A 57,671-nucleotide genomic window follows, 5' to 3' on the forward strand; every position below is an offset into this window, starting at 1 on the left:
GCTGGACATCCCGCAATCGCTCTCGGTAGTCACCCGCGAGGAGATGGACGCACGCGGTGCCGCCAGCGTCATGGACGCGCTGCGCTACCTGCCGGGGGCCAACACCCAGACCCATGGCGTGGATCCACGTGGCTACGACTACTTCAACCTGCGCGGCTTCATCAATGCCCAGAACACCAGCAACTACCTCAACGGCCTGCGGCAGCTGGTGGCGGGGTTCGGCATGTTTCGCACCGAATCCTACGCACTGGAGCGGGTCGAGGTGCTGCGCGGCGCGGCCTCGGCCACCGTCGGCCAGGCTGATCCGGGCGGGGTGGTCAATCGCATCAGCAAGCTGGCCGGGGAAGGGTCGCCCAATGAACTGGTGCTCTCGGCGGGTACCTTCAACATGCGCCAGCTGACCGCTGACCTCAGCGGCACGATCGATGAAGACGGCCAGGCGCAGGCGCGCCTGGTGGCCCTGGTGCGCGACAGCGATACCCAGTTCCGCTATGGCAATGGCCGCGCCGCGGAGAACGACCGCCTTTATCTGGCGCCCTCGCTCAAGCTGCGCCTGGGCCGCGACACCAGCCTCATCTTGCTGGCCGACTACCTCAAGGACCGCAACGGCAGCAGCCGCTGGACCGCCGTCGCGGCCGACGGCCACCTCACCCACACGCTGGTGGGCGACCCCGGCATCGACCGCCAGCGCGGCGAGCAATGGTCGCTGGGGTGGCAGCTGGCGCATCGCCTGGATGCCCGCTGGCAGCTGCTGCAGGATTTCCGCCAGGCCGGTTTGCGTTCGCAGTATTCGGTGCTCAATCCGGTCAGCCTGAGCGGCCGCGTGCTCACGCGCATGGCGGCGCGTTATGACACGCAGATGGAGAGCAGCCAGCTCGATACGCGCCTGCAAGGCCAGTTGCAGCAGGGCGCGGCTGAACATACCGTGGTACTGGGACTGGACCTGACCCGCATGCACCAGGCCGAGCAACGTTATCGGGGCGACGCGCCCAGCCTGGACCTGGACGCACCGGTCTATGGCCTGCCTGTCGCGATGGCCTCGCAAGCGGTGGCGCGCTTGGAGGAGGACCTGCAGCAGACCGGCCTGTACCTGCAGGACCAGATCCGTCACGGCGCGCTGGTCTGGACGCTGGGCAGCCGCTACGACCGCGTCACCGACACCAACCGCAACCTGGGCACCGCAGTGCGCACCGACACGCGTGCCCATGCATTGAGCCATCGCGCCGGATTGTCGTGGAAGCTGTTGCCGTCGCTGGTGCCGTACCTGAGCGTGAGCACCTCATTCCTGCCGCAGCCGGGGCAGGATGTGGCCGGGCGGCCGTTCTCCCCCAGCCGCAGCCGCCAGATCGAGGCCGGCATCAAGTTCCAGCCCGAGGCGCAGCGGGCGCTCTACAGCGCGGCGCTGTTCCAGATCACCAAGGATCATGTCCTCACCAGCGATCCGCAGAACACCAATTTCTCGGTTGACCAGGGCCAAGTGCGTTCGCGCGGCCTGGAGCTGGAGGCGCGCGGTGCGCTGTGGCCCGGACTGAACCTGCTGGCGGCCTATACCTGGACGCAGGCCATCAATACCGCCCATGCCGATGCGTCGCTGCTGGGCAAGATGCCGATGCTGGTGCCGCGCCATGCCGCCAGCCTGTGGCTGGACTACACGCCCGGCGACAGCTTGCCCGGTTTGGGCATGGGCGCGGGCGCGCGCTATACGGGTGCCAGTTACGCCAATGCCGACAACAGCGTGCGCAACGCTGCCACGGTGCTGCTGGACGCGATGCTGCGCCTGGACCGGGGCCATTGGCGCTATGCCTTCAACGTCAGCAACCTGGCCAACCGGCGCACCACGTCCTGCCTGGCCGAGCCGACGCTGACCTGTTTCTGGGCCGAGGAGCGCACCGCCGTGCTCAGTGCCCGCTATCGCTGGTAGTACTTCACGAGGAGACCCGGACGCATGCATCACGGCACCGCCCCCACCGGCCTGCAACAGCACTTCATCGGCCAGCGCCAGCGCCTGCGGGATGCCGCCCAGCGCATCCTGGGATGTCCGCATCGCGCCGACGACGTGGTGCAGGACGCCTACCTCAAGATTGGCGAGGTGCAGGAACAGGAAAGCGGCGCCATCCGCCAGCCGCAAGCCTACTTGATGCGCATCGTGCGCAACCTGGCCATTGATCGTCATCGCCGCTGCCGCTTTGAAAGCGATGTCTTTGCCGACGAAGAAGCCGGTGAAGACATCCATGAAGAAGCCCACGGCCCCGAGGCCATCGCCATCAGCCGCCAGACCCTGGCACTGGTGAGCCGGGCGCTGGACGGCTTGCCCGCCCGGACCCGGCGCGCCTTCGAACTGTATCGCCTGACCGGGCTGAGCCAGCGCGAGATCGCAGCCGAACTGGGTATCTCGGTCACGCTGGTCAACTTCCTCATCCGCGATGCCCTGGCAAGCTGCCGCCAGTGCCTCGCGCTGGCATCGTCGCGCTGACCGGACGTACGGCGCGCGCTGCCCGTTTCTTCCACCAGATGATGATGCCGGTCACGGTCAGCACGCTCACCAGCACGCCCAGCACGGCCAGGAAGATGCGCCAGGGCAGGCCGAACACCTGGCCCATGTGCAGGGCGCCAATCCAGTTGCTGAAGGTATTGCCGCTGCGGTCGCCCTGCGGCAGCCAGTGGCCGCGGATGTCGCCGGTGGCGGGATCGATCAGCAGGCCGGTGTTGCCGGTATCGCTGCGGATGTCTGCATTGCTGTGGACCATGTATGCATACAAGCCCCGGCGGCGATCCATACTAAGTTTTTCTTCGAAGTCGACGGTCAGGCCACGTTCCTGCGCGAAGCGGGCCATGGCCGCACGTGCCATGGCATGGGCCTGGGGCCAATCCAGCGGCGGCCGCGCCAGCGGTTTGGGCAGCGGTGCGGTGCCGCGCCAGCTGGTATCGAACGGCAGGATCTGCGACATCACCGGCAGATAGATCTGGTCGCGCAGGTTGAACATCACGCTGGACCAGGCAACGAGCAGCAGCATCACCCACAGCCACAGGCCGCAGGCACGATGCAGGTCGAGATTGACGCGATAAAAACCGGCCTGCCACTTGATGAGCCAGGCTGGTTTCCATTTCACCAGGAAGGGCCGCGCGCGCGGCCAGGTGAGGATCATGCCGACGAAACAATCCAGGCTCCACAGCAGTGCCACGATGCCCATGAGCAGTGCACCCGGCACGCGCGGCAGGGCCATCGAGTGATGCACCTTGAACAGGAAGGGCATCAGCTGCGCGGGCCGCAGGCTGATCGCGTTGCGGTCCCGCACACCCTGTATCGTGCCATCGTAGGGGTTGGCGAAGACCTCGTCATAGCTGAGCCGGTAGGGCTTGCCGCTGGCCGGATCCAGCGCCGGTTCCGCGAGGAAGCGTACGGTTCGCCCCGGCTGCGCACGCAAGATCAACTGGTTGACCTGCGCCTGCGGTCCCAGTGCCTGTGCCACCCGTGCGCGCAACTGGTAGGGATCCAGCATGGCGGTAGCCGGCTGGCCTGGCAGCGGCTGCGCCAGGTGCAGCTCGGGGGCCAGCCAGGTATCGAGCTCCTCCTCGAAACTGAGCAGGCTGCCGGTCAGGCAGGCCACCACCAGGAAGAAGGCGATGGCCAGCCCGGTCCAGCGATGCAGCAGGACCAGGTGCGGACGGCGTGGCGCCAGGCGGCACACCCAGGCGGACAGCGTGCTTACCATCGCGTGGTCAGCTGCACGAGGCCGGTGCGGCGTGCGCCGTACTCGCAGAGTTCCGAGCAGAAGGCGTAGACGCGATCGGTCACGTTGTTGAGCTTGAAGGCCAGTTCGACGTTGCGCCAGTCCGCATTGATGCGTCCCAGGTCCAGGCGTGCGCCGAAGTCCAGCAGCGTGACCGAAGGCACCTCAAAGGTGTTGAGCGCATTGCCATAGGCGCGGCCGATGTAGCGTACGCCCGCCGACACATGGGTGCCGGCCAGCGTGCCGCGCTGGAAGGCGTAGTCCGCCAGCACGCCGGCATTGTGCCTGGCCGCACCGGGCAAGGCCTTGCCCTGGGTGTCGGTGCTGCTGCTGGTGGCGTTGTTGCTGGTGACCTTGGCGTTGGTATAGCTGTAGCTGGAGGTCAGGCTGAGGCCCTCGCTGAGGGACACCTTGCCTTCCAGCTCCACGCCCTTGGAGCGGGCCGCACCGGTCTGTACCGAATAGCCCGCATGGGCCAGGTCGGTGGTGGCCACGTTCTGGCGGCGCAGGTCGAAGACCGCCAGCGTGAAGAGCGCATTGGTATTGACGGGTGCGTATTTCACGCCGGCTTCGTATTGCTTGGCGCGCTCGGGCTTGAGCATGGCGCCGCCGAAACTGGTGCCGGTGGTGGGGGTAAAGGATTCGGTATAGCTCAGGTAGGGCGAGACGCCATTGGCCAACTCATGCACCAGCCCCAGGTTGCGCGTGTTGGCGCGGTCGCTGCGGTCGGTCTGGGTGCGTGCGATGGCGTTGCTGACGGTCTGTTGCGAGCGGTCGTGGCGCACGCCCGCCGAGACGAACCAGCGTTCGGCGATCTTCAGCTGGTCCTGCAGGTAGAAGCCGAGCTGGTCATCCACCGTGCGCAGATTGTAGTTCTCGGGCACGGCCGGGAGCGTGCCATAGCTGGTGGTGTAAATGTTGGAGAGCACATAGCCGGCCAGCGTGTTGGGGCTGACGTAGCCACGCACGGTACCAGCGGTGTGATGGAAGTCCACACCCATCAACACCTTGTGCATCACGGCACCGGTGCTGAAGTCGGCCTGCAGCTGGTTGTCGGCGGTGAAGGTGTCGGAGTCGGTACCCAGTCGCCAGCGCTGCAGGGCGGCGGTCGCCGACTGCGTCGCCGGGTAGAAGGCGGCGAAGCGCATGCTGTTGCGGGTGCCGTTGTAATCCGTATAGCGCAGGTTCTGGCGCATGCTCCACACCTCGTTGAACTGGTGCGAGAACTGCGAGCTGAGCGACCAGTTCTCGTAGCGCTCGCCATTGTCGGCGCTGCGACCCACTGCCGTGCTGGTCGGGATCTGCCCGTTGCGATTGGCCGTGACCGTGCCGCTGGCCGGGAAGACGTTGTTGGACAAGCCCTCGCTGCGCTGGTATTCGAAGCGGCCGGTCCATTCGGTGCGGTCGGACGGGCGCCACGTGATGGACGGTGCCAGGAACAGGCGACGATCCACCGTGCCATCGACCTGGGTACCGGCGTCGCGAGCCAGCCCGGTGATGCGATAGGACCAGACGCCGCTTTCATCGAGTGCGCCGCCGAAGTCGCCGGCCACCTGCTTGCGATCAAAACTGCCGACCTGCACCTGCAATTCACGCAGGGTGGTGGTGGTCGGTTTCTTGGAGACCACGTTGATCAGCCCGCCCGGCGCGTTCTGCCCGAACATCACCGAGGCCGGTCCATGCAGCAGCTCGATGCGTTCCAGTCCGTAGGGCTCCGGCGCATAGCGGCTGTAGCTGGCGTTGGAAGCGGTGAGCGTGCCGTCGCGGTAGAGCGAGCCGCCATTGTTGATGGGGAAGCCGCGCAGCAGCGAGGCCGTTTCGGAAATGGCGAAGGCGCCATTGGAGACCTGGATACCGCTGCTGTAGCCGAGCGCCTCCGAGACCGAACGCGCCTGCTGGGTGGCGATCTGGTCGGCCGTGACCACCGAGATGGATTGCGGTGTTTCGGTGATGGGGGTATCGGTCTTGGTCGCCGTGGCACTGCGTTTGGCGACGAAGCCGTGGACCGGGCCGGTAGCCTGTTCTTCCTGCCCGGCCGTGATGGTGACCTGGGGCAGCGCGGTGTCGGTGGTGGTTTGCGCCCAGGCGGGGGCAGCGGCGGGCAGGCCCAGCAAGGCCAGGCGCAGCGCCTGCACCATCAGCCGGGGACGTGCAACAGGAGAGGGAAGCACAGCGCAGGCGTGCGGGGAAGTGCGGCAGGTTTTTCTTGTCGTCATGGTCGGAAGCGTGGTCGCAATGAGGGATTGCCAGCGGCGCTGGCACGAGCCGGAGGGCCCGCTTCCTGGATGACGAATGAGACGTGTTCTTGTTTAAAACAAGCGATGCTGCGATGGGAAAATCACGGCGCGCCGATTGCGCGAGGCCCGCTTTTCATCGCCCGGGAATGCACGCTGCTTGTCGGTGTTGAAATCAGGAAACGCCTGATGGCGAGGTCGCCAGCACCGTCCTATCTTGGTCTGCATGACAAGGAGGCAGACATGTGTACCAATGCCATGAGCATCGCGCGGCGTCACCTGGGCATCATCGTGCGACTGTGTGAGATGTCCGAACAGGACCAGCCCACCGGCGAGCTGGTGCGCGCCACGGTCCGCAATTGCCTGCTGGCCATGCAGGCGGCCGGGACCGAACCGATGGAGGCGGCCGAGATCATCGAACAATTGCTGCAGCATGAACTGGCGGCCTTGCCTGCAGAGCGCGCCAAGTGCCGCGAGTTGCTCGAGGCGGCGCACCTGCATGCAGAATACCTGACCGTGGCGGAGCGTCGCGCTACCCATTGATGGAAGCGGGGCGCGAATACCTGTTTTTTTCGCGCCTCTTTTTTGTACCTCTTTTTGCGCCTTCTTTCACGCCTCAATCCAGGCCTTCAAACTGCTCCGCCGGCACCGGCCTTCCGAACAGATACCCCTGGTAGCGCGTGCAACCCAGCGCCGCCAGGAACTGCTGTTGCTCTCGGGTTTCCACACCCTCGGCAATGACCTCCAGCCCCAGTGCATCGCCCAGCGTGATGACGCTCTTGGCGATGGCGACGTCACTGGGTGCAAACAGGAGTTCGCGCACGAAGGACTGGTCGATCTTGAGCTGGTCGATGGGCAGCTTCTTGAGCAGGGACAGCGACGAATAGCCGGTCCCGAAATCATCCAGCGACAAGGCCAGGCCGTGATGCTTCAGTTCCAGCATCTTGTCGATGGTGGCCTGCACGTCATCGACCATGGCCGACTCGGTCAGCTCCAGCTTGAGGTGGCAGGGATCGGCACCGGTCGCCTTGAGCGTGTCCAGGATGCATGGCACGAAGTCCGGCTGGCGTACCTGCACGGCGCTGACGTTGACGGCGATGACTACCGGTTGCCGTCGTCCCGGACGATTCCAGCGCACCGCCTGGCGGCAGGCCTGCTCGAAGACCCAGTGACCCAGTGGCAGGATCAGCCCCGAGGCCTCGGCCACCGGGATGAAGATGCCCGGCGAGACGCTGCCACGGAAAGGACTGTTCCAGCGCGCCAGGGCTTCCACCCCGATCAGCCGTCCGGCCTGGTCGCGCTGGGGCTGGTAGTGCAACTGGAATTGGCTGCTGCCGATGGCGCGCCGCAGGTCGCTTTCCAGTCCGGTGCGGAAATGCAGTGCCTGTTCCATCTGCTGGTCGAACACGCAACAGGTATTGCGGCCTTTCTGCTTGGCGGCATACATGGCCAGGTCGCCCCGGCGCAGCAGGTCTTCCACGCTGGCACCATCCCCTTGCATGAGGGTGACACCGACCGAGCAGGTGGCAAAGTGACTCAGGCCGTTCAGGTCAAAACGCTGCTCCATGGCCGCGACGATGCGCTGGCCGAACTGCAGCGCGGCGTCTTGCACCACCTCGCTGCCAGCCTGCGGCTGCTCGCACAGCACCACGAACTCGTCGCCGCCCAGGCGCGCCACCAGGCCCTCCCCAGCCAGTTCCTTCAAACGCGCGGCGATCAGGCAGAGCAGGCGGTCGCCGATGGAATGGCCCAGGGCATCGTTGAGATCCTTGAAGTTGTCCATGTCGATGAAGAACAGCGCGGCCGCATGCCCCTGGCTGCTGGCAGCGCCGATCTTGTCGAGCAGCAGGCGGCGGTTGGGCAAGCCGGTCAGCGGATCGTAGAAGGCCAGCTGCCGGGTTTCCTCCTGCAAGCGCTTCTGGCTGCTGATATCGACCTGGGTACCCACATAGTGGCTGATACGTCCGTTCGGATCGGCTACGGCCGTGAGGGTCACCACGGCGCAGAAGGTGGCACCGTCCTTGCGCCATACCCGCAGTTCTCCTTGCCATTTGCCATCGCGCTGTACCAGCGCCCATAGCCTGGTGCGGAAATCCTCGCTGTCCTCGTCGCGCTGGCAGGGCGGCAAGCCGCCTTCAGGCAGCTCGTGCAGCCGATACCCCGTCAGTTCGGTGAAGGCTGCGTTGGCGTCCAGTACCTTGCGCCGGGCATCCATGACCCAGATGGCTTCGGAGGAATGGAAGGCGGCCGCCGCGATGCGCAGCGAGATTTCGCTCTCCTGCAGCCGGGCAGTACGGCGTGCCACTTCACGTTTGAGGTAGGCGGCAATGAGCAGGGCGCAGGCCAGCAGGAACAGGGCGCCGCCCAGCAGCCACCAGACATAGGCAGGGATGCTGCTGTTGCCGCGCCCCCATTTGCGCAGGATGTCGAAGTAGATGGATCCCGGATCGGCCTGCCATTGGGACAGCGTGCGATCGATGGCGGCCAGGATCTCGGGCGGCTGCTGGCGTCCGCTGACGAAGAACAGCTTGACCGGCTGGAACACGATGCTGGTGTCCGCCAGCTTGTAGCGGTCTGCCAGCATGTCGCCAGCTTGCTGGCTGGCAATGATGCCATCAATCTCGCCTGCCGAGGCCATCCGGAACCCGGCCTCGATATTGTGCAGCGGCACCAGCTGGACCTTGATGCCGGAGTTCTCGACCAGGTTGCGGAAGTAATTGGCCTGGACCGAGTTCTCCAGCAGGCCGATCTTCTTGTCCTTGAGATCGAAGACCGAATTGATGGCCACCGAGCGGTTGCGATAGAGGATGGACCAGCTGTAGAGCGCCGGCACCGCCGGGAATTGCAGCACCTTGGCACGCTGCTCATTCCAGGCCACGTCGGGCAACAAGTCGAGCTGGCCGCTTTCCACCTGTTGCAGGCAGGCCTGCCATTCGCAGGGGACGAAGCGCAGCTGCCAGTGTTCGCGTTCGGCGATCAGGCGGATCAGGTCGATGTGCAGGCCGGTGGCCGTGCCTTCGCCGTCGAAAAAGATCTTGGGGGGATTCTGGTAGACCCCGACCGTGAGGAGCTTGGCAGGGGGAGAGGCGGAGTTGGGAGACGCTGTCTGTGCGCAGGCCGCCATCGAGCTGCAACAGATGAGCAGCCATAGCAGCGCTCGTGAGAGCCTGGTGCGCAAGCGCCTCGAACGGCGCGCCGATGCCGTCCTGTCCCCTGTCGCAGCCAGAATGGGTACTGGAATCTTCATGTTGCCTGCGCCTGTCCCTGATTGGTTTTTTGTCTACTTTATAGGACATCCAACCAAATGGAAACCCTTATCGGCGCAGGCCACCCCTGCGAGGGTGCGATCAGAAGAAGCCCTGGGTCGGCAGCCTCACCTGGTTCACGCTCAGGTTGCCCAGGGCGTAGGCCTTGTGCGAGGTGGGGTTGTGGGTGGAGATGGTGCGGATGTTGCGCCAGTGGCGATCCAGGTTGAACTGGGTCAGCGTGGCCGAGGCCCCGGCGATATCGAACAGCGCCGTGGCTGCGTGATGGGCGATGCGGTCCACCGTGATCTTGGCGCGGGCGGCAGCGGCGGCTGCATCCTGCAGGCGATCATCGGCGTCGGCCGCATTGGCCTTCAGGGCGGCGTAGGCGCGGTCGGCTTCGGCGGCGGCGGCCAGTACCACGGCGCGGGTGGCGAAGGCGTCGGCATCGCGCTCGCCGAGGGCAGTCAACAGGATGGGATCCTGTGCGGCCGAGGGCGTGGGTGCATAGTAGTAGTTGCGCTTGCGCTTGCCCAGCAGGGCAGCGCCGTCACGGGCCACGGCGCTGACCACGCCGGCGATCACCGAGGTCAGGAAGAGCTGCGCGATGGTCGAACCGAAGACGGCCTGGCGTACCGGCACCTGGTCCGGCAGGACCACTTCATCGGCGGCCACCACCACGTTTTCGAAGACGGTCGTGCCACTGCCCGTCAGGCGCTGGCCCATGCCGAACCAGTCGTCGACGGTCTGCACCCCTTCACGCTGGCGGGGCAGCAGGACCACCGCGCGGCGGCCATCTTCCACCGACACGGTCACATGCAGCCAGTCGGCGAAGAGCGAGCCGGTGGAGTAGAACTTCTGGCCGTTGAGGACGTAGTGATCGCCCTGGCGCACCAGGCGCGTGGCCAGCGGTGCATTGCCACCGATCTGGGGCTGGCCCAGCTCGGTGTGGGAGGCCCCGACCAGATCACCGGCGCGCACGCGTTCGCGCAGGCGCTGCACGCCGGCGTGCTGCAGGGGCGCATTGAGCAGGCGTTCGAGGGCGACGTGGTGATTGCGCCAGATGTGGGCCACGTTGGGATCAGCCGCACCCAGCTGGATGGCCGTGGCTAGCGTTTCGACGAAGGTGGCGCCGCCACCGCCGTAGCCGGCGTCCAGGCGGCCGGCACCGAAACCGGTGGCCTTGATCTCGGCGATCACGTCAAAGGGTTGCTCGCGCTGGGCATCGCGCTGGGCAGCGCCATCGGCGATACGTTGCAGGAGGTCGGGAGGGATTTTGCTCATGAGGTCATGTCCGGTGTCGGCCTTGCGGCGGATGGCAAGGATGCGGACATCATAGGGTCACGAGGCGCAGGACCAAACTGCGAATTTCTTCTTAGCTTGCGCGGGCGGCGCATACTGCCGCCCGCGCTGCCTTCAGCGGCTGCGCAAGCCGGCAATGAACGCCAGCCCGAGGGCGGCCGCCCCGATCAGGAAAGTGCTGAGATGATGGCCGTTGCTGACCGCATAGAGCGCAGAGTAAGCATAGCCTCCCAGCGCCTGGGCCAGTGCAAAGGCGACCGTGAGCCGGCTCCAGATGGCCTCGCGCGCATGGGCGTCGTCGCTCAGGCCATGCAGCCGTGCCAGCGCCAGCGGCACCACCCCGGCGGGGAAGGAACCGATGATCACGGCCAGTACCATGAGCGCCGCCAGCTGACTGACCAGCCCCAATGCCAGCACCGCCAGCAGTTGTACGCCGAACGCCGCCAGCATTGAAGAACGTGCGCCCCAGCGGTCCGCTGCCCAGCCGTAGAGCAGTGGACCGACCGAGGCACCGATCCCATAGGCCACCCAGGTCGCTGCGCCCAATGCAGTCCCATGGTTCAGCTCGCGGGCGATGTAATCCACCAGGAACAGCATTTCCGGCACCAGCCCCAGCGCGGCCAGGGCGTACTGCACGAAGAGCAGGCGCAATGCCGGGGATAGGGGCGCCTTTTTCATGGAGGTCATGCTGCGCACTGCCGTGTGATCGTGTGCCGGCCAGGCAAACCAGCTGGCCGCCGTCAACAGCAGGGCCAGGCCGCCCAATGCCAGCCAGGTCGCCTGCAGACTCAACGACAGCATCAGCGGCACCACCGTCCCGGAGAGGATCACGCCGATACCGATCCCGAAGAAGATCGCTCCGCTGGCCAATCCACGCTTGCTGTGCGGTACCCGGTGTAGCACGACCCCCGAGACCAGCACCATGATGGCGCCACCGGCGATCCCCGAAAGCAGGCGCCAGCAGAAGAACCAGACCTGCGACAAGGGAAACGCACAGCCGATGAAGGACACGGAGGCCAGCAGCGTCATCAGCCGCAGCACGGCCACCGGACTCTGATAGCGCGCCATGGCGCGGCCCGAGAAAGCACCGACCAGGTAGCCGGCCAGGTTGGCCGCGCCCAGGTAGGCCGCCTGGGAGGCATCAAACCATTGCGCGTGGATCATCACCGGCAACAGCGGCGTATAGCCGAAGCGCGCCAATCCGATACCGACCAGGCTGGCCACCAGACCGGCAAAAATGGCCGGCACGTAGCCCGTGGCTGCAGCGCCCGAAGGCGCGGGGGAGGAAGCCATGCCTGCGCCGCTCAGCGCACCAGCGCGTAGTTGATCGGCACCCAGCGATAGCCACTGCCGTCCTTGACGATATGGCCGATGCCGGGGAAGGACAGGTGGGCGGCCGCGATCAGTTCCTTGGCGTCGGCGACGGCATCGAAGGCCTTGCGGCGATCCTGCTGGGCTTCCTTCTCATCGGTATCGAAGCCGATGGTAATGTCGGGCTGCGGGAACTGCACCGCGGCCACGTGGATCATGTCGCCCACGATCAGGAGTCGTTGGCCCTTGCTGCTGACCAGGTAGGCGTTGTGTCCGGGCGTATGGCCATAGTTGGCCACGCTGGAAATGCCGGGTTGCAGTTGCGTGTCACCCTCGAACGGACGGAACTTGCCGGCGGCGATATAGGGCTTGAGGGACTTTTCGGCGACCTCGAAGAATTCCTGGTTGATGGGGCTGGCCTGGGCCTTGTTGGCGGGATTGAGCCAGTACTCGGCGTCTTTCTTGTCGGCCCGCACCACAGCCTTGGGGAAGACGCGCTTGCCCTTGTGGGTCAGGCCGGCTTCATGGTCCGGATGCAGGTGGGTCAGGTAGACCTCGTCGACCTGCTCGGGGCGGTAGCCGGCCGCCTTCAGGCTGGTGAGCAGGTGGCCGCTGTCGGCATCAAGCACGCCGCCGGCGCCGGTATCGATGAGGATCAGCTTCTTGCCGGTATTGACCAGGAAGGCGTTGACCGATGTCTCGACCGGATCGCTGACGAAGGCAGCCTGCAGGCGTTGCTCCAGGTCTTCCTTGCTGATGCCGCGCAGCATCTTGCCGGCTGGCAGGCGGTTGGTCCCATCGGAGAGCGCGGTGACTTCGATGTCGCCGATCATGGTGCGATAGAAGCCCGGCTGGTTCTTGTGCAGCGGCGCTTCGGCGTAAGCAGCATGCACCACGGCCAGGGCGATGAGGGCAGCAGTGGCCGCCGCCAGCGGACGCAGCAGCGCGGAACGAGAGCGGGAGGGAGTGGGTGAAACTGCCCGTAATGAACGATGCATGGCAAGACTCCTCGGAGAGCGGCAACGCGGCACAGGCCGCCACGCCAGACTTGCGCAGGCAGTGAAGGCGGTAGCAAGACCGGCGAAGCAGGGAATGGGCCGCCGTAGTGGCGGGGGACGGGGAGGAGTGTGCGCAGCAGCGGCTGCGGTGTCTAGCTATACGAAAGGATAGGTGGACGGCCCTGTTGGCCCGCGAATGACCGGCGCTGTCGCTTTCTGCTCACGCCCATCATCCGCCGCTGGTGGAAAGCAGGCTGGTCCGATGGCCTCAGTTCTTGCCCTTCCAGGGAACCAGCGCGCGTTCCAGCAGGCGCATGCCATAGCTGAAGGCGAAGGCGCAGGTGGCAATCAAGGCGATGCCGACGAAGACTGCATCGGTTGCCAGGAAGTGGGAGGCCGACATGATCATGTAGCCGATGCCGCGATTGGCTGCAATCAGCTCGGCCGCCACCAGGGTGCTCCAGCCCACGCCCAGCGCAATGCGGATACCGGTCAGGATTTCCGGCAGGGCCGAGGGCAGGACGATCTCGACCAGCAGTTGCCAGCGCGTCGCGCCCAGTGAGAGCGCCGCATTGACCCGTTCCAGCGGCAGCGAGCGCCCCCCCGCCTGCGCCGACAGCACCACGGGTGCAAACATGGCCAGGGTCAGCAGGGTGATCTTGGAGGCTTCGCCGATGCCCAGCCAGATGATCATCAAGGGCAGGTAAGCCAGCGGCGGCAGGGGCCAATAAAATTCAATCGGGGTATCGAGCACGCCCTTGACCCAGCGATTGAGCCCCATCAGCAGACCCACCGGAATGCCCAGCGAAACCGCAATGACGCCGGCGGTGAGGATGCGCAGCAGGCTTGCACCCACGTGCTCGGTCAGGGTGGCATTGGCGTAGCCGTCTTCCCAGATGCCCTGGGCCACATGGATGACCTCGGAAGGGGTAGGCAGGAACAGGTGCGGCACCCAGCCGGTCTGCGCGATGAGCCACCACAGCGCCAGGATGGCGATGCCGGCGGCCACGCTGATACGTACCGTGGAGCCTTCGCCGATGCCGACGCTGCGCATCTTGACCAGGCGCGGTGGCGCGCTGGCCGCGGGTGGAGCCGATGTCCCTGCGCGCAGGGAATCCAGCAGGGGGAGGGGTTGGACTTGGTCGCTCATGATGTGACGAGGTCTTCGGACTGGTGGACGATGGCGCGAATTTCTTCACGCAATTGTGCAAAGGCAGGTTCGGTCTTGATGGCCCGGGCATCGCCCTCGGCTACAAAACGGCGCACGAAATCGGTCTCGAAACGCGCTACGATGCGGCCCGGGCGCGGTGACATCACGATTACCTCGGTGCCCAGGAAAAGCGCTTCCTCGATGGAGTGCGTGATGAAGAAGACCTGCTTGCCCGTGCGTGCCCAGACCGATACCAGCAGCTCCTGCATCTGTTCGCGGGTCATGCTGTCGAGTGCACCGAAGGGTTCGTCCATCAGCAGGATCTTGGGGTCCGGGGCCAAAGCGCGGGCCAGGCCCACGCGCTGGCGCATGCCGCCCGAGAGTTCGTAGGGGGCAGCCTTGGCGAAGTCCTGCAGTCCTACCAGGCGCAACAACTCCTGCGCACGGTCGCGGCTTTCATTGCGCGGCACGCCTGCAAACTTCAGGCCCAGGGCGACATTGTCCAGCACCGATTTCCAGGGCAGCAGGCTGTCCTTCTGGAACACTACGCCACGCTCGGCACCGGGTCCGGAGACCGGTTTGCCGTCGAGGGTGATGCTGCCTTCGGAGAGCGGCAGGAATCCGGCCATGGCATTGAGCAAGGTCGACTTGCCGCAGCCCGAGGTGCCCAGCGCGACCACGAAGCCGCGTTCAGGAATATCCAGCGAGACCCGGTCAAGCGCATGGACCACCTGTTTGTCCCGGCCGGCAAAGAAGACGCTGGCGTTTTCTACTTTCAACATGGTGTGTTCTTTCCAAACCGTGCAAGCGCAAGCGCCGTGCGACAGGGTGGCTATCGGCACGACGGGCTTGCAGACGGTATCGACGGGGAGGCTTACTTCAGGCCAGTCACCGCCGTTGGGGTGACGAAGGCAGCATAGCTGGACAGCACGTCCGAGATCTTCTTCTGTTCCTTCAGGAACACTGCAGTTTCCTTGAGGATCTTGGCCAGGCCCGAGTTTTCACCGCCACCCAGCCAGGCCGGCGAGGCTTGGGCGCTGACCGGCACCAGGTTCAGGTTCTGCAGGCCCGAAGCCTGGTCGGCCGGGGTGCCGCCGAGCAGCTTGGCCAGCAGGCGTGCGTTCTCGCTATCCTTGTTCCAGGCAGCCTTGTCGTTCTGAAAGGACAGGCTGGCCTTGTCGATCACGGCGCTGAAGGTCTTCAGGAATTCAGGATGTTCCTTGGCAAAGGAGCCAGTGGCGATCCAGGCCGAGAAGGTCGGCGCGCCCTTGTCGGCCACATCCTTGGAGGTCACCAGGACCTTGCCGTTTTTCTTCAGTTCGGTCAGAGCCGGGTCCCAGACGAACCCGCCGTCGATGTCGCCGCGATTGTAGGCGGCCACGATTTCAGGCTGCGGAATGGCAAAGACCTTCACATCCTTCTCTGTCCACCCCTGGCTCTTGATCAGCGCCAGCAACTGGTAATGGTCGGTGGAAACGGGGGCGGCGGCCAGCTTCTTGCCCTTCAGGTCGGCAACGCTGTTGATGCCCGAACCATTGCGCACCACCAAGGCCTCATCGGTCCCGGAGATCGAGGCGAGGTAGAAGGCCTTGACGTCAAGACCGCGCGAAGCCGCTGCGGCCAGCGGGCTCGAGCCCACGTAGCCCACCTGCACATCGCCACCGGCGATGGCCGCGATCACGTCGGCGCCGGAATTGAACTTGCGGAAGTCGATCTTCTTGCCGGTGGCCTTTTCGAATTCACCGTTGGCGATGGCCAGCGACGATGGCAGAGCATCGCTCTGGTAGCCGACGACGACGGGCTTGTCGGCTGCACCTGCGGCTGTGGCTCCGGTCAGCAGCAGGGCGGCGATGGCGGTGTTGAATGCTCTTCTTGTGATGTGCATGGTCTGTTCCTGTTCTTGGTTTAATGGGCGCGCAGGCTTGCGTCGTTGAGGAGTATGCAAAGCGCGCACGGCTTGCACAACGACCGTTTTCGCGGTTCCTTATGCGGATTTCGCGGATGACCCTTTGCGAGCCCTGCAGTTCGCGCAGCAGGCGCCGGGTGTCAAGTGTCAGCGGCGGCAGCCGCATCATCGACGGGATGCCGGCGAAGCACGGTTTCAAAAAGCCGGTGATTGGGGGGGAGGAAGTCGTTCATGAAAAATACCAGCAAGGAGGGCGCGATGAGCAAGGGCACTCATGGCCAAAGCCTGCAGCCTGGTCATCGGCGCGTCCTCTTTCAACCAAGAAAAATGCCATTGCCAATGCGGAGAACAACTTGAGCAGCTAAACTGCGACACCTGAAAGCTCAGCCGTCAGCCAAGCAGAAGATCGCTGTCCTTGGGACTTCGATGGGTTCTAGTGGCGACTCCTCATCTTTCTATCGACACGACGCACCCCGATGACAATCCCGCTGAGAGAAAGCGCCAGTCCGCCAAGACTGAGCAGGATCAGAACAGCCTCCCTCCAGCCGACTGCAGCCAGCATGAAATGCAGGTCCCAACTATGCAGGAAGCTGAACAGCCAGCGCCCCAGCCGTTGCGCGCGGTCGGCGCTGAGAACGACCTGTCCGGTGGCCGGATCGATATAGACCAGGGTGCTGCCTGCATCAGCAAAACGCAACCTGAGCACCGGCAGGCGACGCTCGGCGCCTCCCATCATGGCTTCCGGCGCACGGCGGTAGTAATAGGCATCACCGCCATCGAGCAGCTCTGCCTGCGTGATTTTGGCGGGCAGCAGCATTGCAGCGGCCTCTTGCAGTACGGCCTGTGGCCATTGCCGCTGTACCAGCAGACCCTGTGCATCCGCGGTGACGATGCGCGTGCCATCTGCGGCATCCCGGGCAAGCACGAAGCCATGGCCACCAAGATTTTTCCACTCCAGCTCGACGGCCCGGAAACCATCCCGCTGAAGCGCCTGCAGGATGTCCGTTGGCGTGCGATCCATGTACTGCCGGGAGACAATGGCCCCTTCGTAGCGCGCCAGGTCCGGCGATTGCGTCGGCGAAAAAATACCCAGTGGATTCATCGACATCAGACCACTGAAGATCCATGTCAGCGTAATGGCAGCAAAGCCCAAACCGAGCAGATGGTGCCAGCGCATCCATCCCGGGGCGAACGGCGAGCGGGAACCAGATTTGTAAGGTCGCGCAAAGCGCCAGCGCCAAAGCCCCACGACGATACCGCTGCAGGCAACCAGCACGCAGCCGGCCGAGAGCGCAATAACGGTCCAGCTCCAGACCGGATCGCGCGACTGGTTCTTCAAGGGATAAAGCCAGTGCAGCCAAGCGCCGACGTAATTCCACATGCGCCGGGACCGGCTGGCCTGCATCACAACCTCACCGGTCCGGGAGGAAACGTAGAGCAAGGTCTGCGCAACATCGCCGACCTGCACCATATGCAGGGGGCGATGGGCGTTGAGGCTGCCGGAATGGGTCCAACGGTCTTCATCGATGCTGCCCAGGTATTGAACATCGGCACCGCCTGAGAACACCTTGGCGCTATGCAGTGCCGCAGCGCTGCTGTAGCCGTCTGCTGGCACACCATTGGACGCATCTACGCTGGTCAGGCTGCCATCAGCACGCTGCACGATATAGCGTGCTTGCCCGGAGGCAGCGTTGAGGACCAGCCGGCTGACCGGCGCATCTCCCATGACCTGCGAGGGTAATTGTGGTGCGGCACCCAACGCTGGCAATGCTGCCAATCGGTCCCAAGGGGTGAGCTTGGGATAACCGATGAACAGCATCACCATGCCGCTGGCAAACCACAATGCCATCAGCAGGCAGCCGGCGACACCGCACCAGCGGTGCGTGAGATAGGTCCAGCGCCGCAGGCTGCCAGTTACTCTCTTCATCAAGCTCAGAAGCGATGATTCAGCGCCAGCTGAACTTCACGTTCGGGACCGTACAGCCATTGCGTGGTGGTGTAATACGCCGTGGTGAAATAACGCTTGTCGAAGACATTGTTGGCACGCAGCGTGACCGTGGTGGCCTGCGTGGCCTTCCATTGCAGCGCCAGGTCAGTGGTGGTGTAGGAGGGTAGCCTGAGCGTATTGGCATTGTCGGCATAGCGCTGGCCGACATACTGCAGGCCGCCGCTGGCGGTCCATGCCGGCAGGAAATTCCAGCTCAGCCAGACATTGGCCAGACGCTCGGGCACATCGGTGGGTACCTTGCCGGCACGCGAGACAGCTGCGCCGCTGACCGATTCGGTGAAGTCATCGAAACGTGCGCGCAACATGCTGGCATTGGCGTTCAGTTTCCATTGCTCGGCAAAGGCCAGCGACAGGCTGGCTTCGATACCTCGCGAGGACTGCTGTCCGACCTGCACGCTCACACTGGGATTGGCCGGATCGCGGGTGAGCAGATCGTTCTTGCGGATATCGTAGAGCGCCAGCGTCCACTCACCGCGCTTGTCCCAGAACACCTGCTTGATGCCAGCCTCGATCTGTCGTCCGGTCGACAACTTGAATTTGCTGTTGGCCTTGCTCATGAAGAGCATGCTGCTCACGGGCGCCGCAGCCTTCGAGTATTGGCCGTAAACACTCAGGTCAGGGGTAATGGCATAGACCGCTCCCAGGCGCCAGCCCAGGTTGGAGAAGCCCTGATCGAAACCACCCGTACCACCGGCAAGATCGGTGCGGGAGACATCAGCGTGATCGAAGCGCAGGCCGGCCAGCACACTCAGTTTTTCGGTCAGGTCCAGCTTGTCTTCGGAGAAGACTGAATACTGCGAGGCGCGCGCGCGGAAGCGCGGCAGGAAAGCCGGAATCCCTACACCGCTGGCATAGCTGCCCGGGTCGAAGCTATAGGGATTGACCGAGCTGAAGCTGCCATTATAGGTGTTGTTGGTATGTGTAAAGGACGTCGAGTTGATATCAAAACCGACCGACACCTGATTCTTCAGGCCTGCCAGATGGCCCTTGAAGGTCGCATCAGTGGTCACCCCGGTCTGGGACTGGTCATGACGGATTTCGGTAGCATCGCCACGATCGACCAGTCCGGTGGTCTTGTTGTAGACATAGCTTTCGGCATTGCGCCAGTAGCGGTTGCTGTTGATCTGGTAAAGCCGGGTGCGCAGCGTGGTATCGGCATCAGGTGTCCACTGGGCTTCCAGTTGCGCCCAGCGGTCCTTGTAGTCGATGGTCCCGTCAGCCACGTTGTAGTTGCGTTCGCGCAGGGCATCGACTTGTTGACCGTTGATCAGGGGCGTACCGAAATAGGCCATCGGACGTTGATGCCCCTGGGCATAACTCAGCTGTACGAACAGATCGCGATTGACATCCAGGCGCAACGCACCGGAGAGGCTCAGATTATTGGTGTTGCCGCGATCGACCCAGCCATCCGACCGATCTCCGGCGATGTCGACACGATAGGAAAGCATCTCGTTGATGGCACCGCCGCTACCCAGTCCGAGGCGCCGGGTGTTATGGGTGCCGACGGTCGCTTCAATTTCGTTTTCGATCTTCCCGCGGGTGGGCTTTTTGGGGATCACATTGACCACACCGCCGATGGCACCATCACCATAGATGACCGAGGCAGGGCCGCTTAGGACTTCGATACGGTCAATGTTCCAGGTGTCGAACGGAAAGCTCACGCCCACGCCACCATATTGGCGCAGGCCATCATAGAGACGCATCACGGAGGTGGCATCGGTGAAGCCGCGCGCCGACAGTGCGCTGCCGCTGTTGCCCGGGTGGCCCATGGCGCTGTAGCCGGGCGCGCGGGTGATGGCATCGGTGATGCTGGCGTCGCCGCGCTCTTCCAGTTGTTGGCGGTTGATGACGGCGACGCTGGCTGGCGTCTGCAAGGGTGTCAGATCCAGATTGGAACCGACCGACACCTGATTTTGCAGCGGCAATGGACTCTGGGCATTGATCGTGATGGCCGGCAGCGCATTGGCGGAGTCCTCAGCCTGGACCGCAGCGGTAAGGCAGAGCAGGGGCAGTGCATAGGGAGCATAGGCAATTGTGCGGCGCAACTGGGTTGGCAGCGAACGCGCTGGATACAGGAGGGGGCGTGGGTCAGATTTTTTTATCATGTCGGTGTCTCGGGGAAGGTGTCGTGGGGTGACTGAGGAAGGACCAGTCACGCGCGCAACGCAGATGCGCGGCACCGCTTGTCAGGGTGGAAGCGGGGATGCCGTCAGCTGTGGCAGCGTGGGATAGATCAGCAGCGTGTACCCGGTGGCCCCCGGGGAGCTGCACTCACCCAGGCTGTGTGCGCCCGCCGTCGCTCCTGAACAGGCGCTGGGGCCAACGATCTCCGTAACAACGGCTGTGGCAGATCCAGCCGTGCCGGCAACACATGAGCAAGATCCTGCTTCGCGCAGAACATGCAGTGCCCTGCATGGGCCGCATGCTCGGTTTTGCCCGTGATTCGACCTGAAGTCGCAGCGGGGTCATCAGCCACTGAACATAGCTCATTCCAGGGTAAAGCCAGCCTGGTCGCGATGCGCGCTTGCACCACTGCCGACCACATCATTGCCAGCAGGGCAGCAATGGTGAGCCACGCGATCATGCGTAGGCGGGGAAGGCGAGTTTTCATGGGCGCAGATTCTAACGCCCAAGAAGCCGATCCGGCCGCTCATGGAAGCCAGGCCCTTTTGTGGGAAAAAGACAGGAAGTCCTTGCCTGTAAAGGATTTGTAAGATTTTCGTCAAGTGCACGTTCGGCTTGTCTGCGACAATATGTCGCATGTGCTGCGCCTTGGTCGTGGCAAATTTGTCGCCCGCGAAGATGTGCGCCCGGATGCGGGCTCAGTCAGCTTCCATGAATCAGATCACCGGACCGATCAGGGTAAGTACATCCCCTCAATCGATCCCATAGTGGAATTGAAGATAATGAAAAATGTTAAGCGCCTCCTCTCGTTAGTGATCCTCTCCAGCCTCTTAATGGCGCAATTCGTCTGGGCGCACGCCCACCTGAAGACGGCCATTCCCGGCGATCAGGCGGTAGTCGCTTCACCAGCAGAGCTCACCCTTACTTTCTCAGAGGGATTGAATCTGAAATTGAGCGGCGTCAAGTTGTCACGCCCCGATCAGAAGGAAGTCAAATTGGGTGAGGCCATGCTCATGGACGAGGGAAAGTCATTCATGGTGGGGATCCCCACACGACTGGCACCGGGCACCTACACCGTGCAATGGCATGCCTTGTCCGTAGATGGCCACAAGACCGAGGGTAGCTACAGCTTTTCCGTAGCACCTTGATTTCTCCCACGCTTCTGTTGGGCCTTTGCCGGCTTTCACTCGATGGTGCGGCACTGTTTCTGTGGGGCGCGGGCCTGACTTTGCTTGTGCTGGTCGCAGAGCCACTCAGGAGCGAGCTATGGCAACGCCTGGCCGGATGGCGACGTCTTTTGTTCGGACTTCTGTTGACTGCCGTGCTTGCCAGCTTGCCCCTGCAAGCCAGTATTCTTGGCGATGGCTGGGCTGATGCCTGGCACCTTGACATGCTCGCCGCGGTAGCCAACGGCACCTCAATCGGTACGGCATGGTGGATCCAGTTGATCGCCGTTTGCCTGCTCTTGTTCAGCGTGACGCTATCGGAGCGCATGCGCTTGCTTGCATGCATCGCTGGTAGCGGCATCATGCTGACGAGCCTGGCGCTGACCGGACATGCCGTCATGCATGAAGGATGGACGGGACTGTTGCATCAGGCAAACGACGTTCTCCATGTGTGGAGCGTCGGGGCTTGGATAGGCGCATTGCCGATCGTCTTGATGGTCCTGTCAGACCGATATCGCCGCGTGTATCCAGATATGGTCAATACCATATTGCGGCGCTTTTCAAATATCGGCCATGCAGTGGTGGCCTTGGTTTTCCTGACAGGCTTGCTCAATACCCTCCTCATCCTTGGACGACTGCCGTTGGATTTCCATTTTCGCTACCAAGCGCTGTTGACCATGAAAATCCTGGTGGCTGGCGCAATGATGGCCATTGCCGTGTTCAACAGGTATGTGCTGGTGCCATCGATGCGTCATCATCGCCATGCCCTGCGACAGCTATACCGTCTGACCCTGGCGGAAATTTTGCTTTCCTGGGTTGCGTTGATGTTGCTGGCATGGCTGGGAATGTTGCAGCCGAATTGAACATGCCGCCACTGCGGCAAATCGCCGCAGCGTGACGTCTTGAGCACATGCTCATGCGCCGGAAGATATGCGGGTTCGCCAGCCTAACTTACCTGCGCCTGGATCCATGCAAACAGCGCATCCAGGTCGTAATCGCCACTATGAGGGCGATTCCAGGCGAACTCCAGATTGACCTGTGCGCCACGCTGACGTGCGGCTGCAGCCAGTAGCGTCGGTACGGCCAGCGAGGTCTCCCGATCCATCCCGTTTACGGCTCAGCCAGGCCAGCACCGGAGACCTGGCTGTGCTGCGCCGAGAATGCGGTGTTTGGAGCGAATGCGTTCGGGGTCGCCGGGGAAGCGCCTGCGTTGTAGCGTAACCCGCGCACCGCCGCCTTGAGATCGACGATGACGGCAGCTGCCTTGCCGGTCCATCGGCCGTTGCTCGCCTGCAGAGTGCGTCAAGCAATGCTACGGAAGTCGCATTGCACATGCCCTGGCTGCGGCAAATTGACGCAGCCAGGGCCACGCCGCGTCATCACCTGCAAAGGCGGGCTTATCATAGGTCACGCCAGATCCTATTTTGTACATCGTTTCCAGACCTCTGAACATGAGTTTGAGCCGACGCTTTCATCAACTGCTCGCATGGCTTGCGCTATGCGTGATGGTGTTTGGTGCTGCCGCTCCAACCATTTCTCGGACGCTGGCCTCCAATCCCCAGCTCACCTGGATGGAAGTCTGCAGTGCCAGTGGCACCAAGCGCGTTGCGGTGCCAGGAAACAGGACGGCAGGGCAGGAGAAAATGCCCGTCGACGTAGCACATTGCGGCTATTGTGTCCTTCAGCAGCACGCGCCGGCTCCACCCTCTGCTGCGCCCGCTATCACCTCGCTGATTGCGGTGCTGGCGCACCCTGTCTTCTTCATTGCTGACGTCACCGTGGTCCTGACTCTGGCTCCCACGGCACATCGCAGTCGAGCGCCTCCGGGACTCGTTTAACCGCCTTGTTCATGTGTGTTGCACAGGTCGCTTTCGCGCACTTGTGCAGGTTTTGCGCGCCTGTCCGGCAAGGCGGAACACGAGCAAGCAGCATGCATCCCGAGCAGGGATGCATGCCATCGGCTCATCAGAATGGGAAAGCGAGCGCGGTCAGCGCGGCGTCTTTCTCACTTCTCTCTCGATCCATTCAGCGAACGCTCCGTTGAGGATGCAGCGACTTGCGCTTGTCCGATTACATGATCCCAATCGAGACGTCCACAACGAGGTTCGTTACTCCGGCCTGTCCGGACCCAGGAGGCTATATGCAAACGAATGATTATTTGGAGTTGGTAAAAACAAAGCTCGACCTGCAATCCGACCACGCATTGGCAAATGTGCTGGGTGTGACGCGCAGTGCGATCAGCCATATGAAAAGCGGGAAAAGCGGTATCGGCGATGCGACGGCAGTGAAGGTGGCTCAGCTAAGCGGCATTTCGGTTGCTCGCGTCCTGATCGATGTTCATCTTGAACGATCGAAGGCTCCAGAGGTGAAAGCAGCGTGGGCCTCGATGATGGAAAAATATCCCGCACCCTTTGATCCCCACATGCCATACCGCAGTCAGCATCTGAACTTCCTTTCGTCATCCCAAACTGGCACCTCACTTCACGATCGGTAAAGCCAACAGAATTGGCTGACATCTGAATGGCTCTGACGGAGAAGAAAACATGTTCAATGCAATCGCAGTGCAATCCCTGCCCGCTGGCAAGCATCTCACCATCCCCAAGCATCGTGGCTTGCGCTTGCGAGCCAACGAGCGGATGTACAACTGGATTTATCGCTACAAGAATCCGGATGATGGCAGGATTCGCCAGGTCAAACTGGGCGAATGGCCCAACATGTCATTGAACTCGGCCGTTCGCCAATGGCGGCAACTCAAGAGTCTGCGTGATCAGGGGATCGATCCATCAACGGTGCATCGGCAAGCGCAAGCCCTACGACGCAATTCCATATCAATGTCGCCTGAGTCCGCTGCGCAGCTGACGGTACAGCAAATCGGTTTTTATTATTACGAAGGACACGTCAAGCATCATTGGGGTGAGAGAGGGGCCAAGGAAGTGTGGCGTATTTTCGCGCGCACGCTGGGTGAATTCGCCAACCTTCCAGCCCAGGCGGTCGATGCAGAGATGGCTGCGGACTTTCTTCGTGGCTTCCTGGATCGGCCGACCCAAGGCACTATCACGCGACGCGAACTGGGTGCTGCCTGGGATCACGCCATTGCGCATGGATTGCTTCCTGCCAAGTGCGTCAATGTGTGGCGTAGCGTGATGCGTGGTGAGTTCAAGAGCAAAGGCGTTCGTATCAAGGGCGTGTATCGCGGCCCTGTGAAGCGTCTGCTGTCAATCAATGAACTCGCCGTCATCTTGCCGTGGCTCCATCATTTCACCAGCGCCAACGAGGATATCCTGACGCTGCTTGCCTGGACATGCGCTCCCGGAAAGGAAATTTGCGCCATGCACGCCCGCGAGATCAGCCAGGAGCCAGATGGCTGGTGGTGGACGATCCCGGAGGAAAAGCTGCGTCCCCAACGACGCGGTGCCGCTAGTGACTTTCGTGTTCCCCTGGTGGGCCGGGCGCTGGAGATCGTACAGCGTCGCCTTCTGGCCAGCGGGACGGGCTATCTGTTCGAGGGTCGCAAGGGCGGACGCTTTGATCCCAAGAATGTCGGCGTGGCCGTCTGGAATGCACGCGCGGACTGCGATTCCCGCCCTGAATATCAGCGACCGCGCCTGCCCATTTCGAACTGGACTCCCAATGACCTGCGACGTGCCGCTGTAGAGTTGCTCAAGACGATGGAATGTCCGCCGGAAATCCTTGCCGCAGTGCAGGGGCAGCTCGGCAATCATCTGCGCCTGTCTACTGACGGGCAAGCTCACGCTGCTATGAAACGGCTCTGGATGACACGGCTGGCACAAGTTCTGGACCAACTCATGCGCGGCAGGATCCCGGCGCCGTGGGAGACGGAAAAGCTGGCTGCCTGAACGAGACGGCGCCGTCTTCACCCTATTGAGAGGCGCGGACATAGCGACAATATGTCGCACATGAAATTCGACAAAAGGAGTTCGATTGGTCGCACAATCATCAACTCCTGCAGGGCAGGCAGATGGTATCCGAATGAATCGCTTCGCGACCAGTCGGCAGCCGAAGATTGGTTTGCATCCTGAGTCGGGCTTCGGGCTCGCTGTTTTCTTATGTTCTTGATGTCGGATCTGGAAGTGCTGGAGAGCGGCCGACCCTGTACTGAGCGGGAAATCCTCGATGCGGAATGCATGCTTGGCTTTTCACTGCCGACCGAGTTGCGCAACGCCTATCTCAACGCCAACGGCTTTACCGGGCCGTCCGAAGCCCGGTTTCTTTACCCGCTGGCGCGAAGGGAGGCGTTCTCCTTTGTGACCATGCTAAGGCTGACGCAAGTTCTGCGCCGCTTGCCGACTGCGGCATCATTGTGGAACGCAGCGGTGGCCTTCGGCGATTATGGCATCGGGTCTACCTGGGGCATGACCTCGGAGGGACGTGTATTCGAATGGTGGCCAGAAGACGGTGACGAGCCGTTCTTTCTGGACGTGTCGCTCCAGCAGTTATGGTCAGAGCGCAGCAAACTTTTTGACTCCCTTTCGGCTTCTTGATCATTTGCAGAAGTGCCGAAGCACCACAATGTCCGCTCTATCTTTTTCGTCCCCGTGGCCTGCAGCGCGGCCACGGTAGTTCGCCAGCCTGCGCACATCATTCGTGCAGACGCCCCAGGAACTGCCGCGAGCGCTCGCTGCCCTGCGTGCCGAAGAACAGGGAAGGGGTGGTATCTTCCAGCACGTGTCCACCTTCCATGAAGATGATGCGGTCGGCGACATCCCGGGCGAAGCGAGTTTCGTGCGTCACGACCAGCATGGTCATGCCCTCGGCCGCCAGCGCGCGCATCACGTTCAAGACGTCGTCGCGCAGTTCCGGATCCAGGGCCGAGGTCGGCTCATCAAAGAGGATCACTTCCGGATCCATGGCCAGTGCGCGGGCAATGGCCACACGCTGCTTCTGGCCACCGGAGAGCTTGCCCGGATAAGCATCGGCTTTTTCCGCCAGCCCGACCTTGCCCAGCAGCGCCAGGCCGCGCTCGCGGGCCTCCGCCTTGGCGACACCCTTGACCGAAACCAGGCCTTCGATCACGTTCTGCAGCGCCGTCATGTGCGGGAACAGGTTGAAGGACTGGAACACCATGGCAGTCTGCTGCCGGATCTGCAGCGTCTTGCGCCGCAGTTCGCGTGCGGGCAGCATTGCCGGATCGTTCAGCGCCACGCCGCAGATCTCGATGCTGCCGCGATCCGGTAATTCCAGCAGGTTCAGCGAGCGGATGAAGGTGGTCTTGCCGGACCCGGAGGGACCCATGATGACCACGACTTCGCCACGCGCGACTTCGAGGTTGATGTTGCGCAGTACCTGATTGGCGCCATAAGCCTTGGCCAAGGCGCTCACGCGCACAGTACAGGAGGATGACGGATTCATTGATAGCGCCTCGACAGTTTCTCTTCCAGCCAGGTTTGCAGGAGGGTGAGCAGTTGATTGATGACCCAGTAGATGGTCCCGACGATGATGAACATGTCCATGTAGCGGAAGGTGGTCGCCCCCAGCTGATCGGCCACGCGCGTCAGTTCCACCACGGTCACGGTGGAGGCCAGCGAGGTATCCTTCATCAGCGCGATCAGGCGGCTGCCCACGGGAGGAATGGCGATGCGCAGGCCTTGCGGCAGGATCACGCGCCACAGCGTCTTCCAGTAACCCATGCCCATGGACCAGGCGGCTTCCCACTGGCCGCGATCGACCGCATTGATGCCGGAGCGAAAGTTCTCGCTCAGGTAGGCCGCCGAGAACAAGGTCAGCGCCAGCAAGGCGGCGGGGATGGGATCGATGGTGATGCCGTAGTTGGGCAGGCCGAAATAGATCAGCAGGATCTGGATCAGCAAGGGCGTGCCGCGAAACACCGACACATAGGCAAACGCCAGCCAGCGCAGCGGCCGCGCATCGGAAATGCGGGCCAGCGCAATGAGCATGCCCAGCGCCGAACCCAGCACGAATGAGCCGATACCCAGCCCGATGGTCACCACCACCGCTTTCTCCAGCAGCGGTAGCGCCCTGACAAACAGATCAATCATGGTTCTCCTCCCGGTTGCAGCGCCTGCATGCGGGCGCTGCTTCAGTGTTCATGGACGCGTGCATCACGCCTGTGGGGCAGCTTTTGCGTACTGGGCCAGTGCCTGGTCCAGATCGGCGATCAGCAGGGCAGGATCTTCCAGGCCGATAGACAGGCGCACCACTGGCTGGTCGGTCGCCGGGAAGGCGCGATTGGCCTGCAGGGCGGCCGGATAATAAGCCGCCAGGCTGTGCACGCCGCCCCAGCTGGCACCGATGGCGAAGTGCTGCAGGGCGTCGAAGAAGCCGTGGAAAGCGCTTTCCGGTGCCGGTTGCAGGATCATCGAGAACAGGCAGCCATTGGTCTTGTAGTCGCGCTTCCACAGAGCATGGCCGGGGTCGCCTTCGAGCGGCGGGTACATCATGCGCGCAACCACAGGATGATCGGCCAGATGGCGCGCCACCTGCAGGGTCGAAGCACTTTGGGCCCGGACGCGCAATGGCAGGGTTTCCAGCCCGCGCAGCACGAGGAAGCAATCCTCGGGACTGACCTGCTGGCCGAGGATGCTCTGGGTCTCGCGCAGGATCTCGTAGTGGCCGTGGTCATTCATGCTGATGCATCCCATGAGCACGTCGGAGTGACCGCCCATGAATTTGGTGGCTGCCTGGATACTGAAGTCTACGCCCATGTCCAGGCATGTCAGTCCCAGCGGACTGGCCCAGGTGTTGTCCAGCATGGTCAGCACACCGTGCTGCCGTGCCACGGCGGTGATGGCCGGGATGTCCTGCATTTCCATGGTGACCGTGCCGGGCGCCTCCATGCAGATCAGGCGGGTGGATGGCTTGATCAGTTCGGCGATTTCCGCGCCGATGTCCGGCCGGTACAGCTCCACCTCCACGCCCATTCGCGCCAGCCATTTTTCGGCAAAGGTCTTGAGGGCACCATAGCAGGCGGCCGAGACCAGCAGATGGTCGCCACCGCGCACGAAGCCCATCACGGTAGTCATCAGGGCGGCCGCGCCGGAGGGCGCGATGACGCAGTGACGGGCGTTCTCCAGCGCGGCTACGCGCTGCTCCAGCAGGCGCGCCGTGGGGGTGCCGGTGACGCCATAGCTGAAGCCATCGGGCTGGCGCTGCTTGCGCTGAACAAAGTCCTCGAAGGTGTCGAACACCACGGTGGAGGCGCGCATCACCGGGGGCGAGAGGCTGGCGAACGCGGGTTGAGAGGAAACAGGGTGGCTCATGCGATTAATTTGTTAATCTAAAAAAGAGAAGCCCAGTATCCGAATTCGCGCCGCTGCCATCAACAGCTCGCCGGACTAACTTTATAAGTGGTACTTATACATGGACATGCGAGACATCCAGGTCTTCCGCGCCGTCATGCGCGCCGGGACCACCAGCAAGGCCGCCGCCCTGCTCAACGTATCCCAGCCCGCGATCAGCCAGTCGATCCGCAAGCTGGAAGCGTCTTCCGAACTGCGGCTGTTCGAACGCACCCGTGGCCGGCTGGTGCCGACGCAGGAGGCGCTGGCCTTGATCGTCGAAGTGGATCGCTGCTTTGCCGGGTTCGAGATGATCGAGCACCGTATCCGCAGCTTGCGCTCATTCGGACTGGGTCGCCTGGCCATTGCCTCCTTTCCCGCACTGGGCAATGGTTTCATGCCACGCGCCATCGCGGCCTTCGGGCTGGGCGAGCGGCGTGTTCAGATGTCGTTCCAGATCATGAGTTCGCGCGAGGTTTACCAGCAGGTCAGCGCAGGACAGCTGGATTTCGGGCTGATGGCCGATGAACTGTCCGTCTCCGGGCTGGAGCATTCGCAATTCATGAGCGTGCCGGGTGTGATGGTGATGAATGACCGGCATCCCTTGGCCGGCAAGCCGGTCATCACGGCCGACGACCTGCTGGAGCATCCCTTCATTGCCCTCAATCCCGAAGATGCCAGCCGCCGGCGTCTGGAGCAGGAGCTGATCCTGCAGGGAAAGGTTTTGCGCCCCATCCTGGAAACGCCTTATTCCAATTCGGTCTGCGAATTCGCCATGCGTGGTGTCGGCATGGGCATGGCGCATCCCATTCTGGCGCTGGATTTCGTCACGCGGGGCCTGCGCCTGAAGCCGATGGAGGTGACGGCCAATTTCACGGCGCTGCTGGTGTTCCGGCCTGGTGTGCCGATGTCGGAGAATGCCAAGGAGCTGCTGCGGGTGATGCGCATCCAGATGGAGTCGGACATGAGTTCATTGCGCCAGGTGCTGTACCAGAAACCCGGCGCTTTCTGAATCTCGGTGCCATGCACCGGTTTGAGCGCTGCGCACAAGTCTGGGGCAAGGCGCGACGGCAAGAGATCGCACGATGAGCCGCCGGCCCCAAGGGAAGCACCGCAGGGAAGGGCGCAACGCTATTGGGTCGCTTCATTTTACGGTGCCGGATTGGTGCAAGATCTCTTATGGACGCATCAATTTCATCGTTGAAACTATAAGCTCTGCTTATCACTCAAGAAACGCCCCCGGATTGCTGATCCCTTGGCCTGGGCACAGAATGGGCTTCCGTTTTCATTGATGACCAAGAGGGGACAGTACATGAAGTTGCATCATTTCATTCCGACCTGCCTGGTGGCAGCGCTCCTGGGCAGCGCAGCGGCTGCCGTGTCAGCCCAGAACATTCCGGCCGACATCCTGGCCAGTGCCCGTGCCTCGGGCGTGATCCGCATCGCCAACACCCAGAGCAGTCCGCCCTGGAGCCTGATTGACGACAAGCTGCAACCGGCCGGCTATGACGTCGAGGTGGCCAAGGAAGTGGCGCGCCGCATCGGCGTGGCGAAAGTGGTTTTCGTGGCTGACAGCTTCAAGAATTTCGTGGAGGGGCTCAAGGCGGGCAAGTACGACATGGTGATGAACGACCTGACGCCCTCGCCGGAACGGGAGAAGCAGGTCGATTTCGCGGCACCCTATGGCGTGGAGGATTTCCGTATCTTCGTACTGGCCAGCAACGCCAGCATCAAGGACAAGCCCGATCTCAAGGGCAAGAAGGTGGGCGTCACCACCGGTACCACCAATGAAAGCTGGGCCCGGGCCAATCTGAAGGAATCGGACATCCGCGCCTATGACAATGGCGGTTTCGTCTTCAATGACCTGGGCAATGGGCGCATTGATGCGGTCATCAGTTCGCACTTCGGTGGCATGAAATACGCCAATGTGAACAAGTTGCCGATCAAGGAAGTCGGACCGGTGCTGATCTACCAGCTGTCGGCACCGGCCATGCCAAAGGGCCAGCAGCCATTGAAGGACGCAGTCAGCAAGGCAATTGGCGACATGACGCGCGATGGCACCATTGATAAGCTGGCGCGCCGCTGGGTGGGTGCGGATTTCGATATGGTGGGGGATATCCAGCGGGCTTTGCAGCAACCGTGATTCGATTACCGCCGCGCTGGCTGACAGTTCCGCGGCGGGTTTCCGTTGTTGCCCGACGAGCTCACTGTAAAAGTGGAAAGTTTGCGGGCAGCGTGTGGAAGCCAACCGGGCGCCAAGGCAGCAGGCTCGACGAGCATGTCGACGACTCCCGCGAAGACCTGCGCAGCTGCATGCGCGTGGCCTGCCGTCTTTGCCGCAAAGCGATCCGTCCTGGCACGATCATTATCCGCACGTGGCTCTATCGATAGTGTTGAGGCTCCCTTAGGCTGTGATCCTTGCTTATATTTTGATCGGGATCTGGCCATGAATCAGCATCAACATGCACCGCTAAACACGCACTCCGACAAGGCCTTGCTGGCCCTGCTGGAAAGTTTTTCCGATGCCTGGAACCGTCATGATCTGGCGGCATTGATGAATTGCATGCATGACGATTGCGTGTTTCTGACCGCCGCCGGCAACGAGCCGCACGGGACGCGTCATGCCGGGCCAGCCGCCGTCAGCAAGGCATTTGCTTCGGCCTGGGAAACCTTCCCCGATGCCCGCTGGCGGGATGCGCGGCACTGGGTCAGTGGCGATCGCGGCGTTTCCGAATGGACCTTTACAGGGACCGCCGCCGACGGTACGCGGTCGGAATCCTGCGGCGTCGATCTGTTCATTTTCCGGGATGGGAAGATCCTCGAAAAGAATGTCTTCCGCAAAGACCGCCCGCGCCTGCCTGCGCGCTGAGCTGCCTTCCGAGCTTGCCTCCCACCCTCAGCAAAAAACACCATGAACAGCCGCACTGCATACGATCCGCACTTCGATCCGCTGGTCTCTTCTTCGATCGGCCATGACGCCGCCTATGCACCGACCTATTGGGTCGCCACGGCTGGCGAACCTCCACCGCACGATGGCCCCGTCACCGGCGATATGGATGCGGATGTAGTGATTATCGGCTCCGGCTTTACCGGTCTGTCGACAGCCTTGTTCCTGGCGCGTGAGCACGGTATTCGCGCCACCGTACTGGAAGCCAACCAACTCGCCTGGGGATGTACCAGCCGCAATGGCGGACAAGGACAAAACGCCAGCGGCCGACTCTATCGTTCGCAATGGATTGCCCGCTGGGGCTTGCAGACGGCCCTGAAAATGCATGAGGAAATCCAGTGCGGCTTCGACACCTTCAAGCAACTGGTGGCACAGATCGATTGCGATGCGCAGCCGGGCGGGCATCTGCAGATTGCACATCGGCGCAAAAAACTGGCCTTCCTGCAAAACGAAGTCAATGTCTTGCGTCAGCAGTTCGGTTATGACGCCCACCTGCTCAGCAAGGAAGACGTGCATCGCGACTGGTGCGGCGATCAGGAAGCCGTTGGCGCCATGCATGAGCCGGAAGGCATTTCCGTGCATCCGCTCAAGCTGGCCTTCGGCATGCTCAGGCAGGCTCGCGCACATGGCGCCCGCGTGCATCCGGCCAGCCCGGTAACCGGATGGGAAACACACAATGGCGTGCATCACCTGCATACGCCCGGTGGCATCGTACGTGCCCGCGCCGTTGCCATCGCAACAGGGGCGTATGCGACGCCCGGATTGTCGCCGTTATTGAAAAACCGCATCTTCCCCGTATTGTCCAATTCAATCGTCACGCGGCCGCTGACCGCTGGAGAACTCGCGGCGTGCAGCATTCGGACCCATCAGCCGATGACGGATACCCGCACTTTGCGCTTCTACTACCGCCTGTTGCCTGACAACCGCGTACAGATTGGCAGTCGCAGCGCCATCACCGGCGCCGATGCCGGCCGCGATGCGCATTACCGCTTGCTCACCGAGGGCTTGGCGCGCAAATTCCCGGCGTTGGCTGGCATCCAGATCGATTATTCATGGTGGGGGTGGGTGGATGTCAGCCACGATCTGATGCCGCGGGTGGTGCAGCCCGATCCGTCGCAACACATTTATTACGCCACGGGGTACGGTGGCAATGGCGTGTCGTTTTCTGCGCATGCCGGCAGGCGCATGGCTGAGCGTATTGCGGGCGTGCGCGACAGCACGATCACCTTGCCGATCTACGATAGCCCGCTGCCGTTTCCGCGCCAGGGAGAATGGGCTGCACCGTTTCGCCGTATCGGGCAGCGCATGCTGTATCGCTGGTACTGGTTGCGTGATGAAATCATCTAGGCGTGCCGGGCGAGGGCGTGCGCTGCCGTTTGACCAGCGCCGCCAGTTCCTTGATACCCGGCTCGATGCGATCGACCGGAATCGATGAAAACCCGAGGCGCACATGGTTGATTCGGTCGGCTTGTGCCAGAAAGAAGCTTTCACCAGATTCGATCAGGATGCCATGTTCATGCGCAGCTTGACGTAACTTCCGGGTATCGAAACCGGCAGCAAACTCTCCCCATAAGGCCGAACCGCCATCCGGCGGCTGGAACTGCATTTCCGGCAAATGCGTTTGCAGCGCGTGGGTCAGTGCCTTCGCGCGCCGTGCCAGTTCCTCGCGCATGGTATGCACGAAGCGATCATAGTGGCCATGCGCAATGAACAGTGCTGCGGCCATTTGATTGTTGGTGGCGGGATGACGGATCATCAGGCGCCGCAACACCCGCAATTGTTCAATCACTTCTGCCGGCGCCACGATATAGCCGATGCGCAATCCGGGCGATAACGTCTTGGAGAGGCTGCCGATATAGATGGTGCGGTGATCATGGTCGATGGCTTTGAGCGCCGGGGATGGCTTTCCCGTGTACTGCATTTCGGCATCGTAATCATCTTCGATCAGGATGCCATCGCACTCACGGGCCCACGCCAGCAAGGCGGCCCGCCGCGCGGCGCTGAGCGTGATGCCGGTTGGGCACTGGTGGCTCGGTGTGCAATACACGGTTTGCGCTGCGGCCAGAACATCGCGGTCCGGCAGCACGCCTTCATGATCGATATCGAGTCCCACCAGGTGCGCCCCACGGCGCAGGAAGATATTGCGCGCATCCATGTAGCCAGGATTTTCTACTGCGACGGTCGAGCCAGGCGCCACCAGCAATTCGCTGATCAGATAAAGCGCCTGCTGTGCGCCGACGGTCAGCAGCACTTCTTCACGCTTGGCGGCGATGCCCCGGCGTGGCAGCACGTGCCAGATCAACTGGGCAAGCAGCGATTCATTGTCGTGGTCGATGGCATCCGGCGCCCAGCGATGGATGGCGCTCACGTCCAGTGCGCGACGGCTGCATTCACGCCAGTCTGCAATGGGAAACAGGCTGGGATCGAACTGACCATACAGGAAGGGATAGCGATAACGCTGCCAATCGCCGGGCTTGTCCAGCCAGCGCATTCCTGCGGGCAATCCAATCATGCGCCGATGCCAGTCCACCGGATTGGATGACGCCGGCTTCGTCTCGATGGCGGGTGCCGTTGCCGTCGTTGTGCGAGCGTGGCTCAGGTACTGATCGCTGACGTAATAGCCATTGCGCGGCCGATTCTCCAGATAACCGTCTTCGACCAGCTTTTCGTAGACCAATACCACGGTATTGCGCGACACCGACAACATGTCGGCCAGTTCGCGGCTTGACGGGAGGCGCATGCCGGCCAGCAATCGGCCGTCCCGCATGGCATCGACAAAACCAACCCGCAACTGACTTTGCAGCGTGGACGCCTGACGGTCAGGATTGGGGAAAATCTGATGCCACATGACCTGATAGACGTCGTTGTTGCGCATAGTGCTCTCCCTGTTTTACAGCGTGCTGAACTGCATCTTTCATGCCATCCATGTGCGCAGCGTTACAAACGGGGGCGAGCTATCCCTGGGCAGGGGCATTACCCTGCGGGCCCTACCGATGGCGGTACGACACACAGGTCATGATTTGTGCAAACGCAGCCGGCGCGCACGATTTTAGTGCGGCCGCTGACCGTTACCGTGCTGGACCCATCGATTGCCGTTCTTGGCGTTATACCGGCGCACGCAACAATGCAATGATGCTGTCATGCCAATCACGCTGTGTACTGCGCTCATGCTTTCATCCTTTTTTTTCGGGTCGCTCACGTTGTTGGCTTGGCTGGCAGCAGTCAGTTTGCTTGCCGGTGTGATCAAAGGGGTCAGCGGTTTCGGGGCAGCGCTGATCATGGCGCCCTTGTTTGGCCTGTGGCTAACGCCGTCCCATGCCAGCGCATTGGTGATACTGCTGCATGCAGCAACAGCGTTACAGGGCTGGCGCAACTGGTCCCGGCTAGTACGCTGGAAGAGCGTGACGCCGCTGGCCCTGGTGGCCTTGGCATGCACCATGCTAACAACGCGCCTGTTCAATGATGGCGATAACACGCAAGTGCATCGGCTCATGGGCGCAGTGGTCATTCTGCTGACGCTGCTGCACGTGGGCGGCTGGCGCTGGCGACATCAGGGTGGCGTCGCAGCCACGCTGAGCGCCGGCCTGGCCAGCGGTGCCATGACGGCTTTGGGGGGCATGGGCGGCGCGCCCGCAGTGTATTACTTCAGTGGCGGACCTGGGGGCAAAGCGGAGGACCACCACGTTACGGCGCGGCTACGCGCCAACTTGCTGGGATATTTCTGCCTGCTCTTCGTGGGCGCCAGTCTGATTCTAGGGTTGCAGCGGCATATCAATGTGGCCGTGCTGGCGAGCAGCGCCGTGCTGGTGCCGGTGTTTGCTGCCGGGGTGTTGATCGGCGAACGCCTTTATCGGCACTTGCCGGCTTGCTGGATCAATTTCACGGTGACTGCCTTATTACTCGGTTCTGGATTGTTGTCCTTGCTGCGTTGAATGCGTAGCGTGTTCTTGGGTAGGTCGTAAGCAATGGAGCTTGCTTTGTTCATGAGCGTGCGCGACGTGCCATTTTTTAAAACTGATTTGTCGTCAAGGATCACGAGGGGATGCACCATGTCGGTCAATAAATTTCATCCGATCACCGGATCGGTCATGCCACGGTTTGCCGGCGTTGCCTCGCTCATGCGTCTGCCGCTGGTAGGGCTGGAAGACCAGATGTTTGATGAGGTCGATATCGGCCTGGTCGGCGTGCCGTGGGATGGCGGCACCACGAATCGTCCTGGGGCGCGCCATGGTCCGCGCCAGGTGCGGGATGCCTCGACCATGGTACGCAACGTCAATCGTGCCAGCGGCATTAAGCCGTTCTCCCTCTGCAATTGCGCTGACCTGGGTGACTCGCCGGTGAACCCGGTTGACCTCATGGACTCACTGGCGCGCATTGAGGGTTTCTTTGGACGCCTCAAGGCAGCCGACATCGTGCCGCTGGCGGTGGGTGGGGATCATCTGGTGAGCTTGCCGATCTTGCGCGCACTGGCCAAGGAGGGGCCGGTCGGCATGGTGCACTTTGACGCCCATACCGATACCTGGGATCGCTATTTTGGCGATTTCAAATATACCCATGGCACGCCATTCCGCCGCGCCATCGAGGAAGGCATCCTGGATCCGAAACGTACTGTGCAGATCGGCATCCGGGGCGCCTTGTACAACGACGCCGAGGATACGTGGGGGCAGGAGCAGGGCGTGCGTGTGATCGATATCGACGAGTTCCACGAGATGGGCGTCAAGGCCGTCATCGCCGAGGCGCGGCGCGTGGTGGGGGAGGAGCCGACCTACATCAGCTTTGATGTCGACGCGCTTGATCCGGTCTATGCACCGGGAACCGGGACGCCCGAGATCGGCGGCCTCACCACCCTCGAAGCGCAGCATCTGATCCGTGGCCTGCAAGGGCTGAACCTGATTGGCGGCGACGTGGTGGAAGTCTCACCACCCTTTGACCCCACCGGTGGTACTGCCGCTGTGGCGGCTACGCTGATGTTTGAAATGCTGTGCGTGATTGCCGATAGCGTCAGTCATCGCGCAAGAAGATAAGAAATCAGCCTTGCTGCTTCTGCTTTTCATTGCTGTCTTTTTTTGTGTGCTTTAACCCTTCTCTTAAGGATGTTGCCATGTTCGATGCCTCCATCATCACCAAAAAAGTTCGTCTCGGTCTGTGCCTTGCCAGCCTGTTGTTCGGCGGGATGACTGCCATTTCCGCCAACGCGCAGACCGCGGTACCGAATCAATTGAAGGTTGGCCTGGAAGTGGCCTATCCACCGTTTGAATCCTACGAGGGGGACAAGATCGTAGGCTTCGATCCCGAACTGACCATGATGCTGGCGCGTGCCATGAAGCTGCAACCCACCTTTGTCGATACCAAATTCGCCAGCCTGATTCTGGGCCTGGGCGCTGGCCAGCATGACGCTGTCATTTCCGGCCTGTACATCACGACCGAGCGCCTGGCCGTGGCCGATGCCGTTCCTTATGCCAAATCGGGCGCACTGATTCTGGCGTCCAAGGATGGCGTGATGCCGAAAAGTGAAAACGATTTATGCGGTTTGAAAGTCGGCCTGCAAGCCGGCACCAGCTGGGTAAAGAAGCTCAAGGATCTGTCGACCGATTATTGCGCCCCCAAAGGCAAGCCCGCCGTCGATGTCCATGAGTTCCCGACCGCCCCGGAAGTCTTGCAGGCGTTGCTGTCGAAAAACATCCAGGCCCAGATAGAAGTGGCCGCCGTTGCCAAGGCCTTTGCTGAGAAGAGCCGGGGAAGGGTGGTGATCAGCTCGCCATCGCAGATCTACATGCAGACATTGGGGGTATTCGTCAAGAAGGGCAACGTCGCCTTGAAGCAGGCGTTCGAGGCTGGCATGGTGGCCATCAAGAAATCCGGCGAATATGACGCGTTGATCAAGAAGTATGACCTTGGCGCGGTGGATATCAAGTAGTCCCTGCATCCCCCATCCGGAATAACCTGCACTGCCCACGCCGAGGATCTTATGCAACTGGATTGGCCGTATTTCTTTTCTCTCTTTTCCATGGGAGCCTTCTGGCGTGCGGTAGTCACTGTGGTGGAGCTGGCTGCCCTGTCTTGGGGTGTGGCCCTGCTGCTCGGATTTTTTGTCGCCAGCGCACAGCTATCGGCCTTGCCGTGGCTGCGACTGCTGGCGAGGTGGTATGTCTGGTTTTTCCGCAGCGTGCCTTTGCTGGTGTTGGTGGTTTTCGTTTTCAACCTGCCGCAGCTGCTGCCATCGACGGGCTGGTTCTTGTCGGTTCCGTTCGTATCCGGCCTGCTTTCGTTGGTGTTGAGCGAGACCGCCTACATGGCTGAAATCCATCGCGGCGGTTTGCTGTCGGTATCGAAAGGGCAGCGCGAGGCGGGACGTGCACTGGGTTTCGGCTATTTCGGCATCCAGACGCGCATCGTGGTGCCGCAGGCGTTTCGCATTGCCTTGCCCACGCTGGTCAATGAATACGTCACTATCGTCAAATTGACGTCGCTCGTGTCGGTCATTTCATTGCCGGAATTGCTGATGACCGGCCAGCGTTTGTACGCGCAGAATTTCCTGGTGATGGAAACGCTGTTGGCGGTGGCGGTCTATTACGTCCTGATCGTTTCGGTCTTCAGCATAGGCTTTCAATGGCTCGAAAAACGCCTTGATATGCAGAGCCGCCAGCCCAGGACGCTCAGCGAAGAACAATGTGCCCAATTGCGGGCACGACCGGCGCTTGCCGTTTCCGGCCAGGTGGCTCAACGCAGGCAACCGGCATCTGGCGCCCCGCTGGCCCTGGAGTTGCACGGTATCGAAAAGAGCTACGGGCCGCAAAAAGTGCTCAAGGGCATCAGCCTGACCGTGCGCAGCGGCGAAGTCATCAGCCTGATCGGACCGTCCGGTTCCGGAAAAACCTCGCTGATCCGCACCATCAATGCCCTGGAGTCCATCGACCGTGGCGAGATCATTCTGTTTGGCGAAGCTTATATCCGCGCCGGCGAAGACCTCAATTCCGGTCAGGTAAGGACCGGAATACGCCGCATCGGGATGGTGTTTCAAGGTTTCAACCTGTTCCCGCATCTGACGGTACTCGACAACATCAAACTGGCCCCCGGGTATCACCATCCGAAAGACAGCGCGCTGCATGAACAGGAAGCGCTGCAGCTGTTGGAAAAGGTCGGATTGCTGGCACATGCCTACAAATATCCGCATCAGATGTCCGGCGGTCAGCAGCAGCGCGTGGCAATCGCCCGTGCGCTGGCCTTGCGGCCGGATGTGATGTTGTTTGATGAACCGACTTCGGCACTTGATCCGGAATTGGTTGGCGATGTGCTCAAAGTGATCCGGGACCTTGCCAAGGAGGGGATGACCATGCTGATTGTCACGCACGAGATGGATTTTGCGCTCAGCATTTCTGATCGCATTCTCTTCATGGAGGGCGGACATGTTCAGCTCGATATGGCGCCGGATGTATTGCGGGATGAACAGCAGGGCGGCGAGGCCTTGGCGCGTACTCGCAGATTCATGGGGATCGCTGCCTGAATTGCCCGGACATCTTTGTTATGCGACAGGTTTATATACGTCAGCCAAATCACACAAGTCCCAATTGCCACCAGTCAATACCGCACAGACTTTCTCATCCGGCCTCACGCTGAGACCACCCGCCAGCAACGCCCCGATACCAATCGAGGCTGCCGGCTCCGCAATGAGCTTGGCATCTTTTGCCAGGATACGCATCCCCTCGATAATGTGCTCATCCTCGACGAGAACGATCTCGTCCACATACTTTTCTATGATGGGGTAGGGATTTTGTCCCGGGACACTGATCCTGAGCCCATCCGCGATGGTATTTTTCAGAGGTAGTGATGTTCTTTGCTTGTTGATGCGGCTCTGATAGTACTTGGGTGTAAGAGCGGGCTCTGCTCCGACCACCTTGATGGAGGGGCGGGTTTCCTTAAGCGCAGTCGCAATCCCGGAAATCAAGCCGCCCCCACCCATGGGAATGATGACGGTATCCACATCTGGCAAATCATCGATGATTTCGCACCCAATGGTGCCTTGCCCGGCCATCACCACGGGATCTTCGAATGCGTGCACCATTACATAGTGATTTTCCGCGGCGATCTCGGCAACCTTCTTCCAACGAGCTGCCGTATCGCCGTCGAACAAGATAACTTCCGCACCCAGTGCTTGCGTGTTGGCGATCTTGATTTTCGGGGTAGTCACCGGCAACACCAGGAGCGCCTTCACGCCGAGCATCCTGGCGGCATAAGCCAGGCCTTGCGCGTGGTTGCCCGAAGAGGTCGCAATGATCCCATTGGCAATCGCTTCCCTCGGCAGCGATAAGGATTTGTTCAGTGCACCTCGAATCTTGAAAGCGCCCGTGATCTGAAGTGTTTCGGGTTTCAGATAGAGTTCGCAGCCAAACTGTTTTTCGATCTTCTCTGCGCGAAGCAAGGGCGTATGCCTGATATGGGGAGAGAGCCGTTCGCGCGCTTGGTGAATGTCTTGGAGAGTGGGATATTCATGCATGAAGTAGATTCCTTTTTTCGCTGCAAAGAAAATGCGAAGCGAACTTACTCAATGAATTCAAAGAACTCACCGATCTTGTTGACGACGGCGTTCTGGTAGATTTTCGTAGCTGTCGTATTGTCCTGGATGGCCATGCCGGTGGAATCGAAAATCGTGATTTCCTCATCGTTCTCCCGGCCTGGCTTCCTGCCCAGCAGAATCTCCCCGAGCTCACCATGAATATCATTCATGGTGATGATCTGTCGTGTCAGGGGATGCCAGCTCTCTCCTTTTTCACAGCACTGTGCAGTGGAGTCATGCACGATCTTGGCGTGCTTGAATAATGCGGGATCCAGCTCCTGTTTTCCTTGCTGATCAGCGCCGATGGCAATGATGTGTGTACCCGGCTTGACCCACTTGGCTTCCACCACCGGGCCAGTGCCGCGCGTGGTGGTAACAAGAATGTCCGAACTTGCGACCACATCTTGTGCTGAGCTAGCAAGTGCCACAGGAAGACCAAAATCACGCTCGATATCCGCCTGGAAGCTGGCCATTTTTTCTGCGGTTCTACTCCATGCCTTGATGCCCTGAATATCGATGACTTCGCGCAGAGCACGAATCTGCATCCGGGCCTGCTGCCCAGTCCCGATTGCACCAATTACCTTGGCATCCTTTCTTGCCAGCACTTTGGCGGAGACCGCCCCGGCAGCGCCAGTTCTGAGTCCGGTGACCAAACTTCCATCCATGACGCACATCAGGGCGCACGATCTGGCATCAAACAGGAGGATGGTCCCCATGCTGCTGGGCACACCATAGAGTTTGGGATTATCGGGAAATGCCCCCGAAGAACTCTTCATGGAAATGACTTCGTTACCCTCGTAATAGCTCAGCTTGAAGTCGATTTCTCCTCTCGGTGCAGGAAGATGGATACCGGTATAAGGAGGCTGCATTACGCTGTTTTCACTGAATGCCCGATAAGCCTCTTCGACGGTACCAATCACCTCCTTCATGGAGATCAATTTGCGAACTTCCTCTTTCTTCAGCAATAAGGTGCGCATCAATACTCTCTTGAATACCAAAACTCATTTCACAGCATTGAAGTGATGTGCCAGCAAACGGTGCAGCATAAAAATACTGCACCGCTTTTTCAGGCAACGACACGATCTGAATCAGGCATCCAGCCAAACATATTCTGCGCAGGTGTAGTTCATGAATGCTCCCAGTGGAACGGGAGTGATGCCCTTCACCTTGGTGTTGACGCCTTCGAGGTTAATGATGAAGACGGGAATGCCGATGCCGCATTTCTCATGCACGAGGATCTGCATGTCGGCATACATTTGCTTTCGCTTGTTGAAATCGGTCTCTCCACGTGCGGCGACCAGCAACTGATCAAACTGTGCATTTTTCCAGCCCGACTCATTCCATTGCGCATCGGACTTGAATAACTGCGTAAACAAAATGTCCGCACTTGGGCGCGGATTGATATTGCCGAAGCCCAACGGCACCTTCATCCACTGGTTGGACCAATAGCCATCAGGAGGTACGCGTTTGACATCCAGTTTCAACCCAATTTTCTGCGCACTTTGCTGCATCAGCACGGCGATGTCGACCGAACCGGTAGCCGCTGCCGACGCCACGAGAGGGATAGTGCTACCCAAGACGCCTGCCTTTTGCAGGTGGAACTTGGCCTTGTCCGGATCGTAGGGGCGCTGCGGCAAACCAGGGAAATAAAAACGGTTGGTCGGATCGATAGGTTGATCATTGGCGGTCACGGCGTAACCACGGAAGGCGGCGTTCTTGATTTGCTCCCGGTCCATCAGGTACTTCATTCCCAAGGTGAAATCCATGCTATTGCCGGGTGCCACATCCTGACGGATGACCAGATCGGTATAGAGCCCCGTTCTGGTCTCTATCACGGTATAGCCTGAGGTCGTCCTGACGCGCTCGGTAGAACGGGCATTCACGTCATTGATCCAATGCACATCGCCCGATAGCAAGGCATTGACCCGGGCGGCCTCATCGGGGATGCCAAAGACTTCAACCTCATCGAGATAGGGCATTCCCGATTTCCAGTAATTTTCATTGCGCACGCCAATGGTACGCACTCCCGGCGTGAACTCCTTGACCTTGAACGCGCCAGTTCCATTGGGCGTGCGGAAGTCGGTCGTGCCGTCCCGGATGATCAGGAATTGCGCCGTGGACAAGATCACAGGCAGGTCGGCATTGGCACCTGCCAGTTTGATCTGCACTTCATTGGGCCCTGTCGCTTTGACCGACTCGATCTGATCTGCCACGACCTTGACCTTGGAGGCCACAGCCGGGTCTTTGTGACGCATCAGTGAATACACGACGTCGGCCGGGGTGAACGGTTTGCCGTCGTGAAAAACGACATCTTTACGTAGCTTGACGGTCCAGGTAATGGCATCCGTAGTCAGCAGTTCTTCGGCCAGCACCATTTGCGGGCCGAGCTTGCTATCGAGCTTGGTCAGTCCGTTATAGAACAGATTCACACGCGTGTAGTCAGTGGCGTGTGCCGCCTTGGCAGGATCGAGGGTGTCGGCGGTGGAACTGGTTTGGGTGGCCATGCGGAGTTTGCCGCCGCGCTTGGGTGTCTGTGCCATGGCGCCACTGCTCACCGCCATGAGGCTGGCCGATCCCAACGTCAAGAGACTCCCGGCCATCAGGGTGCGCATCATGTCGCGACGCGTGAAGCCATCGCGGAGGCCGCTCCCTGACTCAGCTGCTGCAGTCAATTCATCGGAGAAGAATCGCTTGTTTTCCTGATTACTCATGAAACCCCCGTCATCAAAGTTGAACTACGAAATTACGGAATGGACCTCGCTGCTATTGGTGCGGCTTACCGCTTATGGACAACGATCTCTCCCTAAAACGTCATAGGTTCAACTGGAGTCCCCGCCTGATCCTCAGGATTACAACACGGCGAAATTTATTGTTTATGTCGATTTATGTGATGGCTGAGGCAGGAATGTGTGTTTAGGGCGACCTCATCAGCAGAATTTGCCGAGCGATGCAACAAGCCTTATTGATAGCCCCAGAATGGGGCATCCTCCCAAAAATGGACTTGCCTTTCCTTATTGCTCTGGCGAAAAAGAACATCCACGCATTTCTTCACAAGGCCCGCGCCGGGCCGTACTGCGGCAGAAGGTTATGGTGGCAATCAGCTGGATGATTAGCGAAAGCGTGTCTCCACTATCGCGCGTGTCGTCAGACTCATGCCGCTTCCCTGCAACATCTTTCCTGCAGCGGCAAACCAGGCCGCGCCCATGCGCAGCGCCACCAGCAGGTAGAGCTGCAGGTTGATGAGGGGGCGGCCAGGCTGAAGGTGAGGCCGCTGCCATAGCTGACCAGGAAGGCGGCTCCGGCGACCTGGCCGATGATCAGACCCAGGCTGTGCAGCGGTTGCGCACCGGCCCACGTGAAGGCATAGCCGAGAGGGCGCGGGCAGACGAAGGAGCGGTCGGGAAGGTTGGCGCAGTGATCATGGTAATACCGATATCAATCGTTGATAACGAATGCATCGCCACTGTCTGCTGTCGCTGTCAATCGCTATAAAGACGCATGGTAAAAGATTCGTTGCGGTGCGGCGATGACATCGAACGTCAATCTGAGTTGCTCAATGCAGGCCCAGCTGCCAGGACTGCCCTTGGCTCCATGCCGACCAAAGCTGCTGATAAAGCGGGCAGCGGCGTAGCAGTTCGGCATGGCTGCCGCAGTCGATCACCTTGCCCTGATCCATCACTACCACCTGGTCTGCCGCGACCGCGTGATCCAGGCGGTGCGCCACCATGATGGTGGTGCGTCCTGGCAGCAGCTCACGCAGCGCGCAGCGGATGGCGTGATCGTTTTCAGCATCCAGCGCCGAGGTCATTTCGTCGAACAGCACGACAGGCGCATCCTTGAGCAAGGCGCGGGCGATGGTGAGTCTTTGCTTTTGTCCGCCGGAGAGATTGCGCCCCCATTCAGCCAGCTGGGTGTCGGCTCCATCCGCCATCGCATCTACGAAAGCTTCGCACTGGGCGGCGCGCAGAGCGGCGCGTAGTTGCTCCGGCGTGGCGTGACGGGCGCCGGCTGCGATGTTGCTGGCGATGCTGTCCTGGAACAGCAAGCCATCCTGGAACACCATACTGATGCGCGCCAGATGGTCGCCCAGCGCAACCGCGCGGATATCCTGACCGTTCACCAGGATGCGACCAATGCTGGTGTCGTGGAAGCGCGCCAGCAGTTGCAGCAGGGTCGACTTGCCCGCGCCGCTGGGGCCGACGATCACGGTGGTCTTGCCAGCGGGAAAATCGAGATCGAGATTGTGCAGCAGCGGCTCGCCATGCCGGTAACCGAAGCTGACCTGCTCCAGCCGGATCTGCGCCTCTCCCGCTGCCACCTCCGCGTGGCCGTCGGGAAGAGCGGGATGGGCCAGCAGGGCGGCATGAGCGGCCATGGCTTCCTTGCTGGCCAGTGCCTGGAAGCGTTGCGCCAACAGCGATTCTATGGGCTGGCTCAGGGTGCTCAGCACCGCCAGCACGATGAGCAGTTGGGCGCCGTCGAGATGGCCGTCCAGATAGCGCCATCCGGCAAAGCTCAGGGCGGCTGCCATCACCAGGCCGAACAGGCTGTTGGAGATCAACAGGCCTGGCGCCAGCTTCCAGCTCGTGCGTTGGTAAAACTGTCGCAGTTGCTGGTTGTGCTGGGTGAATCGCTGCTTGATGCGGGCATCATCCTGGTAGGCGCGCAGTACCGGCATGCCGGCGCTGAGTTCGCCCAGATGGCGCGAGACCTGTTCCAGCTGCGCCTGCTGCTGCCGTGCGCTGGTCAACATCCTGCGCCCGATCTGCTCCAGCATCAGTACCGCTACGGCCAGCAAGACCACGACCAACAAGGCCAGCGTCAGGTCCAGCCACCCCAGCGCGCCGATCAGGGCAGTCAGCAGCAACGCGTTGCTGATCTGCTGGGCGATCCCGAAGGAAGAAAATTCTTCCACCCAGCGCAGGTCATGCACGATGAAGCGCGACAGGCGTTCGCTGGGAAAAGCGCTTGCGAGCAAGCCCAGTGGAACCCTCATGGCGTGGGCGACCAGGTTGGAGCGCAATTGCCCGGTGATGCGATAGCCCTCCATGAACAGTGCAGTCTGCGCCGAGGAAGTCATCAGCAGCCGCAGCAGCGGGCAGGCGCACGCCAGCAGCACCGTCCAGTAAGGTGGTACTGCCTGCGCCCCGCGCAGCAGGCTGCCCAGCAAGATGGCCGCGCAGAGATAGGGGATAGCGCTGAGCAGACCATCCAGCATCATGATGCACAGTGCACGCAGGTAACGTCGCCGTTCCTGGACGGGGGTGTTGCCGAACCAGGTGTGGACAATCTGGTTCCAGCTCAGGGTCTGTCGGGTCGTCATGAGAGGGCGGGAGAAGAGGGTTCGGAGGTTGGCTGCGCGGGCGTGATGTCGTGGGCGTGCTGCATTCGCCACAGGCTGGCATAGCGACCTTGCTGCTGCAGCAGTGCGGCATGCGGGCCTTGCTCGACCACGCGTCCTTGTTCCAGCACGACGATCTGGTCGGCGTGCGCAATGCTGCTCAGGCGGTGCGCGATGACCAGTACGGTCTTGTCGGCGGCCAGGGCCGAGAGCGCCAGTTGGATGCGATGTTCATTGAGGGCGTCGGCCTGGGACGTGGCTTCGTCCAGCAGCAGGATGGGCGCATTCTTGAGAATGGCCCGGGCGATGGCCAGACGTTGTTGTTCGCCGCCCGAGAGCAGCGTACTGCCCTGCGCCAGCACGGTCTGGTAGCCCTGCGGCAGCGCCATGATGAACTCATGCGCCTGTGCCGACCGCGCCGCTTGGATGACTTCCTCCTCGGTGGCGGCAGGTTTGCCCAAGCGGATGTTGTCGGCAATGCTCATGTCGAAGAGCTGGTTTTCCTGGAAGATGCAGGTGATGTTCTGGCGCAATGCCTCGCGCGTATAGTCGTTGATGGGCCGCTCGCCCAGCAGGATGCGGCCGCTGGTCACATCCCAATGACGCAGCAAGAGCTTCACCAGCGTCGATTTGCCCGAACCGCTGCCGCCGACCAGTGCGGTAGTGGTGCCGGGATGCAGGGTCAGGCTGAGATTGTCCAGCACCGCCTGCTGGTGATAGGAGAACGAAACCTGCTCGCAGCGGATGGTGATTTTCTCGGGCAGGGACGTGTGGCTGCCCTCGCTCTGTTCAGGAGCGCCCAGCAACATGTCCAGGTGTTCGAAGGCTTGCTGCTGCTGCACGAAACGGTTGGAAAAACCGGCCAGCTTGGTCAAGAGGTTGCCCAGCCCAGGCGTGAAGAAGACAAAGAAGCACAAGGTGGCCAGGTCCAGGCTGCCCTGCTGGTGCCACCACAGGCCCAGCGGCAGCAGCAACAGCAGCGGTGAGCTCACCAGCACCTGCATCACCAGATTGGGCAGCAGCGCGCCACGCACCCAGCGATGGGCGGTGCCGACATAGTCGCCATTGGCTTCTTCCACCCGGTCCTGCATGGCGGCCCCGCTGTTGAACAGTCGTGCGGCGGGCATGGTGCGCAGGATCTCGGTCATGGCCTTGAACAGCTTGCCCTGGTTGAGATAGAAGTCCTGGGCAATGTCATGCCGCTTGCGCATGAGCAGCATGCAGGCCACCATCCCCAGTACCAGGCTCGACAGCGAAGCCAAGCTGAGTCGCCAGTCCACTGCGAAGAGGGCGGCGATGACGATGAGCGGTGCAATGAAGTGCGAAGTCAGTTCCGGGATCAGATGTGCCAGACCATCTTCGAGTTGCTCGACGTCGTCGATCACCACCTGCCGGATTTTCTGTGAAGAATGGTCCTGGAAAAAGCCCAGTGGCACATTGACCAGCCTGGAGAGCAACTGGCGACGCAGCTCGGTCTGGATGTCTGCCGCCATCAGGTGCGAGCTCACCTGGCTGGCCAGGAAGCACAGCCGCCCCGCCAGCGTCCCGCCAATGAGCCAGCCCACCAGGGCAATGAGGCGGTCCTGGTCGAGTGACGCATGCAGCAGCGCCAGGCTGAACTGGTAGGCCACCAGGTTGGGCGTGAGGCTCAGGATGGCAGCAGCAATGCCGGCCAGCGTGGCGATGAGCAGGGGACCTGGTCTTGTACGGGTCAGCGCCAGCAGTCGGGAGACTGCGCCGGGCGCAGGGGCAGCGCGCGCTGCAGAAGCAGAGGCGGCCTCAGGAGGGGCCGCATCAGATGGGGGCAGAGGAGTCGCTTGCACGGCAGAACCTTTCTTGGAATCCGGCCTGCTCAGGCGGCCAGCCAGTGGTTGGCCTGGGCCAGCGCGGCATCCTTGTCGGCTACGATCTTGTAGGGATAGGGGGAGCGACTGGACATCACATAGATCAAGGCCTTGCGCCAGAAGGCATTGCGTTTGCGCTCGTCAGGCTCGATGCGCACTGCGCCCAGGCACCACTTGCGTTGTTCGGCCAGGGTGCGCTTGCTCCACTGTGCATATAGCTTCATGAAATGCGCAGAATCGCGCGGCAGCTCCGCCCCGGAAAAGATCAGAACGAATTTCGCGCCACGCGCCAGCACGGCGTCGAGCTGCGCAATGACGCCGTCGGCGTCGGCGTCGCTGACATGATCGGGCATCTGGTAGTGGACGATGGGCCAGTCGTGGGTGCTGATGATGCTCATCTCGTTTTTCCCTTCTTGTTCGTGAGGTGCGTTGACGTTTTTGCCGTGGATGCCTGGAGGGCGTGCGAGCGATACTATCAAATTTGGATGCAAATGCGAATCATTATTGTTATTATCTGGCTCGCTGCAAATCGTCGTAATCATTTAACCGTGAACTTTTTGATACCAGGAAGGTGTTGCGTAGCGTTAGAGGCCGATGTTCTGGAGCGGGGTGTCATCTGTGCCACCTCGCGTAATTTGCCGGGGGAGGACACTGGCATGCGGACCTCAATGGCGGCATCGGCGCGAAATCTGTTCTTAGCCTTGTTTCTTGCCCGTGAACAGTGGAGAGAGGATTGCATTGGCGTGCTGGCATGCCATCACGGTCATCTCAAGACACCTGCAGGTACGAGATTAAGGACAACAAAAACATGTTCCAAAGAAAGCCGATCTATATGGCCCTCACCGGGGCGCTGACTCTGTATTCGCCGGTGGGCGTGGCGCAGGAGGTTGCTTCGCAAGGGGCCGCCCTACCCGAGGTGACGGTGCAGGCAAGCAAGCAGGGCAAGACCGAGCAGAAGATCAACGGCTCCACCAGCGTGGTCTCAGGTGCGACGCTGGAGCAAGCCAACGTCAGCCGCACCGATGATCTGCAACGCGCCTTGCCTGACCTGTATTTGCCGCAACAGGGCAACAGCGCTTTCATCACCCCGTCGTTGCGTGGCGTGGCCTCCCTCAATACCTACAATCCGGCCGTGGTGATGTATGTGGACGGTGTGCCGCAGTTCGTGACAGCGCAGTCGCAGCTGCTTACCAATGTGGAACAGGTGGAACTGCTGCGAGGCCCCCAGGGCAGCCTGTTTGGCCGTAATGCCGCCGCCGGGGTGATCAATATCGTCACGCGCCAGCCTGACAATGAACTGGCCGGCCATGTCGAAGGTGGGTTTGGCAACCGTGGCCGCCGCACCACCACTGCTTCCATCTCAGGACCGCTGGTCAAGGACTCCCTGTATGGCGAAGCCGTGATTGCTTACGACAGCGCCGACGGCTTCCTGCGTAGCCTCTCCAGTGGGCAGGACAATGTGGGCATGCGCGAGGATGTGGCCGGCCAGGTCAAGCTGCGCTATGCCCCCGTGGGCGGGCCGCTGGACGTGCGTTTCATGGCCAGCCATGAGTGCGTCCGCTCTGCCGAAGACAACTACGTCTCCTACACCAATTTCAGCAACCGGGTCATCCTGGACGGCAACTCCGTACCGGGGCTGGCTACGATGAACTCCTATATGAAGCGCTGTATCGACAACATGTCGCTGAGCGCCGATTACGACTTCAGCGACTATCGCCTCAGCCTGGTCACGGCCCGCAACAAGGTCGATATCCGCGAGCGGCTGCTGGGTGCGCAGGGAAAGTCCATGCCCGAAAGCCAGGAGAGTCTGTCGCAGGAAGTCCGCTTGGCCACCCGCGGCACGGGCCGTGCATGGGATGGCGTGGTGGGCGCCTACTTTGAACACGGTCGCTACAAGCAGCGCAGCAGCTACGTGCTATTCCCGACCTTCGGCACCGACCGCTCGCAGACCACCACCGACTCGGCCGCCGTGTTCGTCGACGGGACCTGGCACGTTACCCCGCGTTGGGATGTCAGCGCCGGTGCGCGCCTGGTGCAGGACAAGGCCGAGACCTCCGGGGTGCTACCCATCGAAGGGGTGGCTGCCTATGCCGCCAGCACCAGCAGCAACAAGGCGCTGGGCAAGTTGAGCACGGGCTATCAGCTCACACCTTCGCTGCGTTCCTACGCCAGCCTCAGCCAGGGTTACAAGCCGGGCGGCTACAATCTCCAGCCGACCAGCGCCAACGACAGCCGCTCCTATCGTCCCGAGACCTCGCTGAACTATGAGATGGGGCTCAAGTTCAACACCCCGGACCAGAAGGTCAGCGCCCGTGCCGCCGTGTTCCAGATCGAAAGCCGCAATACCCAGCTGTACCAGGGCATCGTCGGCAGCCAATACCTGACCAACGCCGGACAAGCCCGCTCTCGCGGCATCGAAGCCAACCTGTCGGCTGAAGTGTTGCGCAACTGGACGCTGGGCCTGGATGCGCAGGTGGTCGATTCGATCTTCACCGACTATCGCGTCAACAGCAGCACCGACTACACCGGCAACAAGCTGCCCTTCGTGCCCCGCTATATCCTGGCGGCCAGCCTGAGCGGCCGCATTGCAACCGACGTGGGCATGGTACGTCCGCGTGTGGCAGCGCGCTACATCGGCCAGCAGCAGTTCGATGCGGCCAATAGCCTGAAGCAGCAGGGCTACATGCTGGTGGATGGCCAAGTGTCGTGGCGCGCTACCAGCAAGCTCGATGTGAGCTTCTACATCAACAATGCCTTCGACAAGCGTTATCTGAACTATGCCGCTACCACCAACGGACTGAAGTTCGCTACCCTGGGCGAAGGCAGGGAGTTCGGCGTGAAGCTGCGTTACGATTTCTGAGCGGAGTGCAGGGCCAGTTGCGCAGCGTAGTCGTGGCGTGATCACTGGTCTAAGCAAGTAAAAAACAGGCAAAGGTGCAAGCCTTTGCCTGTTCTTGTTTTGTTGTTGATATTCCGTTTCTATCTTTGTCTTGATCGATGTTGATGTTGGGATCAAACAACCATCAAATAATCAAACCTTCTCCCTGCTCTGCACCAACCGGCGTGCAATCTCCTGCCATAGCACCTGCTGGGCTTGTTCATCGGGGAAATGTGCGCCGCCAATGACCTGCTGGCTGAAGTGCGCTGCTGCATGCATTTGCCACAGCGCCATTTGTGCCGCGCTCACTTCGGGATCGCGCTCTCCCACGAAGCTATGCAGCGGGCATTGCAACGCCGGTCTGGGCTGGTATTGATAGCACTCGGTGACGGCAAAGTCGGCGCGGATGACGGGAAGAAAAAGCGCTTGCAGTTCCGGGTGCGCCAGCAGTGTGCTGCCATTGCCGCCCAGGGCCAGCAATTGCTCGACCAGCTCGGCATCGCCCATCTGATGACGCCAGGGCAGCGGTGTCGGCAGTTGCGGCGGTCGCCTGCCCGAGACGAACAAGGCTTGCGGTGGCCGCCCCTGCGCTTGAAGGGCGCTGGCCAGTTCAAAGCCCAGCAGCGCACCCAGGCTGTGTCCATAGATGGCATAGCGTTCGGGAAGTAGCCCGAGCAAAGCGTGGCTCATGTCCTCGATCAGCGTGAGATGGCTGGTATGCAGGGATTGGCTGCGGCGCGTTCCGTGTCCGGGCAATTCGAGGGGGGCGATGTGGATGCCGTAGCCGGCAAAATAGGCTTGCCAGCTGCGGAAACTGGCCGCATTGCTGCCGGCGTGGTGCAGGCAGAACAAGGTCATGCCACTGCGATGCGTATCGTTGAAGGGCAGGTAGGGGCTGGTTGGTGTGGAAGAGATCATGCGTGTGTTATTTCCTCTTTCCAGGGGCTGGACAGCAGTTGATCGATGCACGCCAGCAGTTGTGGGCGCTGCTGGCGCAGGAAGAAGTGGCCGCCCGCCACGGCATGCGCTGAAAACCGACCACGGGTGTGGTTGCGCCATTGTAACGCCTGCTCGGGCGTGACCAGATGATCGTCCTCGGCATAGAAGAGCGTGATGGGCGCATCGATGCTGCAGTCACTGGCGCAACAATAGTGTTCGGCCAACTGGCTGTCGCTGCGCAGGGCCGGCATGACGGTCTGCATCATGTCGGCATGCTGCAGGATATCGGCGGGTGTTCCGCCCAGTTGGGCCACGGCGTGGGCGAACTGGGCCGGCGGCAGGTGCGAAAGCGCTTGTCGTACCGGCACGCTGGGAGCGGGACAGGCCAGCACGATGAGATGCTGCGGCGGTGTTCCCTGGGCGCTGAAGTGACGCGCCAGTTCGAACGCGATTTTGCCGCCCAGGCTACAGCCCAGCAGCGCCCAGGGCTGCTGCACATAGGGCTGTAATACCGCGGCCAGTTGCTGCACCAGCTTGTCCATGTCCACATGGGCGGCTTCCGCCAGCCGGTTCTCGTGCCCGGGCAACTGGAGCGGATGCAGGCTCCAGTGCGCGCTGGCCGACGTCCAGTCCCGATAGACGGACGCGCCGCCGCCTGCATAAGGTAGCGCGAACAGATTGCAATGACCGGGTCTGGCTTGCGTGGCCGGATGACTGAGCGGCAGCCAGCTGCCACCCCGCTCGGCGGGCGGGGCTGGCCGTGGGGTCGGTGGCCGTGTTTGTCGCGGTTGTTGCACTTGTTCCAGCCGCTGGCCGCGCTGGCGCAGCGCTTCCTGCAGTGCAGGGCCAATCGGCTGCGCTCGCCTGGTGCTCTTGCGCCAGTGCTGGATGATGTAGTCGGCGCGGCCCTCTTCCAGAGCGGCAAAGAGGGGCGAGTCGGGGTGGGCCAGATACTGTTGCAGTTCAGCGTGCAAGGAGGGATTGTCCAGCTCCGCCAGGACCTGCTGCAATCGCCGCCACAAATGGGGCGAGGCGCGTCGGCGCGAAGCCAGCACCTCTTGCCTGACCGAGCGGTGCTGCTGCAGCTCCAGGCCGCACAGGGACAGGGCCTCTTGCAGCAGCGGCAGGCTGTTCTGGTCGATGACGTCGCTGAAACAGAAATAACCCCGCGGGGCCAGGATGCGCTGCATCTGTTCGAAAAACGCCGGCAGGTCGCTGTAGGCGCCCGAGGATTCCATGTTCAGCACTACATCCACACTATTGTCGGGATGCGGCAGGCGGCAGGCGTCCCCCAGCTGGAAGCGCAGGCGCCGTCCCTGGTGTTGCTGGCGGCAGTAAGCGATATTGCTGGGGCTGATGTCGATGCCTATCAGTTGCGTGGGCGCATAGAAACGCTGCAGCAGGGCCAGCGCTCCACCCCGGCCACAGCCGATGTCCATGATCCGTTTGCCATCCAGGGGCGTCTTGCCGATGATTTCCAGCACCAGGCGGGCCTGGCTGTGATTGGGCTCGTGATCCGCGATGCGATGGCAGGCCTGGTCCCTGTCCGGGCAGTCGCTGTGATAGCCCCAGTTCAGATAGTGGGCATGGTCGGCCAGCCCGGCGTGTTCCAGCAGGGTGGCCAGACCCTGGTAGGCCAGCCGGTTGCGGCGATGGTTAGCGTCCAGCATGGGCATGCTCTCTGGCGTAGAAAACGGGATCAGGGAAGGGCGGGCAGGGCGGAGCCAGCTCGGTCATGACGGGCTGGCCGACGGCGCGCATGATGTCCAGCCAGGTCTGGCCATGCTGGACCCAGTGCGGACTATCCGGGCTGGGTTCCTGCATGAGTTCGTCCAGCGCCCTGAAGATGGCATGGGGAATGTCCTCTTCGACCGCCTCATTGAGGCTGGGCGCCTGCGCTGGCCCGAAGGTGATGGCGGTGGGCTGGCGGTTGTAGCGGCTGCTGCGCAGCGCTTCGCCGTTGAGTAGGTATGAGGCGTCGGCGCCATCCTCCTGATAGTTGGGCGCGTAGATCGGGTGGCTCCAGACTACGGGGCCATAGCTGTTGGCCAGCAGGATATTGCCCTGCGGTCCACCGCAGCTGATCCGGTGCATCACCAGACTGTGGTGGTCCAGGTCGCGGTGGTCCAGATAGGTTTGCAGATGCAGGCTCAAGGGAATCCCCGCCAGCACACCCTGCAGCGAGCGAAACGGCCAGGGGTGCGCTGGCCGGGGCAGCGTCTCCAGGCTCAAGGGCGCGCTTACAGCAAAGGGCGCCAAGCCGCCCAGGGCGCGTCCCAGAATATCCAGGCTGGAGTACAGCAGTTGCAGGCTGGTCGTCATCTCGATGAACCACAGCGGCTGTTGCGTCAGGCCCTGGCGTACGTACTGTATGAAGCGCTGGCCGGCGGGCAGATGGGGATACAGCGTATTGATCTGGTAGCGCACGCCATACTCTCGTGCCGTGCTCAAGAGGCGCTGGGTATCGGTGGGGTGCAGCGGATGCTCTTGCAGCACATGGATGCCACGTTGCAGCAATGCGCTGGCCAGCCGTGTGCCATCGCCGCCGACGATGCTGGTCCTCACCGCCACGCAGGCGATATCGATATCTGCGGGCAACTGATCCACCTGCCGGTACAGGGGAATGTCCAGTTGCCGCGCCAGCGCGACCGAGCGCGCACTCCCTCTGGCCAGGATGCCGCACAGCTGGTAGCCCGGTCTTTGCTGCGCCAGCGCCGCCAGGTAGTGTTCGCCGAAACGGGTGCCGCAGACGATGACCTTGCGCGGCGGCCTGGTTGCCAGGTTCTTGTCGGCGTTCATGGGTGGCCTTTCTTGCGCAGCGAAGACAGCCGGGGAAGTTCAGCGGCAAAGGCGGCCATGTCGGCAAGATCGGCCTCGGCCTGGATCAGCGCCGTGGGCGGGCGTTGCCAGTTGTCGGCTGAACGGGCCAGCGCATGCAGGATCGCTTCCAGGCGCAGGATGACGGTCTCGCCGACTTCTTCCGGGAATATCCTGGTGTCGAGGTCGATGTTGTAGAGCAGGGCGCTTTCCTCTTCAAGCACCTGCAGGTGCAGCCAGGTATCGGCTTGGCTGGCGGTTTCGTAGCTGGGCATGCCCAGCAGCGGATCGGACACTTCCGGGATGCTGTAGGCCTGGCGCACGCCCAGCAGGCTGGTCATGGCCACCGGCGGCAGCGCCCCCAGGTGGGTGCTGCCCAGGGTGCTGTGCTGATGGTCCTGCAAGACTGCTGCGGGGTCGGGGATGAACAGCTGCAAGCGTTGTTGCAGAGCCTGCTGGCACTGTTGCATGAGGGCCGTCACATGGCTGGCCGTCAGGTCGCAGGGCAGCACGGCGCAGGTACTGGCATCGAGCATCACGTTCATGATGTGGGCATGCAGCGGCAGGCGATCGGGATAGTCCAGCCGCAGCGAAAAGGCGGACTGTTGCGTCCACGGTTGCAGCGCCATGGCCAAGGCCGCCAGCAGCACTACGGTGCCGCTCACGCCGGCTTGTTCCCCTTGTTGCTTCAGCTGCAGCCAGTCCGGGCGCGCCAGGGTGCGGCGCCACGTCAGCAGCGCAGCACCTGCGCGCTGGCTGGCATGGACCGGCAGTTCGGGCGGCGCGGGATAGCCGGCCACGATGTTGCGGTACTGCTGCAGATGCGACTGCGCCAGGGGGGTCTGGCTCAGTGCTGTTTCGGCATGCAGATAGTCCAGTCCGTCAAAGGCCAGGCTGGGCAGGCCATAGTCGGGATCGTTGATGAGCAGGTGCAGCTCACGCAGCATGATGCGGAAGCTCTCGATATCCACCAGCAGGGTGTGGACCAGCAGATGCAGGCACAGCCGTTCCCCCGGAAGGTGGCTGGCGTGCCACTGGAACAGCGGCCATTCCCCCGGTGCGAAACGATAGCTGCTCAGTCGTTGCCGCAACTGCTGGCGCGCTACCGCCAGGGAGTCGCCCTGCTGCGCCGTCAGATGATGGTGCGTGATGCGCTGCTGTACCTCGGCGACCGGACGCAACTGGCCATCGCTGGCGATGCCGCAGCGCAGGATGGGGTGCCGTTGCAGCAGCCTGTTCCAGGCTTGCTCGAAGCGGGCCAGGGGGAAGGACTCGGTCTTGTCGTATTCGACATAGAGCTGTGGCGGCCGGTCTGCATGTGCCTGTTGCCAGCGCAGCGCGCGCAACCCTTGCAGGCGTGGTGGTGCGGCGCTGGCGGGACGGGCGGTATCGCCATTGTCCAGCAGCCATCCGGGGCGTTGCCGCTCCAGCGCTTGCAGCGCCTGGCGCAGCAGCGGGGTTTCCTGCGCTGGGGCCGGGGTGGCATGGGCTTGCTTCTGGCGTAGTAGTTCCGTGAGGGCCTGCAGATGGCTGGCCTTGAAGATATCTTCGGCCGAGAGATGCACGCCGGTATCGCGCCGGATACTCTCGTTGAGTTCCAGCAGTAGCAGGGAATCCAGCCCCAACTGGATCAGCGGCGTGAGCGGATCGATCTCGTCCGGTGCGCACTTGAGCAGTTGCGCCAGTTGCTGGCGCAGATAAGGGCCGGTCGGATCTTCTTCGCGCGTCGGTGTGAGCGCTTGCAAGCTCACTTGCGTTGGCCCGTGGGCTTGCGTGCGTTGCTGCGGGATCAGCCCGGCCAGGGCATCAACGAAGCCTTGCAGCGTTTGCGAAGCGAAGGCAGTGCTGGCCGAGATATCGATGCCGTAGCGCTTGTTGAGCCGCTCGCACAATTCCAGCAATAGCAGCGAATCCAGGCCGGACTGGATCAGCTGGCTATGGCCATGCAGGCTGTTGGCATCGCACTTGAGCAGGTCGGCCATGTCTCGCCTGACTTGCTCGAACAGACCAGAGCCGGAGCCCCCCCGCACATCAGAGACATCAGGCAGACTGGCTTGCACTGTCGGGAGCGCCGCTGCATGGTTGATTCCCACGCCCTCTGCCGGCAAGGTGGAGGCCAGACGGCAGGCCACATACACGGCCTGTTCACCTGCGACCGCCTGTGCCAGCAGGGCGAGCGCTTCGCTGTTGTTCATGCCCAGCATCCCGCGCTGCGCCAGGGTGCTGGCCAGTGCCTGGCGCTGGTCCTGGGCGATGTCGCGCCAGAAGCCCCAGGCCAGCGCCACGGTATCGCAACCGGCCTGGCTACGTTGCTGCGCCAAGCTTTCCAGCAGTGCGTTGGCGCCAGCGTGGGAGGCCTGGCCCGCTGGCGCGAAGGCCGTGGCCGCCGATGAGAAGTAGACCGTCAATTGCGGCGACAGCTGGGCTTCGAACTCGTGCAGCAACAGGGCCGGCAGGTACTTGGTGTTCACCGACGCCTGCCAGCTCGTCGCTTCATAGCGCGCCAGCGGTGCATCGTTGACGACCCCGGCAAGATGGAAGATCGCACCGATGGCCGGGCCCTCGGCCAGCCGTTGCAGCGCGGCGCGGAACTGTGCGGGATCGGTGGCGTCGGCCTGTGCATCGACCTGGATCAGCGCGCCGTCCAGGCTCAGCATCTGCAGCCTTGCCTGCTCGGCGGCAGTGGCGCGTCGGCGTGCCAGCAAGACGATATCGCGCACGCCCTGCTGCTGCAGCCAGTGCGCCAGCGTCAGTCCCATCTCCCCCAGTCCGCCCACGATAACGCATCGGCCCTGGGGTAGGCTGGCGAGCGAGTGCGCGCCTGCCGCCGCCAACTGGCGCTGCCAGAGTTGTTGGCCGCGCTGGGCGATCACTGTCTGTAAGTTGCCGTTGGCCGCTGCCAGCCAGGGCAGCATGGCCGTGGTCGGCGGCTGCGATGGGTCCAGTTCCAGATGCAGCGCGTCCAGCGCAGGATATTCATGGCGGGCCACCCCCAGCACGCAGGACAAGGCCTGGCCGGTGCGATGGTGTACGACGTCGTCCGGCCAGACGGCCAGGCTCTGTTCGGTCAGCAGGACCAGCCGCATGGGTTGCGGCCATGCCGCTATTGCCTGGACCAGCACGGCCAGTGCGCCCAGTTGCTGCTGGCTGGCCTGGACTTGTTCTTCAGGCGCGTCGCCAGCCCTGTCATGCGCGCGATAGCACAGCGTGTCGGGCTGATGCTGGGTCAGCAAAGCGTTCAGTGCAGCGGTCGTCCAGGAAGCAGGCTGTTCTGGCTGGATCAGCGTGATCCCTGCTGCCTGCAACAGGCGCATCCACGTCGCTGGGCAAGGCTGGGCATCCAGCCACAGGAGCTTGCGCGGCAGCGCGCCGTCGCCCTGCGCATTCTGGGAACAGGGCTGCCATTCCCACTGATACAGAGTCGCCGATGGTTCACCGGAACGCCGCCATGGCTGCGGGAGAGCGGCGACCGGTCGATGTCCCTGCCAGACCATGAGGGCTTGCCCCTGCGCATTGCGCAGCGACAGGCTCTGGTCGGGATGGCGGAACCACTGGCTGCTGCCGGTCTGCCGTTGAGGCCAGTACAGGCGGGCGATCTGATGATGATAGGGCGAAGGTTCTTGCTGCGGCAGGCTCGACAGCAGGCTGTCGTAGGCGTTGCCTGCGTCGGCCAGCTTGCCGCCGGGCAGGCTGCCTGCGGGCAACTGGCAGGGCAGGGCGCGCAGTTGGCGCAGGCGTGCAGATAACAGCAGGGCGCGTTGTTGCTGTGGTAGCTGTACCGACAGTTGCAAGTGGTCCTGCCACTGTTGCAGGCTTGCCGTCAGCGGCAGCGGTGCGCCGCTGAGGTCGAGATGCCAGCACAGTTGTTCCAGGCAGAGACGCGGGCCGGTCTGGCCTGCATCGAGCCCATCCAGCAGTTG

The 57,671-nt window shown here is 61.9% G+C and carries 45 protein-coding genes (2 of these 45 running past the window's edge); 19 read left to right on the forward strand and 26 right to left on the reverse strand.

All coding sequences use genetic code 11. The annotated features are described in order from the left end of the window. Both CEJ45_RS07180 and CEJ45_RS07185 read left to right on the forward strand, forming a co-directional pair. Positions 1-1,921, forward strand: the 3' portion of a protein-coding gene (locus CEJ45_RS07180) for a TonB-dependent siderophore receptor (RefSeq protein ID WP_088754476.1). Its footprint begins 515 nt before the window's first position; only the last 1,921 of its 2,436 coding nucleotides appear in the window; its start codon lies beyond the left edge, outside the window; it ends in the stop codon at positions 1,919-1,921. Positions 1,922-1,945: 24 nt separating this feature from the next. Continuing rightward, positions 1,946-2,473, forward strand: a complete 528-nt coding sequence (locus tag CEJ45_RS07185; protein WP_088754477.1) for an RNA polymerase factor sigma-70 — start codon at positions 1,946-1,948, stop codon at positions 2,471-2,473. On the opposite strand, the gene CEJ45_RS07190 is transcribed toward CEJ45_RS07185, so the two are convergent. Continuing rightward, complete coding sequence (locus CEJ45_RS07190) at positions 2,415-3,713, reverse strand: PepSY-associated TM helix domain-containing protein (RefSeq protein WP_088754478.1); 1,299 nt, start codon at positions 3,711-3,713, stop codon at positions 2,415-2,417. The genes CEJ45_RS07185 and CEJ45_RS07190 overlap by 59 nt on opposite strands. Beyond that, positions 3,707-5,902 carry a TonB-dependent siderophore receptor gene (locus tag CEJ45_RS07195; protein WP_241517297.1) on the reverse strand — a complete coding sequence of 732 codons (2,196 nt, stop codon included), beginning with the start codon at positions 5,900-5,902 and terminating at the stop codon, positions 3,707-3,709. Before CEJ45_RS07195 ends, CEJ45_RS07190 begins: the two co-directional genes overlap by 7 nt. Positions 5,903-6,208: 306 nt before the next feature. Between CEJ45_RS07195 and CEJ45_RS07200 the strand changes: the two genes are divergently transcribed. Next, a complete protein-coding gene (locus tag CEJ45_RS07200) occupies positions 6,209-6,508 on the forward strand; it encodes a hypothetical protein (RefSeq protein ID WP_088754480.1) in 300 nt (99 codons plus the stop codon). A gap of 73 nt (positions 6,509-6,581) precedes the next feature. On the opposite strand, the gene CEJ45_RS07205 is transcribed toward CEJ45_RS07200, so the two are convergent. The 7 genes from CEJ45_RS07205 to tauA form a co-directional block, all read right to left on the reverse strand. Continuing rightward, on the reverse strand, positions 6,582-9,089 hold the full coding sequence (locus tag CEJ45_RS07205) for an EAL domain-containing protein (RefSeq protein WP_088754481.1): 2,508 nt from the start codon (positions 9,087-9,089) through the stop codon (positions 6,582-6,584). Between the two features lie 223 nt (positions 9,090-9,312). Next, positions 9,313-10,494: an acyl-CoA dehydrogenase family protein gene (locus tag CEJ45_RS07210; RefSeq protein WP_088754482.1), complete on the reverse strand. Its 1,182-nt coding sequence runs from the start codon at positions 10,492-10,494 to the stop codon at positions 9,313-9,315. A 132-nt stretch (positions 10,495-10,626) separates the two neighbouring features. Then, positions 10,627-11,805, reverse strand: coding sequence for a YbfB/YjiJ family MFS transporter (locus CEJ45_RS07215; RefSeq protein WP_088754483.1), 1,179 nt, complete (start codon positions 11,803-11,805; stop codon positions 10,627-10,629). Between the two features lie 11 nt (positions 11,806-11,816). After that, complete coding sequence (locus tag CEJ45_RS07220; protein ID WP_088754484.1) at positions 11,817-12,821, reverse strand: MBL fold metallo-hydrolase; 1,005 nt, start codon at positions 12,819-12,821, stop codon at positions 11,817-11,819. Between the two features lie 268 nt (positions 12,822-13,089). Next, positions 13,090-13,971: an ABC transporter permease subunit gene (locus tag CEJ45_RS07225; RefSeq protein ID WP_088754485.1), complete on the reverse strand. Its 882-nt coding sequence runs from the start codon at positions 13,969-13,971 to the stop codon at positions 13,090-13,092. Next, complete coding sequence (locus CEJ45_RS07230; protein WP_088754486.1) at positions 13,968-14,753, reverse strand: taurine ABC transporter ATP-binding protein; 786 nt, start codon at positions 14,751-14,753, stop codon at positions 13,968-13,970. Before CEJ45_RS07230 ends, CEJ45_RS07225 begins: the two co-directional genes overlap by 4 nt. A 92-nt stretch (positions 14,754-14,845) precedes the next feature. After that, positions 14,846-15,856 (reverse strand): taurine ABC transporter substrate-binding protein, encoded by a 1,011-nt coding sequence (gene tauA / locus CEJ45_RS07235; RefSeq protein ID WP_088754487.1) that lies wholly within the window; start codon positions 15,854-15,856, stop codon positions 14,846-14,848. A gap of 158 nt (positions 15,857-16,014) precedes the next feature. Between tauA and CEJ45_RS24475 the strand changes: the two genes are divergently transcribed. Beyond that, positions 16,015-16,242 carry a hypothetical protein gene (locus tag CEJ45_RS24475; RefSeq protein WP_141106963.1) on the forward strand — a complete coding sequence of 76 codons (228 nt, stop codon included), beginning with the start codon at positions 16,015-16,017 and terminating at the stop codon, positions 16,240-16,242. A gap of 68 nt (positions 16,243-16,310) precedes the next feature. Here CEJ45_RS24475 and CEJ45_RS07240 read toward each other — a convergent pair whose 3' ends face one another. The 3 genes from CEJ45_RS07240 to CEJ45_RS25355 form a co-directional block, all read right to left on the reverse strand. Further along, entirely contained in the window at positions 16,311-17,804 is a 1,494-nt protein-coding gene (locus CEJ45_RS07240) for a PepSY domain-containing protein (protein ID WP_088754553.1), read from the reverse strand. Between the two features lie 5 nt (positions 17,805-17,809). After that, positions 17,810-19,990 (reverse strand): TonB-dependent receptor, encoded by a 2,181-nt coding sequence (locus CEJ45_RS07245; RefSeq protein WP_420913284.1) that lies wholly within the window; start codon positions 19,988-19,990, stop codon positions 17,810-17,812. Positions 19,991-20,118: 128 nt separating this feature from the next. Further along, positions 20,119-20,496 carry a DUF2946 family protein gene (locus tag CEJ45_RS25355; protein ID WP_088754488.1) on the reverse strand — a complete coding sequence of 126 codons (378 nt, stop codon included), beginning with the start codon at positions 20,494-20,496 and terminating at the stop codon, positions 20,119-20,121. A 142-nt stretch (positions 20,497-20,638) separates the two neighbouring features. On the opposite strand from CEJ45_RS25355, the gene copC reads away from it, so the two are divergent. The 6 genes from copC to CEJ45_RS07280 all read left to right on the forward strand — a co-directional run bounded on the left by copC (position 20,639) and on the right by CEJ45_RS07280 (position 25,677). Beyond that, positions 20,639-21,157 (forward strand): copper homeostasis periplasmic binding protein CopC, encoded by a 519-nt coding sequence (gene copC / locus CEJ45_RS07255; RefSeq protein ID WP_241517298.1) that lies wholly within the window; start codon positions 20,639-20,641, stop codon positions 21,155-21,157. Continuing rightward, entirely contained in the window at positions 21,154-22,038 is an 885-nt protein-coding gene (copD, locus tag CEJ45_RS07260) for a copper homeostasis membrane protein CopD (protein ID WP_088754489.1), read from the forward strand. Before copC ends, copD begins: the two co-directional genes overlap by 4 nt. A gap of 588 nt (positions 22,039-22,626) precedes the next feature. After that, positions 22,627-23,013, forward strand: coding sequence for a DUF2946 domain-containing protein (locus CEJ45_RS25360; protein WP_088754490.1), 387 nt, complete (start codon positions 22,627-22,629; stop codon positions 23,011-23,013). A gap of 302 nt (positions 23,014-23,315) precedes the next feature. Then, entirely contained in the window at positions 23,316-23,669 is a 354-nt protein-coding gene (locus CEJ45_RS07270) for a hypothetical protein (protein WP_088754491.1), read from the forward strand. Between the two features lie 49 nt (positions 23,670-23,718). Beyond that, positions 23,719-25,032 (forward strand): integrase family protein, encoded by a 1,314-nt coding sequence (locus tag CEJ45_RS07275; protein WP_088754492.1) that lies wholly within the window; start codon positions 23,719-23,721, stop codon positions 25,030-25,032. Between the two features lie 219 nt (positions 25,033-25,251). Continuing rightward, positions 25,252-25,677 (forward strand): SMI1/KNR4 family protein, encoded by a 426-nt coding sequence (locus CEJ45_RS07280; RefSeq protein ID WP_158214901.1) that lies wholly within the window; start codon positions 25,252-25,254, stop codon positions 25,675-25,677. A 97-nt stretch (positions 25,678-25,774) separates the two neighbouring features. Here CEJ45_RS07280 and CEJ45_RS07285 read toward each other — a convergent pair whose 3' ends face one another. The 3 genes from CEJ45_RS07285 to CEJ45_RS07295 form a co-directional block, all read right to left on the reverse strand. After that, positions 25,775-26,545, reverse strand: coding sequence for an amino acid ABC transporter ATP-binding protein (locus CEJ45_RS07285; RefSeq protein ID WP_088754494.1), 771 nt, complete (start codon positions 26,543-26,545; stop codon positions 25,775-25,777). Beyond that, on the reverse strand, positions 26,542-27,192 hold the full coding sequence (locus CEJ45_RS07290) for an amino acid ABC transporter permease (RefSeq protein ID WP_088754495.1): 651 nt from the start codon (positions 27,190-27,192) through the stop codon (positions 26,542-26,544). Before CEJ45_RS07290 ends, CEJ45_RS07285 begins: the two co-directional genes overlap by 4 nt. A gap of 63 nt (positions 27,193-27,255) precedes the next feature. Then, positions 27,256-28,413 carry a trans-sulfuration enzyme family protein gene (locus CEJ45_RS07295; RefSeq protein WP_088754496.1) on the reverse strand — a complete coding sequence of 386 codons (1,158 nt, stop codon included), beginning with the start codon at positions 28,411-28,413 and terminating at the stop codon, positions 27,256-27,258. Between the two features lie 100 nt (positions 28,414-28,513). On the opposite strand from CEJ45_RS07295, the gene CEJ45_RS07300 reads away from it, so the two are divergent. From CEJ45_RS07300 to CEJ45_RS07315, 4 genes are all read left to right on the forward strand, one after another. Then, complete coding sequence (locus tag CEJ45_RS07300; protein WP_088754497.1) at positions 28,514-29,443, forward strand: LysR substrate-binding domain-containing protein; 930 nt, start codon at positions 28,514-28,516, stop codon at positions 29,441-29,443. A 300-nt stretch (positions 29,444-29,743) separates the two neighbouring features. Further along, positions 29,744-30,574, forward strand: a complete 831-nt coding sequence (locus CEJ45_RS07305) for a transporter substrate-binding domain-containing protein (RefSeq protein WP_088754498.1) — start codon at positions 29,744-29,746, stop codon at positions 30,572-30,574. Positions 30,575-30,925: 351 nt separating this feature from the next. Next, positions 30,926-31,300: a nuclear transport factor 2 family protein gene (locus CEJ45_RS07310; RefSeq protein ID WP_420913285.1), complete on the forward strand. Its 375-nt coding sequence runs from the start codon at positions 30,926-30,928 to the stop codon at positions 31,298-31,300. Between the two features lie 42 nt (positions 31,301-31,342). After that, on the forward strand, positions 31,343-32,725 hold the full coding sequence (locus CEJ45_RS07315) for an NAD(P)/FAD-dependent oxidoreductase (RefSeq protein ID WP_088754500.1): 1,383 nt from the start codon (positions 31,343-31,345) through the stop codon (positions 32,723-32,725). Here the strand turns inward: CEJ45_RS07315 and pdxR are convergent. Then, complete coding sequence (gene pdxR, locus CEJ45_RS07320; protein ID WP_088754501.1) at positions 32,718-34,253, reverse strand: MocR-like pyridoxine biosynthesis transcription factor PdxR; 1,536 nt, start codon at positions 34,251-34,253, stop codon at positions 32,718-32,720. The two genes, CEJ45_RS07315 and pdxR, sit on opposite strands and share 8 nt — an antisense overlap. Before the next feature lie 265 nt (positions 34,254-34,518). On the opposite strand from pdxR, the gene CEJ45_RS07325 reads away from it, so the two are divergent. From CEJ45_RS07325 to CEJ45_RS07340, 4 genes are all read left to right on the forward strand, one after another. Continuing rightward, complete coding sequence (locus tag CEJ45_RS07325; RefSeq protein WP_088754502.1) at positions 34,519-35,310, forward strand: sulfite exporter TauE/SafE family protein; 792 nt, start codon at positions 34,519-34,521, stop codon at positions 35,308-35,310. Positions 35,311-35,427: 117 nt separating this feature from the next. Next, the gene (speB, locus tag CEJ45_RS07330; protein ID WP_088754503.1) at positions 35,428-36,402 is read left to right on the forward strand and encodes an agmatinase; all 975 of its coding nucleotides are present in this window, start codon (positions 35,428-35,430) and stop codon (positions 36,400-36,402) included. Positions 36,403-36,479: 77 nt separating this feature from the next. Further along, complete coding sequence (locus tag CEJ45_RS07335) at positions 36,480-37,295, forward strand: transporter substrate-binding domain-containing protein (RefSeq protein ID WP_088754504.1); 816 nt, start codon at positions 36,480-36,482, stop codon at positions 37,293-37,295. Positions 37,296-37,346: 51 nt separating this feature from the next. Further along, complete coding sequence (locus CEJ45_RS07340; protein WP_088754505.1) at positions 37,347-38,882, forward strand: amino acid ABC transporter permease/ATP-binding protein; 1,536 nt, start codon at positions 37,347-37,349, stop codon at positions 38,880-38,882. A gap of 18 nt (positions 38,883-38,900) precedes the next feature. Here CEJ45_RS07340 and CEJ45_RS07345 read toward each other — a convergent pair whose 3' ends face one another. The 6 genes from CEJ45_RS07345 to CEJ45_RS07370 all read right to left on the reverse strand — a co-directional run bounded on the left by CEJ45_RS07345 (position 38,901) and on the right by CEJ45_RS07370 (position 47,515). Continuing rightward, complete coding sequence (locus CEJ45_RS07345; protein WP_088754506.1) at positions 38,901-39,872, reverse strand: threonine ammonia-lyase; 972 nt, start codon at positions 39,870-39,872, stop codon at positions 38,901-38,903. 44 nt (positions 39,873-39,916) lie between these two features. Further along, positions 39,917-40,909, reverse strand: coding sequence for an ornithine cyclodeaminase family protein (locus tag CEJ45_RS07350; protein ID WP_088754507.1), 993 nt, complete (start codon positions 40,907-40,909; stop codon positions 39,917-39,919). Positions 40,910-41,020: 111 nt separating this feature from the next. After that, positions 41,021-42,643 carry an ABC transporter substrate-binding protein gene (locus CEJ45_RS07355; protein ID WP_088754508.1) on the reverse strand — a complete coding sequence of 541 codons (1,623 nt, stop codon included), beginning with the start codon at positions 42,641-42,643 and terminating at the stop codon, positions 41,021-41,023. Positions 42,644-43,485: 842 nt separating this feature from the next. Then, positions 43,486-45,255, reverse strand: coding sequence for an ABC transporter ATP-binding protein (locus tag CEJ45_RS07360; RefSeq protein WP_088754509.1), 1,770 nt, complete (start codon positions 45,253-45,255; stop codon positions 43,486-43,488). Next, positions 45,252-47,096, reverse strand: a complete 1,845-nt coding sequence (locus tag CEJ45_RS07365; RefSeq protein ID WP_088754510.1) for an ABC transporter ATP-binding protein — start codon at positions 47,094-47,096, stop codon at positions 45,252-45,254. Before CEJ45_RS07365 ends, CEJ45_RS07360 begins: the two co-directional genes overlap by 4 nt. A 29-nt stretch (positions 47,097-47,125) precedes the next feature. Further along, positions 47,126-47,515: a hypothetical protein gene (locus CEJ45_RS07370; protein WP_088754511.1), complete on the reverse strand. Its 390-nt coding sequence runs from the start codon at positions 47,513-47,515 to the stop codon at positions 47,126-47,128. Between the two features lie 410 nt (positions 47,516-47,925). Here CEJ45_RS07370 and CEJ45_RS07375 point away from each other — a divergent pair, with 410 nt between their 5' ends. Next, on the forward strand, positions 47,926-49,977 hold the full coding sequence (locus tag CEJ45_RS07375) for a TonB-dependent receptor (RefSeq protein ID WP_158214902.1): 2,052 nt from the start codon (positions 47,926-47,928) through the stop codon (positions 49,975-49,977). 171 nt (positions 49,978-50,148) lie between these two features. On the opposite strand, the gene CEJ45_RS07380 is transcribed toward CEJ45_RS07375, so the two are convergent. The 4 genes in view from CEJ45_RS07380 to CEJ45_RS07395 are tightly spaced (each overlapping or abutting the next) and all read right to left on the reverse strand, a layout consistent with a single transcriptional unit that may run on beyond the window. Further along, positions 50,149-50,913, reverse strand: coding sequence for a thioesterase II family protein (locus tag CEJ45_RS07380; RefSeq protein ID WP_158214903.1), 765 nt, complete (start codon positions 50,911-50,913; stop codon positions 50,149-50,151). Continuing rightward, positions 50,910-52,604, reverse strand: coding sequence for a thioesterase domain-containing protein (locus CEJ45_RS07385; protein ID WP_088754514.1), 1,695 nt, complete (start codon positions 52,602-52,604; stop codon positions 50,910-50,912). Before CEJ45_RS07385 ends, CEJ45_RS07380 begins: the two co-directional genes overlap by 4 nt. Continuing rightward, on the reverse strand, positions 52,591-53,733 hold the full coding sequence (locus tag CEJ45_RS07390; protein WP_088754515.1) for a Gfo/Idh/MocA family oxidoreductase: 1,143 nt from the start codon (positions 53,731-53,733) through the stop codon (positions 52,591-52,593). Before CEJ45_RS07390 ends, CEJ45_RS07385 begins: the two co-directional genes overlap by 14 nt. Then, positions 53,730-57,671, reverse strand: partial view of a beta-ketoacyl synthase N-terminal-like domain-containing protein gene (locus CEJ45_RS07395; RefSeq protein ID WP_088754516.1) — the 3' portion only. Its footprint extends 3,003 nt past the window's final position; 3,942 of the gene's 6,945 nt are visible here — the last part of the coding sequence; its start codon lies beyond the right edge, outside the window — the gene reads right to left on this strand; it ends in the stop codon at positions 53,730-53,732. Before CEJ45_RS07395 ends, CEJ45_RS07390 begins: the two co-directional genes overlap by 4 nt.

This window comes from Herbaspirillum aquaticum, assembly GCF_002213425.1.
GTDB classification, from domain to species: domain Bacteria; phylum Pseudomonadota; class Gammaproteobacteria; order Burkholderiales; family Burkholderiaceae_D; genus Herbaspirillum; species Herbaspirillum aquaticum.

Coding starts and splice junctions, on each gene's coding strand:
- CEJ45_RS07185 (WP_088754477.1), top strand. CDS start 1,946: ATGCATCACGGCACCGCCCCCACCGGCCTGCAACAGCACTTCATCGGC.
- CEJ45_RS07190 (WP_088754478.1), bottom strand. CDS start 3,713: ATGGTAAGCACGCTGTCCGCCTGGGTGTGCCGCCTGGCGCCACGCCGT.
- CEJ45_RS07200 (WP_088754480.1), top strand. CDS start 6,209: ATGTGTACCAATGCCATGAGCATCGCGCGGCGTCACCTGGGCATCATC.
- CEJ45_RS07205 (WP_088754481.1), bottom strand. CDS start 9,089: ATGGCGGCCTGCGCACAGACAGCGTCTCCCAACTCCGCCTCTCCCCCT.
- CEJ45_RS07210 (WP_088754482.1), bottom strand. CDS start 10,494: ATGAGCAAAATCCCTCCCGACCTCCTGCAACGTATCGCCGATGGCGCT.
- CEJ45_RS07215 (WP_088754483.1), bottom strand. CDS start 11,805: ATGGCTTCCTCCCCCGCGCCTTCGGGCGCTGCAGCCACGGGCTACGTG.
- CEJ45_RS07220 (WP_088754484.1), bottom strand. CDS start 12,821: ATGCATCGTTCATTACGGGCAGTTTCACCCACTCCCTCCCGCTCTCGT.
- CEJ45_RS07225 (WP_088754485.1), bottom strand. CDS start 13,971: ATGAGCGACCAAGTCCAACCCCTCCCCCTGCTGGATTCCCTGCGCGCA.
- CEJ45_RS07230 (WP_088754486.1), bottom strand. CDS start 14,753: ATGTTGAAAGTAGAAAACGCCAGCGTCTTCTTTGCCGGCCGGGACAAA.
- tauA (WP_088754487.1), bottom strand. CDS start 15,856: ATGCACATCACAAGAAGAGCATTCAACACCGCCATCGCCGCCCTGCTG.
- CEJ45_RS07240 (WP_088754553.1), bottom strand. CDS start 17,804: ATGAAGAGAGTAACTGGCAGCCTGCGGCGCTGGACCTATCTCACGCAC.
- CEJ45_RS07245 (WP_420913284.1), bottom strand. CDS start 19,990: ATGATAAAAAAATCTGACCCACGCCCCCTCCTGTATCCAGCGCGTTCG.
- CEJ45_RS25355 (WP_088754488.1), bottom strand. CDS start 20,496: ATGAAAACTCGCCTTCCCCGCCTACGCATGATCGCGTGGCTCACCATT.
- copC (WP_241517298.1), top strand. CDS start 20,639: ATGTCGCATGTGCTGCGCCTTGGTCGTGGCAAATTTGTCGCCCGCGAA.
- CEJ45_RS25360 (WP_088754490.1), top strand. CDS start 22,627: ATGAGTTTGAGCCGACGCTTTCATCAACTGCTCGCATGGCTTGCGCTA.
- CEJ45_RS07270 (WP_088754491.1), top strand. CDS start 23,316: ATGCAAACGAATGATTATTTGGAGTTGGTAAAAACAAAGCTCGACCTG.
- CEJ45_RS07275 (WP_088754492.1), top strand. CDS start 23,719: ATGTTCAATGCAATCGCAGTGCAATCCCTGCCCGCTGGCAAGCATCTC.
- CEJ45_RS07280 (WP_158214901.1), top strand. CDS start 25,252: ATGTCGGATCTGGAAGTGCTGGAGAGCGGCCGACCCTGTACTGAGCGG.
- CEJ45_RS07285 (WP_088754494.1), bottom strand. CDS start 26,545: ATGAATCCGTCATCCTCCTGTACTGTGCGCGTGAGCGCCTTGGCCAAG.
- CEJ45_RS07290 (WP_088754495.1), bottom strand. CDS start 27,192: ATGATTGATCTGTTTGTCAGGGCGCTACCGCTGCTGGAGAAAGCGGTG.
- CEJ45_RS07295 (WP_088754496.1), bottom strand. CDS start 28,413: ATGAGCCACCCTGTTTCCTCTCAACCCGCGTTCGCCAGCCTCTCGCCC.
- CEJ45_RS07300 (WP_088754497.1), top strand. CDS start 28,514: ATGGACATGCGAGACATCCAGGTCTTCCGCGCCGTCATGCGCGCCGGG.
- CEJ45_RS07305 (WP_088754498.1), top strand. CDS start 29,744: ATGAAGTTGCATCATTTCATTCCGACCTGCCTGGTGGCAGCGCTCCTG.
- CEJ45_RS07315 (WP_088754500.1), top strand. CDS start 31,343: ATGAACAGCCGCACTGCATACGATCCGCACTTCGATCCGCTGGTCTCT.
- pdxR (WP_088754501.1), bottom strand. CDS start 34,253: ATGCGCAACAACGACGTCTATCAGGTCATGTGGCATCAGATTTTCCCC.
- CEJ45_RS07325 (WP_088754502.1), top strand. CDS start 34,519: ATGCCAATCACGCTGTGTACTGCGCTCATGCTTTCATCCTTTTTTTTC.
- speB (WP_088754503.1), top strand. CDS start 35,428: ATGTCGGTCAATAAATTTCATCCGATCACCGGATCGGTCATGCCACGG.
- CEJ45_RS07335 (WP_088754504.1), top strand. CDS start 36,480: ATGTTCGATGCCTCCATCATCACCAAAAAAGTTCGTCTCGGTCTGTGC.
- CEJ45_RS07340 (WP_088754505.1), top strand. CDS start 37,347: ATGCAACTGGATTGGCCGTATTTCTTTTCTCTCTTTTCCATGGGAGCC.
- CEJ45_RS07345 (WP_088754506.1), bottom strand. CDS start 39,872: ATGCATGAATATCCCACTCTCCAAGACATTCACCAAGCGCGCGAACGG.
- CEJ45_RS07350 (WP_088754507.1), bottom strand. CDS start 40,909: ATGCGCACCTTATTGCTGAAGAAAGAGGAAGTTCGCAAATTGATCTCC.
- CEJ45_RS07355 (WP_088754508.1), bottom strand. CDS start 42,643: ATGAGTAATCAGGAAAACAAGCGATTCTTCTCCGATGAATTGACTGCA.
- CEJ45_RS07360 (WP_088754509.1), bottom strand. CDS start 45,255: ATGACGACCCGACAGACCCTGAGCTGGAACCAGATTGTCCACACCTGG.
- CEJ45_RS07370 (WP_088754511.1), bottom strand. CDS start 47,515: ATGAGCATCATCAGCACCCACGACTGGCCCATCGTCCACTACCAGATG.
- CEJ45_RS07375 (WP_158214902.1), top strand. CDS start 47,926: ATGTTCCAAAGAAAGCCGATCTATATGGCCCTCACCGGGGCGCTGACT.
- CEJ45_RS07380 (WP_158214903.1), bottom strand. CDS start 50,913: ATGATCTCTTCCACACCAACCAGCCCCTACCTGCCCTTCAACGATACG.
- CEJ45_RS07385 (WP_088754514.1), bottom strand. CDS start 52,604: ATGCTGGACGCTAACCATCGCCGCAACCGGCTGGCCTACCAGGGTCTG.
- CEJ45_RS07390 (WP_088754515.1), bottom strand. CDS start 53,733: ATGAACGCCGACAAGAACCTGGCAACCAGGCCGCCGCGCAAGGTCATC.